The sequence below is a fragment of the Saccharothrix sabaoui genome (assembly GCF_051756985.1).
GTDB lineage: Bacteria > Actinomycetota > Actinomycetes > Mycobacteriales > Pseudonocardiaceae > Actinosynnema.
In genome coordinates this window covers 1-42,545 of sequence record NZ_JBPKJK010000073.1, presented here as the reverse complement: position 1 = coordinate 42,545, position 42,545 = coordinate 1, and the positions used below count along the sequence as shown (strand labels likewise).

Genomic DNA, 42,545 nt, shown 5'->3' with positions numbered 1-42,545 from the left:
ACCCCGGTCACCACGACTGGCGCAACCCCTGGTCACGAGCCTGGCGGAGGTCAGAATCGCCACCGCCTGACACTTGTTCGGCGGTTCGTGCGGCAAGGTAGTCGGCCCAGTCTCGGCGGGCGTAGGTGACCCAGCGGACTGCGGTGTTGACGTGAAGGCCGAGGAGGTCGGCGAGGATAGCGGCCGAGAGGTCGGCGGCGAGGGCGGCGAGGGCGCCGTTACGGGCGGTCCGGGCGCTGATGCCGTGGCGGTTGAGCAGGTTGGTGAGGCTGTGCCCATCGATTGGTTGCCCGGGAACGCGGCCGGGGAACAGCCACCTGGGTGTGTTCGGGCCGTGGGGGATCATGAGCGGGGTCGGCGGCCGGGAGGCCAGGCCACGGAGCAGAGCGCCGAGTCGCGGCGGCAGCAGGATCGGGTGACGGCCCGCCGTCAGGTAGGTGTCGTCTCCCTTCTCGGTGAGCTGATCTGCGGTGAGGTGCCGGATCCGCTGGGCTTGGAGGGCGAACAGGATGATGAGCGCTCCGGCCGCCCGGGCCTCGATGGGAAGGGTCTCGTCGGTCAGGCAGCGCTGCACGAGTTGCCAGCGTTCGTCGTCGTCGAGTAGGTCAGCGGGTTCCTGGTGCGGGATGGAAGGAACGGTGAGCCGGCGGCTGAGGCCGCGGTCAGCGGTCCAGCCGAGGAAGTAGCGGACCCGGTTGCGGCGCTGGGTGTTTTCCTCGTCAAGCCATCGGTCGAGGTCGTCCTGGCGGAGGTCTGCCAAGGTGGTTTCCTGGGCGTTGATCCAGGCCAAAAGGTCGAGGGCAACCAGGATCCGGCGGCGGAGATCACGGCCGACGGTGGTGGGGAAAGCGCGTTTGCCCGCCCGGCTTCGGGCTCGGCGCAGCAGGTGCCAGTGCAGGAACGGGCGGACGAGGTTGGCGTGCTCGACCGACTTGTCGGCCAGGTGGTGCTCCAACCAGGCCGGAACACGCTCGAAATCCTCGTGTCGTTCGGGGAGCACCCCGGTCTGCACCATCATCTGCCGGAGATGCTGAAGAGCGGCACCGGGCGGCAGCTCGTCCAGCAGGTAGTGACTGATCGGGCGGCCTTCGGTGACGAACGCGGCCAGCAATCGGGCGTTCGGATGCTCGTGAACCCACTGGATGGCCTTGAACGGCGCGTGAGTGCTGGTGAGGCCGTCCGCGAGCGGCTGGAGTTGACCTGGAATGGTCCCGTCTGGACCGGAGAGCAGGTCGTTGACCTTGTCGGCGAGGACGCAGTGGGCGCAACGTCCGTGCCCGTAAGGGTTTCCGGACCGTCCGCACTGCCGACAGCTGTAGTCGACGTCATGCCCTGCGCAGGGACCGCAGAGCCCGGCCCCGCTGGCGTCCCGGGCGATGAGCGGGTGACGCTCGTAGCAGCGGGAACATTCGGCTGGGGACCGGACGATGGCGGTGTAACAGCTCTGGCAGACCGGTCCGATCGGCCAGTAGGTCATGACGGGCTTGTCGCGTTCGCAGCGAGCGCAGGTCATGCGGGGACGCTCGTCACGGGCGTAGCAGGTGTGGCAAATCGGCTCGCCGGAGGTGATCCGTTGGCAAGGTCGTACCCGTCCGCAACGTGAGCAGGTCCGTTCCGGTCCTCGGTAGCAGCTGTCGCAGAGGTCGGGCTGATCGCCGTGAGCGTTGCGGGCGATCTTGCCGAGGCGGCCGCAGGTCCGTCGCGGACGCCGATGCCGGGTGTAGCACAAGTGGCAGTAGGCGCCCTTCTCGTCGATGAGGGCTGCGGCAGCCGTCTTCCCGCAAGACACGCATGTGTGCATGGACCGTCGGCTCTTCCAGCAGGACTGGCAGAGCGCGCGGCCGTCTGGGAGGCGGACGGCCGGGCAACGGTGTGAGTCGCACTCGGCGCATTCTTCGATTGGGTCGTCGAACGCACCATCTCCTGGCTGCTACGGTTCAAACGCCTCGGGCTGCGCTACGACCGGACCGAACGCACCACGCCGGCGCTACTCACGCCGGCCTGCACCGTGATCAACGTCCGCCGGCTCATAAAGATCGAGCTCTGCGACCAGGTCTAACGCATCCATTCACTCGTTGGGGATACATCGGTGGCTCTGTGTCGTTGGGTGGGGTGACTGGTGAGCTTCTGAGCGCGGAGCAGGTCCTCGGGTCGGCACGGGGCCCCGTCACCACGAGGGAGATCGATCTCCTGGAGGAGGCTGCAGCCGCGTTGCTGACGGCACCATCGACGGGGATGAACGAGCACTCCCGTCGGGAAGTGATCAGCCATCGGTGGGGCCGCCTCTTCAGAGGCGTTCGATGCGGTCGGCCTGCGGGCCCCGGTCGCTCTGACGCACCGCGTACCGGACCCGGTCACCCTTCTGCAGCGGCTCCGACCCCATGATCACGGACGCGTGGGCGAAGAGATCGTCGCCGCCTGCGTCCGGGGTGATGAAGCCGAAGCCGCGGTCGCCGTCGTAGCGCGCGACGACGCCCTCGCCGCCTCGTACGGGCACGTCCCGCGCGGCCGGCCCTGCGGCCGCGGCAGGTGCCGACCGCTGCGGCGCCGTCTGGGGCTCGGCGCTCCGGACCAGGTGCACGTCGCGGGCCTGCGGGCCCTTGTCTCCACGAGCCACCTCGTAGGCGACGCGGTCGCCTTCCGCGAGCCACGTCAGCCCCTCGGCCAGGGCCTGGGCGTGAACGAAGATGTCCCCGGCGCCGGAGTCGGGGTTGATGAAGCCGAAGCCCTTGTCCTCGTCGTACCAGGCCACCGTGCCGTCGGCACCGTCCGAGATACCAGCCGCAGCGGGTGAGCCGGCCCCTGCTCCCAGCGGGATCACGTGCCCGGCCTGCGGGCCGCGCTCGCCTTCGACGATCAGGAATGCCACCCGCTGCCCCTCGGTGACCACGCCGCCGGTCACGATGGCGGAGCTGTGCACGAAGATGTCGGCGCCGCCGCCGTCCGGCGACGCGAAGCCGTACCCCTTGCCCGGCTCGTACCAGTTGACGGTGCCGAGCAGGCCCACGGCGCTGCCGGTGGCCGCATCGGCGGTGACGCGAACGCGCAGCGCCTGGGGCCCGCGGTTGTTCTCGCCGACCTCGAACACCACGGCCTGACCCTCGCGGAGCACTTTCGCGCCGCCGTCCTCGACGATCTCGGAGGCGTGCACGAACACGTCCGGCGAGCCGTCTTCGGGCGCGAGGAAGCCGAAACCACGTTCGGCGTCGAACCAACGGACGGTCCCTTGCGGCATCAAAGGCTCCAGGTCGAGAGGGCGGGCACTGGCCCCCAGTCTCTCTGACGGACTTCCGGTCCGTCGGGCCGGGCCCACGGGCGGGCGGTGCGGAGCCAGGGGCGGGCCGTTGGTTCACCTAGCGACACGCCGAGTTTTGAGACCAGATCTAATACTCCAGCGGCACTTCGTTGTATAGGGCCTGTCTTCGCTGGTAGTGGGCTTGTTTGGCGCGGTGTTGGTGGCGTCTGCGCCAGTGGGACCAGGTCCAAGTGAAGACGCGGTCCGGGATGGTGGTGATCAGGTGTGCCAGGAGACGCCTGACCTCGCCGAGGGTGACCGGGATGAGGCCGCTGCCAGGGCTTTTGGCGCGATGGCGGCGGTGACGGCGAGGTAGGTGTGGGCGAGCATCGCGAGGGTGATGTGGCGGTACCAGGCGTCGTAGCGGCGGACCTGGTACTGGTCCAGGCCGACCTCGGTCTTGGCGGTCTGGAAGCAGTCCTCGACAGCCCACCGCATGCCCGCCACCCGGATCAGGTCGTCATCGAGGGTCCCCGTTGGGGCGCAACACAAGTAGTAGGCCAACTCGTGCTCGCCACGACGATTGGGTGCCAGGGAACGGCGGATCAACAGCCACCGCCGCCAGCCCGGCGGGGTGGTGTCGTCGTAGACGGGTAACGAGGCCACCGCCCAGTCGAACAGGCGTGGCCCCTTGGCGCCCTGGCCGCAGCTGCGGCGCTTCCACGCCGCTTCCGGGGCGTCGGCGGTCAGGTGGTCGGCGCGGGTGGCGCCCGCGGTGGCCGGGATGGTCTGACTGCTCGGCACGGCCACCACGTAGGCGATACGTCGATCTTCAAGCCAGGCCCGGAATTTCGAGTCGCCGCCATATGCCTCGTCCGCGGTCACCCAACGGGCCGGCACGCCGGCGTCCAACGCCCGGGCCAGCATCGCGCGGGCGAGCACGGGCTTGGTCGCGAACTCCACGGTGTCGGGCACCGCCGCCTCCCGACACCGCTCCCGATCCGCGATCCAGGACTTGGGCAGGTACAGCTCCCGGTCGATCAGCGTCCGGCCCTTGCCAGTGGCGTAAGCGAGGAACACGCCCAGCTGACAGTTCTCGATCCGACCGGCGGTGCCGGAGTACTGCCGCTGCACTCCGGCCGACCTGCTGCCCTTCTTCAGGAATCCGGTCTCGTCCACCACCAGCACACCATCGGCGTCGGCCAGGTGCTCCACCGCGTAGTCACGGGCATCGTCGCGGACCCCGTCGACGTCCCACGTCGCGGCGTTGAGCAACCGCTGCATCCCGTCCGGGGTCGCCTCACCGGCCACCTCCGCCAACGTCCAGCCGTTCTTGCCCGCGATCGGAGCCAACAGCCCCCGCACATACGCCCGAGCCCGCCGACGCGGCTCCACCCGCAGAAACCGTCCCGCCACCCGCCCGAACAACTCGTCCAAGCCGCTCACCCACGCCTGGACGTCCTCATCGACCAACACAAGATCGACAAGCTACCAGAACATGATCACGAAGTGCCGCTGGAGTACTAATGCTGCGTTCCTCAAAGGTGGTAGATAAAACGGCGTCGTAGCTTCCTCGGTTTGTGCGCCGGGCGTCCCCATACCCAGGGCTTTGCGCGGGCGTTGAGGGCGGCCGTGGCCTGTTGCGTGGCCTGGTCGATCTCCCTGGGGTCGGCGAAGCTCTGTCCGGCCAGGGCCTCTCGACGGAACAGTCGCCACCAGGGTTCCTGGAGGTTGAGCCAGCAGGCTCCGACGGGGATGAACGCGTGTTTGATGCGGGGGTGGTCGAGCAGCCATTCGCGGGTGGACTTGCTGTTGTGGCTGGAGAGGTTGTCGGTGATCACGTGGATGTCGCCGACCGGATTGGCCTGTTCCAGCATCTCCAGGAACTGTTGGTAGTAAAGGCTGTTGCGTGACGAGGCGGTGAGGGTGACGGCCTGGCCGTCATGTACGCGGACGGCGCCGTAGACCCAGGTCTTCTCCGGTCCGCGGGAGTAGTCCAGGAGTGCTTTGATGCGGTGTCCGTCACCGGACCAGCCGGGCGCGGGCGGGAAGGTGCGGGGGATGACGGGGCCGAGCTCGTCGGCGCAGACTACGGTCGCGTTCTCCGGCGGATCGGTGTAGAGCCCGACGATGTGCGTCCTTTTGGGACGAACTCCGGGTCGTTGCTCGTGGTCCAGGAACGGGTCCGACGCCACCGGACGCCTTCGGCGAGCAGGATGCGGCGGATCTGGCTGCGTCCGACCGTGATGCCGTCGGCTTGCAGGGCCTCGCTCAGCGAGTCCAGCGTCCAGTGCGCCGGACCGCCTTCCCGCTCGGCGTCCAGGGTGCCGTCGGACTGCCGGGTGAGTCGGCCCGGCGGCTGCCGGGTACGCGCCATCGCCACGATCCGGCTGCGCTCGTCCTCGGTCAACCGAGGGCGGCGCCCCGCTCCCGGACGGTCGCCCAGGCCGTCCAATCCGTTGATGTTGAACCGGTGCAGCCACTCACGCACGGTCTGCGGGTGACATCCGACCTCGGCCGCGATGTCCTTGGTCGACCCGCCCTTCCAGCTGGCCACCACGATCCTCGCACGCCGGATCCAGTCACCGGGGGCGTGTCGGGCTCCGGCCAGTTTCCGGATCGCCCGCTCCTCCGCCACGTCGATCGGTAATCGCGCTACCAGCACTTTCGGCACGTGCAGCTCCTCGTCGATCGACCTTGATCGACGATTAACATACGGCATCATTGAGGAACGCAGCACTAATAGGGAAGTGCTGATCTACGCCTACGGCATGCGCGACCCGCATCGCTTCACCTGGGACCGCGGCGGCGAGCACGCGCTCTACCTCGAGCACATCGGCCAGCACTCGATCGAGGCGGTGTACGAGGTCCGCGCGGGTGACAACCTCGGCTGGAGCGAGCGGGAGGGCGCGTTCACCTACCGCCGCGGCGACGAGTGCCACCTGTACCCGCTCCCGGCCGACGACGACCGGTACGGCTACACCTACCCGGTGGCGGCCTACGACCACGACCCGCCGGCCGGGTGGCCGTGCACGCAGGACAGCGGTCACGCCATCTCCGGCGGTCAGGTCTACCGGGGCCGCGCCGTGCCGCGGCTGCGCGGCAAGTACGTCTTCGGCGACCTGGTGGACGGCCGCGTCTTCCACACCGAGGTGTCCGAGATGAAGCGCGGCAGGCCCGCCGCGCGGCTGCACGAGCCGGCGCTGTTCGACACCCGGGGCAACGAGCGGCGGATGTCCGCCTTCGTCGGCGACGGGCGGGTGGACCTGTGGTTCGGCACGGACGCGGCCGGTGAGCTGTACCTGGTGACCAAGGCCGACGGCCGGGTCTGGAAGGTCGTCGGCACGCGGGAGGCCCCGCGACCCGAGGTGGCCCTCGGCGTCGCCCGCCACTTGGTCGCGCACTACGACTTCGAGCACCCGTTCCCCGTCGACGGCGCCCGAGAACTCGACCTCGGTCGGTCGCGAACCCTGCTCGACCTGGTCAACGGCGGCGATCGGATGCGCGTGGACGACAGCGCCTTCCGGGGCGGCGGCAAAGCACTGGAACTGGGTCCGCGGCCCGGTGCGAACGACGACTGGAAGGCCGGGGTGTGGGACCCGGACGGCGCCGAGTCGTTGAGTGCGTTCAACGGCGTTGACGGGATCACCATCATGGGCTGGTTCAAGACCACCGGCGGGAACCCCGCCCCGGGCCACGGCGCGGTCGGGTTGGCGGGCCTGCTCAGCGGCGACTCCGACGGGCACGCCGTCCGGGCGCTGATCGAGGCGTTCGAGGTGGACGGGGAACTGCGGCTGGTCGCCCTCGGGCGCCGGGTCGACGGCGGCGCGTCGCAGACCTACGCCGCGGACCTGGACTGGCGTGAGGTGCTGCCGCCGAACCGCTGGGTGCACTTGGCCGCCACGTTCGACTTCACCACGGGCGAGATGGCGCTCTACCGCGACGGCCGGGCCCTGCCGGGGTCCTACACCACACCGGGGGACCCGTGGCAGGTCGACGGGACCGGGGCCTCGCCCACCGACCCGAGGGGTATCAAGATCGGCGGGAGCTTCCCGCAGGGCACAGCCGAGCGCAACCCCTGCGCGTGCCGGGTGGACTCGCTGATGTTCCTCGACGTCGCCGCATCCGCCGACCTGGTGGCCCGGCAGTACCGCCGGTTCACCCGCCGCTGAGGGACCGACCGGGCACCGGATCGCGCCCTCGTGGGCCCCGGGTCGCGTGATCCCCTTGCCCGAAGGGCCGCGTTGACCGTCTACGGGATCAACCCGAAGGCCGCCCGCACCCGCCGTACGGGAGGGGCACAGCCGTAGTGGCCCCGCGTGTGGCCGACGACCCCGCACGGGCGTTGTCCACCGCCGGGGTCCACAGCCGGGCCGGACGCGGTCCGCTCCACTGCCCGGGCGACGATCCCGGGCGGAACGGACCGGTGGTGATGGCCGTTGCTCGACCCCGTCGAGAACCTGAGGCTCGACGACGCCGTGCCCGCGCGGCCGAGCCACGAGCACCTCTTACCCCGCTGACCGGCCGGCTCGCCCACCCGTCGCTCACGCCTTGTTCCACTGATCCGAAACACCTACTTGCAGATCGGGAAGCGCGACGGGATGTCAGCGCTTGAGGTGGTGGGTGAGATCCCCGCCCGGCATGCCGGACCTCCGCGTCCGGCCAGGCCGCGAACGGTTCCGCCCGGCCGGGTCGGTGCCTGTGCGTCGACGGGGTTCGGTGAGCGGCTCCGGCGGGGGAGAAGCGTGCAGCGACCCGCCGGCGTCGCAGGGCGCGGGTGTCGTGGCCGACCGGCTCGTCCGGCGCAGCAGGGCCGCGATGCCCGGCCCGAGCACACCGGCCAGCAGCAGCGACCCAAAGCCCACGGTGCCGTCGACGACCGCGGTGACCGGTCCCAGGGCGAGCCAGCCCGCGAGCAGGCAGCCGGTGTCGGCGACGACGCGGATCACCGCCGGGCGCATCCACGGCCGGCGACGGTGCAGCTCCAGCATCAGGCCGTCACGCGGCAGCGCACCCATCCCGGCCCCGAGGTACAGGGCGATACCCGCCGCGAACACCGCGCCGCCGACCGGCAGCAGTACCACCCGCCACCCCAGGACCGGTTCCGGCAGCAGCGCCAAGACCGTGTCGCACACGACCGCGGGCACCGTCGCGGCGATGACGGTCCCCGCGCCGGGGCGCATCCGCAGCGGCAGGTAGACCAGCAGCAGGACCGCCTGCACGGCGAGGAACGCGCCGCCCATCGTCCAGCCGGTGTGCCGGCTGATCGCCGTGTGGAGCACGTCCAACGGCAGTAGACCCAGCTTCGCGCGCACCAGCAGCGCGATGCCCACCCCCATGGACACGGTCCCCGTGACCAGGAGGAACAACCGGGCTCCGCAGCCCGTGAGAACCCTGTCGGTCACGGTCATCCCCGCCCTCGCAGACCCGAGCAGTGCCCGACGATCACAGGGCGTGAGGCGACCGCGCATCGAGCAGACGGATGTATGGCTTTCGAAGTCGTAGTGCGCATGGCTGTCCTCTTCGGATTTCGTCGTATGACAACGTCGACAAGCGAGGGGGACGCCGGTCGTGCGCTCGATACCGTAGCCGAACCGAAGCGGGTTGGGAATTATTTCACCACCCGAAAAGTCGGTCGGACATGATGCTCGGATGTGTTTTCGCTCGGCGGAACACGCGGCTTTCATAGTGTGGAAACATTCCATCAAGAGAAAGGCGTCGCGTGTCGTCAGTGACGTATCACGGCAGGTAGAACGCTTGTTTGGTTCATTTTGCGTTTTTCTCGTGACGTGACGCGAGGGTCTGTGTCATTGTTTTAGCGGCAACGGTGTTGGTTGTTGCCGGCGATCCGGAAGGGTGCGGTCGTCATCTGTGATCCGTTCTCGACGCGGAACGTCTTCACAGGGCCGCCTGCCCCGTGATCGGTAAGTGAATCGCTCGTGGACTGCCAGGGGGACGGCTGTCGCACGAAGGACGGGCAACGCGATCGAACGCCACCTGCCAACAGACAAGGTGGATGACAGGGGGAAATCAGTGGAAACACGTCGAGCGCGGTGGCGGCACACCGTGGAGGGGCGACTGCTGGTGCTGCTCGGGCACCGGGCCGACCCCGTACCGCCGGCGCTCACCGACCGTCTGATCGGCGACGAGACGCAGCAGACGCTGACCGCGGACGCCGCCGATGACCTGCTGCTGCTGGAGGCGGCGCTGCGACGGGAGTCGGCCGAGGCGCTGCAACGCCTCGACTCCGCGCAGCGAAGCATCACGACAACCCGGTCCGCACGACAACCGGATGGCGGCGGGCTGGAGCAGGCGGTGGCCGAGCACACCCAGGCCGTGCGGGACATGGAGCACGCGCGTGCCCTGATCGAGGACCTCCGCGAGTTCGTGATCGGGTTGGACCCGCCCGCCGGGGCGCTGCGGGCCGCGGCGGAGGGTTGGCGCCGCTCTCCGGACGTGCCCGCCCAGGTGGTCGTCTTCGACGACGAGACCACGTTCCTCGCCCTCGATCCCCGGCGGGCCACGACCACCGGACTGGGCGTGTCCGTCCTGGACGGGGCCGAGGAGTGGGGCTGGGCATGGCGACGCGACGGCGACGATGACGACCTGTCCGCCGCCCTGCAACCGGATCGGTGCGGTCAGTGGGTGCTGGGCTACCTGCCCGCCACCCGGGAGATCTACGCCGTCCTGCGCGGAGCGGGACTGCCGATGAGGATCTGGCTGCTCGGCCGGGACTTCACAGCCGACACCGCCCGTGCCGTCCTCGACGACCTGGCGCCGCGGATGGGGCAGCCGAACTCCCTGATCACGGCCGCGGGAACGATCCACTCGGCCTCGCTGTGGCGATCCCGGGAGGAGACGCTCCCGCTGCCGGAGTCGATGTTCCGGGACGTGCGCGTCCCGGTCGACGAAGGCGACCTGCGGTGAGGCGTTACCGGCGCGCCTGCGCCGTGCTGGGGGTGTCGAGCGGCCTGGTGGTGGCGGGCGCTTGTGCGACCCCGCAGACGCAGGACGTCGTCGTGCCGGAGTCCGCGCAGGCGGAGCACTCCGATGCGCAGGCGATGACCTCGGTGGTGATTCCGCCACCGCAGGCACGCGGATCGGTGATCACCGTCGCCGGGCAGGTCGAGTGGACCGCTCGACAGCCTGGATGCGTGGTGCTGGAGCTACCCGGCGGACAGCGTTTCCAGCTCACGGGCACGGCCGCCGACGACGGTGAACACCAGGCACGAGCCGGTACCCGCCCGGTGAGCCAGGACATCGAGGCCACCGGTCACATCCCACCCGTGGGCGCCACTTCCTGTGGCCCGATCCGTGCCTTCTGGGCACACAGCCTGACCTCAAGCGAACGCTGAACCTCCTCTACGGCAACAACTTCGCCTTTGTCGGGTGTCGGTCTGCGCGCCACGCGCCCCGCCCGGTGACACAACCACAGACCACCGGCCCGTCATGCGGGTCGGAGTCTCACCGCCGGATGGCAGGTGAGCACAGGACCGCCGGTCACTCCCGACCGGCGGGGTGTGCCACGCCGCCGCCCAAGCCCCTATCCCCCTGGGAGCACGGCGAGCGGCGCGGCACACCATCCCCATCGAGTAGCAGAGGAAACCGATGACACGCACGTTCGTCATGCGCCTGCTCGGCATCGCCGGCCTGGCGCTCGGCCTGACGATGGCCGTCACCGCCGGAAGCGCCTCGGCGCAGATCACCATGGGCGGCCCCTACGGACCCGCCGGCGAGAACGGCTCGTACTCCCAGATCCAGGTGCACCCCTCCCCGAAGGAACTCTTCCAGCCGCCCTACTCGGCACCGGCCGAACCCGCCCCCCAGAGCCGCATCGGCACGGTGTCCACCCCCGGTTCGCAGATCCAGGGCGGAGTCGACCTCGCCGGCCCGGCGCGTGCCCAGGCGGGCACCGACGCGGTGACGGCCCAGGCGTGCGGCTGGTACGCCCCCAACCGGAACTCCTACTACGTCCACTGCGGCTCGGGAAAGATCTCGATCAACGTCGAGTTCTGGTGGGGAGCGGGGTCCACGCGCTCGATCTGCGTGTGGCCGGGCACGACCAACCTGTCCAGCCACTCCACGCTCCAGGGCGGACTGATCACCTACGCCTACTACAACGGCCGCGGCTGCTGACACACCCCGCGACACCGAACCCGCTGGTCGACCAGAACCGGTGCACCGCCGTCGTCGGGGACGTCCGGCGCACCACACCCACCCGCATCCACGTGACCGCCCACTCACCACCCAGGAGGTGACCACCGTGCGCCACGGCAGGACGAGTACACCCGCGAACACGGCCACGCGCCGCACCCGAGGCATCGCCCTCGGCGGGCTCGCGCTGTCCGTCCTGACCGTGGCCGCACTCGCTCTCACCACCGCCGAGGACCGGGGACACGGCCAATCCGTCCCCGGCCCCTCGGTCGGCCGACACGCGGACCGCGCCGTCGACGTGACGGTCGACGATGTGGCTCCACCACAGCCTCGCCCGGTGTCCGAGGAGCAGCTCGCCCGCTTGCCTCAAGTCGACACCTTCACCGAGATCCCGGGCGCACCACGCGATCCGTCCCCCGAGCAGGTGCCCGACGGCACGGTGGCGCACCCCACCCGCACCGTCGTGGCATACGCGGCACCGGGTGGCGAACCCGTCGCGGCAGTGCCCGGCACGCAGCCGCTCGGCATCGAACCGACGCGCGCTCAGGTCGACACGTGGTTGCCGGTGCTGGAGCGACGACCGGGCTGGATCCTGGTCGCCCTGCCGTCACGACCCAACACCAGCGTGGCCTGGCTGCACCTGGGACCGGAGATCACCCTCGCCACGACGCCCTACCTGATCAGCGTCGACCGGGCGAGCTTCACCCTGGCGCTGCACCGCAACGGCCGTGACATCGGCCGGTGGACAGTCGGGATCGGCGCCGCGGACTCGATCACCCCCGCGGGGCGGACGTTCGTGATCGCGACGATCCACGACCCCACCGCCACCTACACGCCGGTCCTGCTGGCCTTGGGCGCGCACTCCGACACCCACACCACCTACGGGGGAGGACCGGGCACCGTCGGCGTGCACGGCTGGCCCGACCCGACCGTCTTCGGCACCGCCGGCTCCGACGGCTGCGTCCGCGTTCCTGCCGACGCACTGCGCACCCTGACCACCACCTACAACGGCAATCCCGTGCCCGCGGGAACACCCGTGATGATCCGCTGACCGCCCGCCAGAACAGACCTCACCCACTCGAAAGTCATTGACACACAGGGAGAAACCGTGTCCATCACACTGTCCGTCCGACTTCTCCTGGCCGGCGTGGCAGCCGGTGCGCTCGTCGCCGGCACCACCACCCTGCTGACCACCGCCGGCGCGTCCGCCGAAGCAGCGGGCGTGAGCATCCCACCGACCACCACGACGACGAACCCGACCATCACCCCTCCCGAACCCACGACCACCACCCCCAAGCCGACCACCCCCAAGCCGACCACCACGACGCCGCGGCCGACGACCATCCCGCCGACCGCTCCGCCGTCGACGACAGCACCGGACAGCCCGGTACCGAGCAGCCAGCCGACCGGATCGCCGACGACCAGCGTGGTCGTCGCACCGGCACCGGCGGTCGTCGTCGCCCGGCACCCGGTCACCGGGTGACCGCCCCTCAGCGCGTGGCCCGCCCTCTCTTCCCGGGAGGGCGGGCCACACCCTTCCCACCACCGCCGATTCCCAGGCAGGAGTTCCACCGTGTCCCGCGCCGACGCCGCCATACACGGCGCCACCGCCACGGCCACGCTCGACACCCACATGACGACTGCTGATGGCCGCGCGGAAGGCTACGGGGCGAAGCGTCTCCGCGTGCGAACACCGCCCCGTGGCGAACGACCGGACCTGCGGTTCCCGCAGAACCGATCGCCCGCGGCGGCTGTCCAGCACATCGAGACGGCCACGTCGATCGGGTTGTCGGTGTTGTGGGCGGACTCGGGGCGGCCGGCGCGTTCCCGCACGTGGGCGTGGCGCTGGGGATGATGGCCGTGCTGCAACTCGCGGAATCCCTGCTCGCGATGCACGCCCGGCTTCGAGGGCGCCGTGTCCGTGCCGCGGTGTGGGTGGGCGTGACCAAGGCGTTCGGGTTGGCGCTGTTGTGGGGCGCCCTGGCGGTAGCCAGTCCGACAGCCGCACGTGCGGCTGTCGCTGGCGGGCATGGCGGTGCTGCAAGCACTGCTCGCCGTCACGACGCTGCGCGCCTCCTGCCGCCCGGGGGAGGAGTACGCCCACATCGGAGGCGGCCTGACCTCCAGCGCGGCCTCGGCCGGCCACCAGCACACCTGACCACCCCGAGAGCCGGCCTGCGCGAACCACGGCCTTGCCGAGAACGCCACACCACACAGAGAGGGCAGCCAGTGATCCCTACCGCGTCCGCGGTCGTCACAGACGAGGTGCTTGACCGCGCCGACCTCCTCGCCCGCGCCCTGCGGGTCGCGGGCCGCTTCACCGACGCACTGTCCTGGTGGATGGGCTACGGCCTGAGGCGTGCGCAGCGGGCACCCGACCAGGTGCACGCCCTCGATCAGGACGAGGCGCTGCTGCTCGACCTGCCGGCGGGGCAAGAAGTCGTGCGCCGCGACGGGTTCCTGGTCCCCGCCCTCGGCCACGACGACGAACCGGTGGCCGCGATCACCTCGCTGGTCCACCTCGGCAGGCTGGGGCTGAGCGCGGCGCAACGCGCGATCCTGCACGACGGCGCCACCCCGATCGGGGTCCTCGCCGGGGACGCGCACCGTGCCTGCCACTTCGTCACCGTGCTGGGCACCGAGCCCGACCCGGAGCAGCCCGCCCTGCGGGTGCGGGCGACGCTGGTCAACGGTGGCAGGCCCGCCGTGCTCACCGAGGAGATCGTGTACTGGCGAGCACTGCTGGCCCGCCCGCCTCGGTCCGGGCTACAGGCCGTGCCGACCTTCGCCGCGCGGACACAGTGGTGAGCACCGCGGTCACCAACCCCAACGCGACACCATCACACCTGCACGCTGCTCATCCCGCCACCGCGGAGCGGAGCGCACGGGCACGCCGGCCGACGCTGTGTGCGACGCGCCGAAGCGGGCAGGTCGTCCACTGGACGGCGTGGTCACGGCCGGCTGCCCGACGCCCGGCGGAGCGGAGCACGATGCGCGGTGAACACCGTGTAGTGGCACCTCTGCTCGCGGTCGATCGCCGCAGCGTCATCCCCGATGAGGCCACCATCACCGCGGTCGGGTACCACTCCAACGCGGCCTCGGACCTGCTGGCGGTACTCGGACCCTCACCGGTCGGCATGACCCAGAACAACCGCCCCCACCTGCGCAAGCGCATCGGCGAGCGGACCTCCCGCAAGTGGCGGGCACACAAGTCCGGACACCGACCAGGACCCGCCCGGCCGAGCGCACGATCCCCTCAACCACGAGAGAGCCAGGCGGAGCACCTGGAGCATCGGCAACCCGACCCGGCATCGGAGCAATTCGATGACCGGTGACAAGCGTGACCGGGCGCGGCCGATGGCATCGGACCGCGACTCCTACCTGGAGCGCTGCCTGCGTGTGCTGGAAGCCATCGCTCCGCAACCAGGGCCCACGACGCTGGCCCGGATCAGCGAACTGAGCGGCCTGCCGTTGAGCACCGTCCACCGCCTCGTACAGGTCCTGGAGGACAGCGGCGCCCTTCGACGGGTCGGACGCCGCTACCGGATCGGCGAGCGGCTCGTCGCCATCACCGCCCACAGCACCCTTGAACGGCGCGCCGAGTCCGAGTAGCCGACTTGTCCGCACAAACACCATCCACAGACGGCGCCGACGCGCTCATGCGGGAATCGACGCACGGTCTGCATGCGCCCACTTTCGGCACATGAAATTGTTGACAACGCGAACGGCCGGTAAGTCGTCTATGCCCCCACGGCTCGACGGCTTACCGACCGTTCGGTTCCCCGACAGTGCGCTCTCGATCGCGCACCAGGACATCATGGCACGTCACAGCATCCGCTGTGCGGATTTGATTGCGCGGATCACAGTTTTCATGCAACGAAAGCGCATTTCCTGATCTGCGGGAAAAACTCTCTCCCCGAGTAGGTGGAGAGTTATGGTGTCGATATCGCACTGCGCGTCCAAGTCGTAATGACGTCATGAATCGGTCTTCGCAAGGGGCTTTATGTGTGCTTTTCTCGCGATGCTGTCGGCCGTCCGGGGAGTAGATCGTGGCCGGTGATCTGCTGTGGCGACTGATGGCCGGCAGGAACCACCGCGAGGTCCGCGCCCGCTGGCGTGCTCGCCGCGCCGGTACGGCCGGGCGGACCAACAGCACCGTTCCCGCCGTCCACGACGGACCAGGACACGCGGGCACCGGTCGGCCGGGGCCACCGCGCGGCCCCCGACCTCGACCGGCGACGTGGACGCCCGCAACCTCCGGACACCCGACAACCTCCGGTGCGCCACCCCACGGCGTACCGCTGTGGAAGCCACCCCACCCGGTGCCGCCACAGCAGGAACCGGTACCTCCCGGCGGTACCACGCCGCCGCGTCGGGCTTCCGCGCGACACTCCGCCTTCGACGTGGTCGACGGCGTCCGCGAACCGTCGTGGACGCGGATCCGTCGTCTGGTCGTGGTGGGTGCGATCACCGTGCTGACGGTGTTGGGCGCGGTCGACGTCACCGTCACCCTGCTGGGCTTCGTGCGACCGTCGACAGCGCCCCCCGCGCCCGGGATCACCGACGAGGTGCTCGACGGGGTCGCCGAGGGCGTGGCGGTGGACTACCTGTCCTGGGATGCCCGGGAGCGGGAGCGCCGCGAGCAGGTGCTGCGACGGTGGGCGTTGCCCGACCGCGAGGTCGACGGCTGGGACGGGCAGGGCCGCCAGTCCGCCGACAGCCCCGCCGTGCTGGGCCGCACTCGGCCGGGCGCCGACCAGGCCGTGCTGACCGTGCGGGTACGGATCGTGCCCTACGCCCCGGACGAGCAGGCGGAATCCCAGGACCCGTCATCGACGCAGCCACCCGCGGAGGACCCCGGCACCTCATCGCCCGCCGACGAACCCGGCGTTCCGGCCGCACAGCCCACACCGGCGGACATGCCGGGGTGGCGGGCGCTTCCCGCACGCTGGCTGGTCCTCGCGGTTCCCCTCGCACGGCACGACGGCCGTGTGCTGCTGACCGCGCCTCCCGCTCTGGTCGGCGACCCCGGCACCACACTGCCCGAACCCGTGCCCGCGGTCGAGGCGGTGAACGACGACCGGTTCACCCGCGACACCCGGCAGGCCGTGCAGAGCTTCTTCGAAGCGCTGGCCACCGGCGAGCTGGACTTCGTGCGCGCACCGCGAGCACGGATCCCCCCGCTGCAGAACGCGGCCGTGCTCGTGGAACTGCGGCAGTGGCGCGGCACGCAGCCGCACCCCGGCACACCACCGGAACAGCGCACCGGGGTGGCGAGCGTGGTGTGGCGGATCGCCGAGAACACCGGGCACCTGACCTGCACCTACCGCGTGGGCCTGCACCGCCAGGACGACCGCTGGCTGCTGGCCGGCATCGACATCGACACCGGGAAAGCACCGTGATGAACACCGCGACCACCATCATGACCGCGCTGGACCTGGCGCAGACCCAACCGTTGCAGCAGGTCAACCTCGACGGCATCAAGAACGCGATCTTCGCGCTGCTGGGCGTGCTGCTGATGATCGTGCTCGGCGTGCGCGCCTTCTGGTCCTACATGGAGGACAAACCCGGCAAGATGGTCGCCCAGATCGTCGCCGCGCTGGGGTGCGGGGTGTTCGTGTTCTTCCCGGACACCGCGGAGAACATCCTCAAGGGCGTCATCCAGTCCGTCATCGGCGGCACCGCATGAGACTGCCCACCGACACCGCTCACCTGAAACTCCAGACCCGCCAGTACGAGCTGTTCGGCCGCTCGCTGGGACGTGGCGTCGAACGGCGTGTCCTGCTGATCGCGGCCGCCAGTACCGGCCTGTGGTGGGCGGTGCTCCTGCTGCTGGGCATGCCGATCCTGCACCGCCTGTCCCCGCTGCTGTTCCTGGTGCCGCCGGTGGTGTTCGTGCTCTACGGCACCCGGCGCGACGACACCGGCCGGATGATGCTCGCCGCCTGGCGCGATCGGCTGCTGTTCCACGCGCCGGGACGACGACGGCCGATCGGCAATCCACTGCTGGAACTCGACAACCACCAGTCACAGCCTGTCCGGCTGCTGGTCACCACCCGCCTCGTCACCTCTGTCTCCCACTCCGATCGGGAAGGTGGTGCGTCGTGACGCGCAAGGGACAGCCATCGCGTCGGATCACCGATCCGCCCGCCGCGCCGTTGCTGATCCAGGACGGCGTCGAGGTCACCGACGACGCGGTGTGGACGTGGGCGCAGATCCCGGACGGTTGCACCGAGCTGATGGAAGACGGCGAGCTGGAGGCCGCGACCTGGGCCGCGGCCACCGCGATGCACACGCTGCTGCCGGTCGACGCCGAATACCACCTCAAGATCATGTGGGCGCGGTACTCGCCCGAGGACTACCGCGACAGCTGGACCTCGACGCCCGGTGTTCGCGCGCCGGGCGCGGACTACTACATCGAACTGGGCGCACACCGCATCGCGCGCAACAGCGAGGTCGGACACTTCCGCCGCCGGATCGTGCTGCTGGGCGTCCGCTGGCCCACCCGGGACACCGCCTCGCCGTGGGAACGCCGCCGCCGGGCCGTCGCCTCCCAGCTGCGTTCCCGCGCGGCGATGCTGCGCGACGCCCGCGACCGCGTCGACGAACTGGAGCCCACCGTGCGGCGCTGGTTCAGCCAGCTGCGCGAAAGTCCTCTGAGAGGCGTTCCGGCGTCGGCCGCGACGATCGCGTGGGCCTACGCCCGTGAGCTGCGCCGCACCGCCGACCTCACCCCGGTCGGTGACGACGAGCTGTCTGGTGCGCGGCTGGTGTCGCTCATGCACGGCGAGGTCCTTCCCAGCCCCGACGGCCGCTACGTCACCACCAGGGACGCGGCCACCGACACCACCCGGCACGTGGCGGTGCTCGTGCCCGCCGTCAACGGCTTTCCCGCCGACGAGCTGGAGATCCCCGGCGGGGAGTGGTTGGCGCTGCTGACCGAGCTGACGGACGTGGAAGCGTCGGTGCGCGGGGTCAACCACGGCCGCACCGGATCGCTGGCGCTGCTGCGCACCGGCCGCAAGTGGACCAGGTCGCAGTCCCTGGAGGCCGGTGAGGCGGGTACCGCCCCGCCGGAGGAGGTCGACGAAGCCGAACTCGCCCTCGCCGAACGTGACCGGGAGGTGCGCCGGCGCGTCGACGTGCTGGCGACCTCGCACCCGCGGTGGGTGGTGCACGCCGCGACCGTGGAGGAGCTGACCGACCGCGTCGAGGCGCTGCGCCGCCGCTACACCGGCATCGTCGCCCTCGAACTCGCCCCCAACATCCAGGACCTGCTGTGGAGGGAACTGCTACCGGGCGACCGGGTGCGCGTGCCGGAGTTCGGGCAGGTGCAGCCGATGCGCACCCTGGCCGGATCGTGGTTCCACGGCGGCTCCACGGTCGGCGACACCAGCGGCCCCTACATCGGCGGCAACCTCGGTGCCACGCCCGGACCGGTGCGGCTGCACCTGGTCTCCCGCACCGCCGAGGACCGGCGGATGCCCACCACCATGTCGTTCACCGGCCGTTCCGGGTCGGGCAAGTCGACCGCGGTGATGCTCACGGTGCTCGCCGCGCTGGCCGAGGGCGCCTGGTGCCTGCTGGCCGACCCCAAGGGCGACCTGGCCGGGATCGTGGAGGTCGCCGACCGCGTCCTCGGTGTTCCGGTGCAGGTCATCGACGTCACCGACCCACTGGCGGCCGGGTCGATGGACCCGATGCGGTGGGCACCGACCGCCGACGAGGCCCGCACCCTGACCCTCGACGCCCTGCTCGGCGTCTTGAGCGGCGACGACCGGCGCGGCAACGAGGCGGTGCTGGAAGCGGCGATCGACCGGGTCCTGGCCCGGCCCCGCGAAAGATGGTCGGCCACCGCCGTGATCGGCGAACTCGTCGCCGCCCCCGGCGACACCCCGACCGCACAGGCGGCGCGGACACTGGGGGAGACGCTCTCGGTGCGCTCCCGGCAATCCGACGTGCGCGCCGTGCTGGGCACCCCCGCCGCCAGCGCCGCACCCGTCCTCTCGGGCCGAGGGCTGGTCTACCTGCGACTGGACGGCCTGGGGCTGCCGCAGCCGGGAAGCCTGCCGGAGCAGTGGACGGTGCCGCAGCGCTGCGCGATGACCACCTTCCGAACCTCCACCGCCTACGCACTGATGCAGTCACGCCACGTCCGAGAGCTGATCAAGCTGGTCGCGTTGACCGAGCTGCACCGCATCACCGCCTATCCGGAAGGCCGCTCGCTGGTGCAGTGGCTGGCCCGCACCGGCCGCGCCCTCAAGACCTACCTGCTGCTGGACTCCCAGTCCGCGGTCGAGATGGCCGCCATCGAGGGCCTGGTCGAGCAGTTGGTCATGTCGGCCGCGTTCGAGGCGGTGGGGCGGGAGGAACAGCAGGCGCAGGCGATGCTGCTGCACCGGCCCGACGCGGGCCCGCGTTTGCGCCAAGCGCAGGGCATGGTGGGGCCGGGCGAGTGCGTGATGCGCGACCGCCACAACCGGCTCGGCCTGGTGGCCTTCGACCGGCTCACCGAATGGATCGCCGACACCCTGTCCACCGACGCCGCCGAGGACTCCGCCGACCTCTACGCCTACGACACCGACACCGATCCTGCGGGCACCGATCCTGCGGACACCGGCCCCCGCGACAACCGCGAAGGCGACACAGCACCCGACGACACAGCACCCGACGACACAGCACCCGACGAGGCCGTTACCCGGCACGGTGTCGAGAACCGGTCGGCCGACGAGCAGGAGCGTGCGCGGTGATCGCCGTCGCGTCTTCCAGCACGTCGATCGCACGGTGCCGCGCCGGCCGGTTCACGACGGCGGTGTCCCTGGCCGCGCTGGCGGGCCTGACCACGATCGCGGTGACGTGGCCCGAAACGCCACCCTCGGCCCGCGCGGTGCCGCTGAACGTCGCCGATCCGGAGTCGGTGGCGTTGGCCTTCGCGCAGCGTCACCAGGCGCACGACCCGGACGCCTGCCTGCTCGCGACGCCGCGGTGGCGTGCCCGGCTCGGCCGTCACGCACGCTGCCTGCCCACCGAGGGCCGGCCACGACCGGAGGTCCGGGTGCTCAGTGCGAGCAGGACCGCCGAGTCCGCGATGGCGGTGATCGCGGTCCGGGCGCACGACCAGGTACTCCGGCAGATCACGGTCAGCCTCGTGCGGGTCGAGGACCGGTGGCTGGTCGACTCGATGGCACCTACGCCCGTGGAGGCGCGATGAGCAGCCACGTCATACCCGCTCGCCTCTCCAACTTCATGCGCGGCACGGGCCGGTACGCGCTGCTGCTGGTGGTGCTGGTGCGCGAGCGCGCCCCGCGGCCGCTGCGGTGGCTGTGGAACCGGCCCGAGCGCATGCTGACCCTGGCCTGGCTGGTGGGGCTGCTCATCGCCGGGCATACGCCCACCGCGGTGGCCGACGACGTGATCACCGGCCCGGACCTGGCCGGCAGTGGCCCGAAGACGCTGTTCGAGACCTACTCGTTCTCCGACTACGGCATCACCGTCAAGCCCGACGATTCGGCGTCGGGCTGGCTGGATGTCGCGCTGCCGGTGTACCAGATCATGGGCGTGATCACGCTGCTGCTGATGTGGCTCGTGCTCGGCGTGCTGGAAGGCGCGCTGACCCTGCTGGAGTGGCTGCTCAACCTCACCGTCTACGCCGAGTCCAGCGACAGGATCGACCAGGCGGTGAACTCGGTCGCCCACCACGTGTTCTGGCCGCTGATCACGGCCACCGTCGCGATCGGCGCGGTCATGACCTACGCCCGCTGGCGCGGCGAAGGCCGCGGCTTCGCCACCGACCTGGGCTGGGTCATCGCCACCGCCGCCACCGCGATGCTGTTCGCCTCCGGCCCGTCCACCGTGATGACCACCGTCGACGGGGTGCGGCAGCAGATCGCCGACGGCGTCATCGCCAGCTCCACCCGGTTCGTGGCCGACACGAACAACCCCACCGGATTCCCGGCTCCGCCCATCGGCGACGGCAGCCCGCACGCGGGCACGCGTCGGCTCGTCGACAGCATGTGGTCCCACTTCGGCGCCACACCCTGGTGCCTGGCGCACTTCAACTCCCTCGACGTGTGCGGCAAGGCAGGTCACCACGCGTTGGCCAACGACGACACGTGGAAGCGGTGGATGGAGATCCTCGACGAGCAGGGCACCGTGGAGGAGTTCGGCCCCCACGGCGACTACATCCGCGGCCAGGACCCGGCCCGGCTGGGCATCGTGCTGCTGCTCGCCCTGCTGGTGCTGCCCCTGGCGCTGCTGCTGATCCGCCTGGTCATCGCCGGGCTCAACGCCTCCGTCGGGCTGCTGCTCGCCCTGGTCGCCGGGCTGGTGTTCCTCACGCTGTGGCCGATACCCGGCTGGCCACGCGCGACCGGCACCCGCTACCTCGTCCACACCCTCGGCCGCAGCCTCCAAGCCCTGACCATCACCACGACGGTCTCCGGGGTGACCGTCACCTCCACGATCATCGTCAGCCTCGTCGGCCGGCACGGGTTCTTCATCGTCACCATGCTCACCATCGCCCTGATGACCTCGGCGGTGCAGATGCAGTCCTGGGTCGACTCCCTCACCGGCGGCGAAGGCGCCCGCACGATGGGCGTCGGCTCCGCGCTGATCACCCGATCGGTGGCACGCACGGCGGTCAAGACGTTCGGCGGCGTCGCCCGCGTCGCGGCCGGCGCGGCACGCGTGGCCGGTGGAGCGGCGATCGGCGGAGTCGGCCTGGCCGCCGCCGCGACCCGCGCGGCCGGTAACCGGCTCACGTCACAGGCGGGCACGGCGGCGGACATCGACCGCGGACCGGTCGAGGCGACCGCCAGCCGCGTCACGCCGCCCACCACAGTGCAGCCCTACGCGCAGGGCCCGGGAAGACGACGAACACGCCCGCACGGCACCGGTCCCGACACCGCGATCACCTCCGGTCCCGGCCTGGTGGTGCGGCCGAAGCCGGGCCCGCGCCCCGACCCGGACGCGCGACCGGGCGCGACGTTCGACGCCGAACGGGCCACCGCGGTCGGCCCCCGCCGCTGGGTCGCACCACCCGGCGGAACCGGCACCGAACAGGCCACCGGCGACACGCGCCGGGTCTGGGTCGTCCCACCCGGCGGACGCGGACTCGCGCCACCGGACAAGACCCCGCCACCGCCCGCCCGCAGTCGTCGTGGTGTCCACCAGATCAGCACCGGACGCCCGCGACCGCCCCGGCAGGTGAAGCAGGACGGTCCGGACGCGGCCCGGCCACCACGACCACGTCGAGCGCCCGGACGCCGACCCGACGACACCGACCCCGGCTGACCAGCGAAAGGAGACTCGCACCGATGGCACATCCCGACCCGGCACGCCACGACTCCGAGCCGCGCGCAACCACGCCGCCCCTCCCCGCCGATCGGCTCGACGACGAGGCCGATCGCCCGGCGCAGGTGGCACGACAGGTGCGCCGCGCGCTGTGGGGGAGTGACCTGCTCGGTCCCCGACCCGGCTGGTGGCCGTGGGGCGCGGGTGCCCGCGCCCGAGCACAGCGGCGGCGCGAGCTGCGCGACCTCGGCGCGCGACGGCGCGGCGAGCTGCACCGCCGGTTCAACCACGACCACGGCGGTGACGCCGTGCGCGCGCCGTGGCGGCCCGTGCCGACCCGCCGGAACATCGCGGCCCTCGCCGCAGTGGCCGCCGTGATCGCCACGGTGGTGGCCATAGCCTGGTCGAGGGGCGATGAGCCAGGCGCACCCCGCGAGCGTCCAGGTGAGCAGCGTGGCGAAGCGGCACCCACCGAGGTCGCGTCCACCACCTCGACGGCACCGACGAACACCGCCTCCGGCACGTCGTCGTCCACCTGGTCGTTGCCGGAGCAACCGCCCATCCCGCCCTCGGGCGTCGCACCCGCAGAAGCCCGGCCCCGGACCGCGACAGACCCCGCGACGATCGCCGTGATCACCGCCCCACCGGGCCCACCAGCACGCCACGAACTGGCCGATCCGCAGGACACGGCAGGGGCCTGGCTGTCCTGGTGGTGCCCGTTCAGCACCAGCGAAGATCAGTTCGGCGACGCCGAACGGCGAGCACAACCGGCGATGACCGACGCCGCCTGGTCACTGTTCGACCCCGCCGGTGACGAACAGGCCGCGCGCAGCTGGGAGCAGGCCACCGCCGCCGGAGAAACCGGCAGGTGCTCCGCGCCCGTCGCCCAGGTCGTGCCCAGCGCACCCCGCACCCCGCAGCGGGTCGTGGTGCGGGTCGCCGCCGACCGGGTGGTCACCACCGCCGCAGGGGCCCGCTACGTCGAGCCGGTGTCCTCGACCCGGATCGTGCTGCGCCAGGCCGACGGCACGTGGCGGGTCGACCTGGCCGCGGTCGGTGGTTGAGGGCCATGGTCAAGGGCCTTCTCGGCGGCGCAGCCGCCCTGGTCAGCCTGCTGATACTGGTCGCGCTGCTCAGCGCCGGCGCGCAGGACGCATCGGCGACCCCGCCCCGCGGTGGCTGCACCGTCACCACCCCACCCGCCGGTCAGGCGAGCGGGCAGACAACCGCTCCGAGCGAGCAGGTGGAAGCCACGCTGACCGCCGATCAGATGGCCGTCGCGCGCACCATCGTCGCCGTCGGCAAAGGACTCGGGGTGACACGGCGCGGCACCGCGATCGCCCTGGCCACGGCCATGCAGGAGTCGACGCTGGACCCGAACGCGGTCAGCGGACGCAGCCTCGGGCTGTTCCAGCAGCAGGGCTCGCTGTACGCAGGCGTCAACCGAACCGATCCGGCCGACACCGCCAGGGCGTTCTACGAGCAACTCCTCGCGCGGGTTCCGAACTACGACGACCCGGCGGTGACACCGGCCGACGCGGCACAGACCGTGCAGGCATCCGGCGCCGGAGCCTCCTGGTACGCCCGCTGGGAACAGTGGGCTCTCGCGCTGGCCACCCAGCTCTACAACGGCACCCCCGCCCAAGACGGCAACGACGGAGCCGAGGGCATCGTGTGCGCACCGGGCGGCGGGTCCGGGCCGATCAGCGTGATGGTCAGCGGCACCACGATCACCCTGCCTCCCGAGGCCGGGATCCTCGGCACGCTCACCATGCCCCACGAACAAGCCACCACGGTGGTGGCCGCGGCGTTGAGCTACCTGGGCACCCGCTACTCCTGGGGCGGCGGCAACACCGGCGGCCCCACCATCGGCATCCGCGACGGCGGCGTCGCCGACGCCCACGGCGACTACGCCACGGTGGGCTTCGACTGCTCCGGCCTCATGGTCTACGCCTTCGCCCAAGTCGGCATCACCCTGCCCCGGGTCTCGCAGGACCAGCAACGGTTCGGCCGCCCACTGCCCTGGGAGCAGGCCCAACCCGGAGACCTGCTGTTCTGGGGACGCCCGGCCACCCACGTGGCGCTCTACCTCGGCGCGCTCCAGGGCGTGCACTACATGGTCGAGGCACCCCAGAGCGGCGACGTCGTCAAGATCAGCCTCGTGCGCACCCGCGCGGGATTCGACTCGACCGTGGTGCGTGCATGGTGATCCTTCGACGACACAGCACCACGCTGGAGCAGCGCCGCCGCCGCACCGCAGGCCTGCTGCTCGCCCTGGCCGGCGCGCTGCTGACCGTGTGGCTGGCAGCGGGTCTGCTCGCCGTGCTCGACGGACAGGGCTGGCACCCGCCCAGCCTCCAACTGCACTCACCAGTCCACGGTGACAGGGACGATGGGCTGCTGGGATTGCCGACCTACCGCCCCCCGTCCTCGACCGTCACCGTTCCCGAGCCGAACCCGGCTTCATCTTCTGAGGAAGACGGGGCATGGTGGCCGGTGACCGTCCACTGGCCGGTGCACCCGCTGTGGCCGGCGGCTGCCGCTGTACCGCTGTGGGCGGCATGGCTGGCGTTCGTGGTCGCGCCCGTGGCCGGGTACCGCCGCGAAGGGTTGGCCAGCACCCGCGAGGTCCGGCGCACGCTCGGCCGTCGCCAGGCGCGCGGCAAGGGGCGGGTGACCTGGCCACGAAGCCGATGGTGGACCCGACTGGCCATGCCCACCGCCGCGTTCGGCTACCGACTGGGCCGCCCCCTGCGGCCGTGGGCGCCGTGGGTGCCGCTGTGGGCGCACTTCGAGCACAACGTCCGCATCCTCGGCCGCACCGGCTGGGGCAAGACCCTGCGCCTGCTCATCCCCATCATCCGCGACCTGCCCGGCCCGGCGATGGTGCTGAGCATCGAACCCGCCGTGTTCACCCACACCGTGCTCGCCCGCCGCCACCGGCCCACCCGCCCCCTACGGGCACCACTGCGATGGTCGCCCCGCCACCGCCGAACCCGCGAGTACCCGGTCGCCGCGGTGGACTTCTCCGACCCGGCCAACCGGTTCACCGCCGGATTCCCCCAGGTCCGCTGGAACCCCGTCCACGGGTGCGCCGACTTCGCCGTGGCCACCCGCCGCGCCCACGCCCTGGTCGCCGGCTCCGACACCGCGGGCACCCAGCGGCGCGGCAGCGACGACGACACCTTCTTCCGCAACTCCGCCGCCGAGGTCCTGGCCGCGTGGCTGTACGCGGCGGCGCTGGGCGGCTACGGCCTCGACGAAATCACCCAGTGGCTCTCCGACACCCAACACACCACCCCACGCCGCGTGCTCGCCGAACACCCGCACACCGACCGCACCGCCCTGCTCGCGCTCACCACCCACCTGAGCACCCGCGCCGACCGCACCACCTCCGGCGTCGAGCGCTACCTCGCCCTCACCATCAACGCACTGATCAGCCGCGAAGGACGCGCCTTCTGCGACATCAACCCGGATGAATCGTTCGACATGGCCGGGTTCGTCCGCGACGGCGGCACCGTCTACGTGCTGGCCGACCCCGACCGCGTCCACCGGGTACGCCCGCTGCTATCGCTGTTCACCGCCGAGATGTTCATCGCCGCCCGCACCGCCGCACTCGCCCACCCAGGTGGCAGGCTGCCCGTGCCGTTCGTCGCCGTGCTCGACGAACTACGGCACAGCGTCGTGGTGCCCAACCTGCCCTACGTCGGCAACACCATGCGCAAACACGGCATCCACTACCTCTACTCGGTGCAGAGCAGCAGCCAGGAAGACGAGCTCTACGGCCCCCAAGCCGACGCCCTGCGCGCCTCGGCCAGCGTCACCGTCGTCGGCGGACTGGACATGACCGTCGCCCCGGAACTGACCACCCGAGCCGGCAACGCGGCGCTCGTCGAACGAGCCCGTGAACGGGGCAGCGATCAGGTCAGCCGGGTGGACAGCCTGCCGGTGTCGGAACAACAACGCTTGGCCGACGGTCGCGCGGTGATCGCCCCACGCGGGGCAGGGCTGTTCGTGGCCTCCGCACCCACGATCTACCAACGCCGCGCGCTGCGTTACCGCATCCGTCGCGAGGTCGCCGCAGTCGATGCAATCGTCCAGGAGGCAAACAGTCGCGAACACAGCCGCCGCCGCGGAGCTGCGGCCGCTGCCGCCGTGCGAGCCACCTTCACCCCTCCCGGAGGCGTCCAACCGTGAACGACCAGTCGATCGATGCCACCTCAGCGGCCACCGAACCGTCCGCCGAGCACGACGTGGCGATGCTGCTGGCGCTCCTGGAAGCCGAACCCACTGCTATTCGACGCACACCGTGGACGTGGGCCGCGCTGTCGAAGAAGGAGACCGCAGCGCTGCGACGGACCGTGCAGCGGTGGGTGGCCAACTACAACGCTGTCCACGCCGTGTCCAGCCGCGAACTCATCCCCGACTGCTGGGAACTGCACCCCGGCCTCGCACACGACCTCGCGGTCATGGTGTGGGTCTACTACGACAGTCACCACGACCTTCGAAGCACACCGCTGATGGCCGGCGACTATCACCTGCGCTACCTGCCCGGCTTTCGATCGCGGCTGAACCATCTGCTGGGCAGCGACCCTGCCAGCTGCCGCGCGGGCGCGCACCCCGCCTCTTGGCGCACCACCCCTGGCGAGACCCGTCACCCAGTCGATCCCCATCAGCTTGTGGAAGCCGACGAGAGAAACACGGCGTTGCACTTCTCATTCGGCTTCACCGCCGACCACGGATTGATCAATGCGGAGTTGCCTTCACCAGGCATCCAGTGAGCTGCTGGCCGCTGACCGGACCGCCGAGCACAGGGCAGTACTCAACACGCCCAGGCGGCTGGCATGCCAGCCGTCCGCTAGGTCAGGGTCAAACGAGTGGCTCTGGCCCGTAGTCGCGCCCGTGACTGCACCGGGCCAGGAGGACCGTGCTGGACATGACGAGGGAGTCGCTGTCCTACACGTCGGTCGACGGACCGGATCGGATCGTCGTCGCGCTGTCGACCGCGACTGCTCCCGTCGAGGTACGCGTGCCCTGCGCGTGCGCCGTCCTGCACGGCTGCGCGACGGTGGAGTAGGCGGCAAACCCAGGAGCGCGGGCAAGTCTCGAAGCGAAGGGACGGGCCGTTCTCTCCGCCTGACACCGACCGGCGAACTCTCGCCGATGCGCTCGAATTCCGGCGGTAGCCGAGTCGCCGCGACGACGGCAGGTCGCCGTTGAGGCGGAGCGGCCGGTTGCCCACGTGATCACTCGGCGGACGTGGCGGGCCGGGAAGTAGCCGGGACGGGGAACGGCTGGTGTCGGCGATGGCGCGAACAGACGCGAGCGAGCCGGGTACAGCGCATCCGACGGGCTACAACCGGTAATCACCCGATCAGCCTGGCCCTGCCTGCGTACGAGCCGGGATATCAACCGTCGGGTTCTGTCACTGATTGCGTGATCAACTTGTTGGGCTGGTCGACGCTGCGTGCCGTGCGCCTGCGATCATGGTCGGGGGGTGATCGCGACTGGTTGGCAGCCCTGCTGCCGCACCTCGCCAGCGTGGTGGTCGAACGGGTCGAGCGGACCTCCGCAGGCGTGCAGGTTTGGGCGTGCACGACACTGAGGGCTGCCGCTTGCCGTCCTGTGGTGTGCGGTCGAGTCGGGTGCACAGCCGCTATGACCGGAAACGGGTGCGCCGGTTCTTCTTGGCGAGAGCGCGGTCGGGACAAGAGCTCGGAATGGCCTATGAGGGTGCTCATGTTCCGCTGGCTCGCCGACGGGCGCGGCATGCATCTGGAACCAGCAGCACCTACTCCATGCGCTACGCCACTGCGAGCACTTCTACAACACCCACCGGCCCCGTCAATGTCCGACCTTTGCAGCCACTGCCACAACTGGCCACCGATCAAGCAACCATCACCCACCTCAACATCTGCCGACGGCGCGACTGGGAGGCATTCTCAACGAGTACTACCACGCCGCCTGAACTGCACGGACGACATTTTCGGCAAGCACAGGGGTGTCAGAATTCCGCCAGGTACCGCGACCTTGACACTCGACCGGCGGTGAAGATCAAACTGAACATGTTCGAGAGGTTCGGCTGAGTGTCTTAAACACGTTCAGAATTGACGGTGATTCCCCTGTCTTCGATCGGCGGAGTCCCACGTCACAGACATGGACTGAGTTTTCGGCATGTACACGTGACGCCGTCGTAGTCGATTCGCACCAGCCACGGCGGACGCTCCCAGAAGCTAGTGCATGAGGCGATCACGCCAGATCGAGTGCAGTCGAACCAGAACGATCCCCGTGCGCGGCCACGACCCAGTCCATCAGCTGCGGTGTTGGCCTCGACGGCCCGCCAGAGCGCCGTGCTGTCCCTGCCGTTGGCCGACCGCCACGCCGTGTTCGCACGGCATGGCGGCGTGATGGTCCAGTAGACTCCTCCGGAAGCTTCGAAGGGGGTGGAAGCCAGTATGCCGCGCCTGCCCATGCCACCGTCTCCGGCCGTATTGCAAGCAGGTCTGCGCCGCACCGAGGACATCGTGGCGGTGCACCGGGCGACCCGGCTGGTACGAGTCTTCCACGTCAAGGGCATGCACCCCCAGCGCTGGAATTCGTTCCGCTATACCGGTCCGCTGCCGCATGCGGCTTTTGACCCGCAGCCGCTGGGTGAGGGAGGCGCGCCGACGACGTCGTCCGAGCACGGGGTCCTCTACTTCTCGCTCTCGGTTCGCACGTCGATCGCCGAGGTTTTCCAGTCCGTGCCGGTGGTGGACCGCAGGACCCGCAGCCCCTTCCTGGTGGTGGTGCGGCCTCGCCGGACCTTGCGTCTGCTCGACCTGGCCGGTTTGTGGCCGACCAGGGTCGGGGCGTCGCAGGAGATCTCCTCGGGACCATCGAGCCACACGCACGCGTGGGCGCGGGCGATCCGCACGGCCTACCCCGAACTCGACGGCCTCTGGTACCGGTCGTCGATGGACTCGGGTGCGCCGTTGATCTGCCTGTGGGACCCGCCGGCGGCATCTGCTCTCCCATCCTTTCCGGATGTGCTGCTGCCCTTGGAGCACCCAGGCCTGGACCTGCCGCTGGAGCGGGTCTGCGAGGAACTCAACTACACGCTGCTCAGCTGACGCGCGAAAGGGAGTCACGTCGTGGACCAACCGTCACCACGCCGGGTACGACTGATCCGCTCGCCCGTAGCGCGGCTACTGATCCCAATCGGCTCGGCGGTGCTGCAGGCCGCTGTTTCGATCGTGGTCAACGTGCTGACCGACGACTGGTACTGGTTGTGGTGGACCCTGCTGTCGGTGCTGGTGGTGGCCAACGTCGTGTTGTTGACGTGGACCACGCCCGCCGTGCCTCGGCCGACGGTGTCCGCGTCGGGCGCCGGTTCCGTCGTGGCTGGCGGTTCGATCCGCGGCACGACCACCACGCGGGTACGCGGGCCCAACACGGCCGCGCCCCTCGGGGTCTCGGACGTGGAGGCTCGCGGCAGCGGGTCGGTGGCGGCGGGCGGCGACATCGACGGCGACACGTCCACCGACGTGGGGTAGGCGTGATGAGCAGGCGTTCGGTGTCGTCGAGCGGTGCTGGCTCGATCAGCGCTGGCCGCGACATCACTGGCGACGTCACCACCTATGTCGGCGGGCCGCCGGGCACGCCGCTGCGACTGGCCGTGCAACCCGTGGAGAAGGTATTCGACCTGGTCAGGGTAGATGACTTCACCGGCAGGCGGTGGCTGGTCGACCAGTACGACGAATTCGCCGGGAACCACCGCAGCGGCTACTTCCTCATCGAGGCCGACGCAGGCCTGGGTAAGACCAGCTTCGCGGCCTGGTTAGTCGCCCGGCGCGGCTATCCTGGGCACTTCACCCGTCTACCGGGAGGACGGGATCGCCGCGCGGCGCTACGCAACCTCGGCACCCGGTTGATCGTGGACCTCGATCTGTTCCCGGACATCGAGCAGCGGTTCATGGTGCCCGACCTCGACCGCACCCTCGTGCCGGAGTGGGTGGACGACCCGGCGAGCTTCGCCGCGTTGCTGGACCTCGCGGCCGATAAAGCGATGTCGCGCGAGCACACGATCACGCTGGTCGTGGACGGTCTGGACGAGGAGCAGCCGCACACCACGCCGGTGCCGCTCGGCCTGCCCGCCCACCTGCCGACCGGCGTGCACGTCGTCGCCACCTGTCGCACCGGCACGACGCTGGAACTGGACCAAACCGTCTGCCGGGTCGCGCCGATCACCGCCGAGGACCCGCGCAACCTGGCCGACATGCGCGAATACCTAGCCATCGCGTCCGTACGGCCGGGCCTTGCCCAGCGACTGTACGAGCACGGAATGCAGTCCGAGGACTTCGTCGAGCGGATCACCGCGCAGTGCGGTGGCGTGTGGATCTACCTGTCCTCCCTGCTGCCCGACATCGCCGCTGGCGAGCTGGACCTCGGCGACCTGCGCCGACTACCCCCGCGCTTGTCTCAGTACTTCGCGGCCAACCTCGCCCGCCGAACCCGGGACCCGCATTGGACGTCGCAGGACCTGCCGGTGCTCGGCACGCTCGCCGCCGCGTTCGAGGCTGTGGGCTTGCCTATGCTCAGCGAGGTGACCGGCGTGAGCCGGGAGTCGGTGGGAGAGGTGTGCTGGCGGCGGTACCGGGCCTTCCTCCGCGTCACGCGCACGGGCGGGATGCGGCGGTTCGCCGTCTACCACCGCAGCCTCAACGAGTTCATGTCCGGTGAGGTGCCGGACGACCCGGCGCTGTCGGTGGCGACCCTCGACCTCATGGACGAGTTGTCCGAGCACGTCTCCGGGGCGCACCGGCGCATCGCGGACTTCTACCTAGCCCGACTGGATGTGGACCCGGCCGCATGGGCGAGCCTGCACAGCGGTTACGGAACCCGCCACCTCATCAGGCACCTGCGGATGGCGGGCCGACACCAGGACATCCGGCGAGTGCTGTACCCGGTCGAGAGCCGATGGGAGCTTTGGCGCGCTGTCGACGCCGACGCTTACACGCAGGACGTCGTGTCCGAGATCGAGGCCGCCCGACGACGGACCGACCAGGACACCGAACTGCGCCGCGACTCGGAGTCGCTGCGGTTCGAGGTGGCGGCGGCGTTGTTCCTCGCCGGGCAGGCGGTCGAGCCGGGCACCGGGTTCGTGGACCTGCTGGAGCCATTGCTGAAGTTCGGGGTGTGGCGCACAGGCACCGCGATACGTCACGTGCTGGCCATCGAGAATCCGACGCTGCTGGCCAGAAGCCTGCTGGCCGTAGTTCCCCTCGCCGCGCCCGAGGAGCGGCCCACCTTACTGACCCACGCGCACCGGGCCGCCGAGTCTATCCGCAACCCGGTCGACCAGGTTTTCGTGCAGGCCGAGTTGCTCGCTTACTCCCCTTCGGACGTCTTCCGTCTGGCCGAGCAGGCACGTGAACTGCCCGACCCCGTCGAAGCGGCGACGGCCCTGCTGGCGTTGCTACCCCACGGCGGCCATTCCCTCTATACCGAGGCCCTGTCCCTGCTCCGCCAGGGCGAGGACCCGCTTCTCCGAGCTGCGGCACTGGTGGAGGCGGCGCGCTTCGCCTCGCCGGAGGACGTGGAGACCCTCGCCCGCGAGGCACTGTCACTGGCGGCTTCGAGCTCCTTGACCGACATCTTGGTCGCCTGGGAGGTGCCTGACGTGGACCACCACGCGATGTTCGCGGCAGACCTGTTGGCTCTGGCCCCGAGTCGCCTGCGCGAGTCCCTCTGGCACACCCTGTACACCTTGGATGTGCCGGAAACCTATGAAGGCGTACGCCGCCTCACCCTCCTCGCCACCAACGCGCCAACCTCTGCTACCAGCCGCCACTTGGAACACCGGGCCCTCGCGCTGGCCCGAACCCTCCCCGATCGTCTGGTCACTGCCCATGCGCTGATGACGGTCTATGAAGCCCTTCCGGCATGAGACACACCGCGCACACTTCCTCCTGGCCAGCACGATGGTCACTCTGCGACCGTGTGGAAGGGGATCAGCCCGTGACCTCGGACATGGATGAGGTGGTGAGCGTGGACGTGAGCAGCATGCTGTTCGTGGTCCCGTGCGGAGGGGCGAAGCTTGCCCGGCCGAGCCCCGCGCGGAGCCTCTACACAGGGAGGATGTTCCGGTTGTGCCTCGACGTGGTCGAGGAGGAGGCCGAGCTGGCCCGCGACGCGGGCCACAGTGTGGCGGTGCGGATCCTGTCGGCGCGACACGGCCTGCTCGACCTGGATACGCTCGTCGAACCCTACGACCGGACGATGACCGACCGGGACGCGGTGTCGGCGGCGGTCGTGGCCGACCAGCTGACGCCGTCGGCCGAGGCAGGTGGCATCGACGTCCACGCCTTCCTCTTCCGCCCCTACCTCGCCAAGCTACGGGCCGCCCATGAGTTGCTCGAACGACGCGGCCACCGCATCCACGTCCACGACCACTACCTGGGCACCCGCGGCATCGGCTACCAACGGCAGGTCCTGTCCACACTTCGCTCGACCCGCGGCACCCACGACCCTCACGCGCCCTGGCGCCACCCGGTTCCGCACCGATAGCCGCTCCCGGCTCCTGCCGGGGACCGGTCAGGAGGTGACGGGTAGCGCGCGTGCACGCTTCTTGTGCTCGGTGCGCAGCGCGCGCAGCGACAGGTAGTAGGAGCTGTGGGCGTTGTCGGCGATGTTGAGCGGAAGGACCTCGCGCTTGATGAGCTCGTGCTCCAGCTTCCACGGCTCGTCGTCGAGGACGAACGCCACGCGGGCGTGGGCGCCCATCCACGTACTGAGCTTGTCCTCCCCCGCCTTCGTGAAGGTCAGTCGCGTGCCGCTGCCCACCCGGCGCAGCTCGATCCCCAACGATTCGGCCAGGTGGCACCCCAGGGTCAACCGCAGGGTGGAGCCGTAGGCGTTGCCGCCGAAGTGGTAGCCCACCCGCTGGCGCAGGTGCTGCCTGCTCGGCCGCGCACCGTTCACCGGCGGCGCCTTCGGCGCGATCCCGACGTACAGCAGTGTCCCGAACCCGCCGACCCGGCAGCCCTCGGTCGGCACGCCCGGCGGCACCTCGTCGAAGTACCACGCATAGACACCCGACCGCGCGGGAACCACCGACCCTTTCGACGTCGCCTCCCCGCGCGCGTACACCCGCCCCGGATTCAGCAGCCCTTCCGCCAACTCGCGGTAGACCTCCTCGTCCACAGCACTCCCTCCCCTTGGTGGCCGAACTCCGGCGTCCCCGAACGGCACGACGCCCGACGGTCTACCACACGGACACGACACCACCACCCATGATCGACTCTCGTATCGCCCACGACGCGACACCCTCACCGTGCGGAGGTCACCAGCGCACACTCGCCACTCCGCGGAAACCCGGCGCGATGTCCACAGATTTCATGAGCTTTCCTCATGTAAATACCGGTGCGGTAGCGCCGCACAAGTCGGTCATGATCCACCTCGTGGTCGACGAGTCGATGTCCCCTGACGAGGTGCCGGCCCGCCTGTCCTCGCTGCGTCAGCACCGACGGGGCGGGAAGCGGTCACCGCACAAACCGCTGCTGGTACTGCTCGCGCTGGGGCGGTTGACGACCACCGGCACGAGCAGCCTGTCCTGGAGTGCGGACACCGGGACGCCGGCAGCCCTGATCCGGGACTTCGGTCCGCCCTCGACAACCCAACCCGCACAGGCCGCCACCTACCCGTTCACCCGACTGCGCTCGGACGGCGTCTGGACCCTCGACCACGACGTGCCATGGACCGCGTGCAACCACTCACCACCGAGAACGTCCTCGGCCGGCTCGACCCGCTCCACCACCACGCCGGCGAGGTGCGGCAGCAGAACGCCCAACCAGTCACGACCACACTCCGAGCATGATCACAGACTCGCCGAAGCTGCCAGTGGACACCTGAAGTTGTTGATCACGCAATCAGTGGCAGAACCAACCGCCGGGTGTGAAGTGATAAGGGGTCAACGTGCGCACGGCGGTGAAGCCCAGTCGGACTGCGGTCGGCCGACTGGTGGGCAGGGTCTCGCTGTACAGGTAGCGGTGGCCGCGGTCGACGGCGAGACGGGCGTGGCGTCCCAGCAGCGTGCGGTGGAGCCCTCGGCCGCGCCAGGACGGCAGGGTTGCGGCTCCCCAGGTGGAGGCGAAGTCGGTACCGGTGTGGAACCGGACCCAGCCGGTGGCGACCGCTCGACCGTCCGCGCTCTCGGCCACCAGGACGGTGCACGGGTCGACCTCGTCGACGACCCAGTGCTCCAGGGCCGAGGGCAGCCAGTGCCACGGGGCGTCGCGGGCAGCCTCGGCCAACTGCCGCACGCGGTCGAAGTCCTCGCGCTCGGTCACTTCGCGCATCCTGACGCCCGCGGGCAGCGCAACGGTGGCCGCGGCCGCCACATCCGCGGCCCGACCGATCATCAGCGTCACCTCCTCGCCGACCCGGAACCCGGCCGCGCGCAGCCGGATGGGCAGATCGTCGGGTAGGCCGTCGTGGTGGTTCCACTTGATGGGCAGTCCCAGTCGGGTGGCCCAGGTGCACTGGTCGGCGATGAGCGCGTCGAGGTCCGAGCCGTGCAATCCTCGGAGATCGGCACGCACGATGACCCCTCTCACGCCCGGCAGGTGCTTGCGCAGCACCGGCCCCACGCGCTCACCGATCACCGCGGGGTGTCCCATGCTGTTCCCGCGGCCGGAGAACCCCCGAGCCCGCATCTGCCTACGACGCAGTGCCGCCAACAGAGCTGCATCGTCCTCCATGACGGGCATGGAACCACCGCTGATCCCGATCGTCCGTCGCCGGACGGTGTTTCACTCGGAAGACGAACCAATCGGGTCCGATCCACGCAGACCTGTTGCTCGGTGCGCGATCACGGTGCAACGCCGATCAGTGCGAGCGCACCGCTCCTGCGCGCTGGCCGTCACGCTCAACCGAGATCGTTCGCGGCCACTTGCGGGGTCACACGCCAGGCGGCTTGGGGAACTTGACGAAGATTTTCGTTACCTTTTCGGGATTAACGGAAGTTCGATCATTTCCGGATTCGAAATAGTTTCCGGCTTCGGTTCCATAGACATGGACACCGGTCTGACCGACGTAACCCTGGCCCACGGTGTAGCGAATATCGCCGTTGCTGTCGGCATAGGCCATGACGCTTTGGCTCCATACTCCGTCGCGATTGACGACGACCGCGCCGTCGAAGTAGTCGTCCTTGGCGTCCCGCGGGGTGGAGTCCTCGACTGCGTTGCTGGGCGGCAAGGGGGCCGGCACGGCCACGTACGCGCCCTGTGGAGTGTCCTCCGGGCTCAGTGTGCCGACCCCGAACTCACCCTTACCGCTGGCTGGGTCGAACTTGATGATGCAGACCGCGATCTGCAAGGTCGAGGCGATCTCCCGGTCCGCGGCGACGAACAGGGGCACTTGGTCTTCGTCGTCGGCCGGTGCGGCGGTGACGGTGGACGGGCCGACGGCGGTCGCGGTCATCACGGCGGCGAGCGTCATTATCAGAAGGTGGCGGCGCATCACGATCACTTCCTTTGTAGAGCAGGTGACGTGTCTCGTTGGATACCCACGTCCGGACACGGGGACCATCCCGCTCAGCGATACGCCCACTCGGGTGACCTTCCGCCCTCCTTCGCAGACGGTCCGTCGTTGCGCACCTTCGCCGAGACGTGCTCGAAATCGATCTGGATGACGCCGACCTGTGTGAGCGCGATGTCCCGGAGCACGACTCGTCCTCCGCGTGCCGCGTCGAGGTTGAGCTATCCGGTGGTCCGCTACTGATCGCCCGGCTGGGGTTCGATCCCGCCGCCAGGGGGAGGAGGTTCGAGGTCGTCGAGGTGGGGCTGATGCTCGACGGCCGGCTGCGGTGCTCGGCCGACGTGATCACCGGCGGGAACCAGTTCGGTGTCACGCTCCTGTCGTTCGCGTTCGCGGACTTTCTCGGGCTGATCGGCTCGCAGGTCGACCTCGGTGCGCAGGCCGTCGATGCGCCGGCGAAGGTTGTGGTGTTCGGCGGTGAGGCGTTCGACGCGGTCCTGGGCGGCGCCGAGGGTGTCGAGGTCGCGTCGGTGGGCTCTGGGGCGTGCGTACTCGTGGTCCTTCTCGGCGGCGTTGGCACGCACGAGGGTGCGGTGGCGCTGTTCAGGCGGTCCGGTGCGCTCGTGAAGCTGGGCCGCCCGGTCGGCGAGGTCACGGGCCTGCGCGTGCGCCTGTTCCTCCAGCTCGGTGTGCCGTCGGACCTGCTCGGACAGCTCGGTGCGGCGAGCACGGGCCAGCGGGCCGAGAGCATCGAGGGCGTGCTGGGCCTGTGCGCGGCCGGCGGCGGCGTTCTCTGCCTGCTTCAAGACCGCGTGCCAGCGCGTTTCCAACTCGTCGGCTTGATGCACCAGGTCGGCCTGCTCGCGGAGCCGGTGCAGGTGCTCGTCGAGCGCCCGCACGGCCGGACCGGTTTGGGCGTCGACCTGGATCCGCAGTTCGTCGGCCTGTCGGCGCGCTTCGCCGAGGGCACGGTCGAGGGCGGCGAGGCGCTGTTGCCCGGCCGCGAGCAGGCGGTGGAGGTGCTCGTCGTCGTGGCGGCCGTGTTCGCGTTCCGCCCAGTGCCACGCATCTCGCGCTTCGGGCTGCCGGACGTCGAGGCGGTGGCCGGCGCTTTCCGGGGCGGTCTTCGCGGGCTCGACCTGCTGTTGTGCGGCGCGCTGGAAGGCGGCGGCTGCCAATGCCGAGGGGTTGTTGACCCGCCGGCCGCTGACCTGCACCGGTGAGACCCGGCGGAGCGCGGCGTCCACGTCGACGCCGGCTTCGGCGGCCTGCTCGATGCGCTGGGCGAGCGCGCCGAACGCAGGCCCGCCGGCGACGAGGTCGACGACCTCGGGATGATCGGGCCACGCCTGATGTAGGTGTTCGAGGGCGATGCGTCGGCGGTGGCGCTCCGCGGCTGCCCGGTCGCTGCCCCGCTGCGCTTTGCCCGCCTCCCACTGGTGGGCCCCGGCGGTGCGTTTGATGAAGTAGGCGGTGAGGCGGGCCGGGTCCTCGACGTTGTCGTGGCCGACCTTGGCCAGCGGGACGCGTGCCAGCAGGGTGCGGGCGTCCAGTCCACCGACCGCTTGACGGTCGAGTTGGCGCACGACGGCGTCGAACGTGGAGCTGGTGATGACCGCTTCGGCCAGTTCGGGACGTGCGGTCCAGGTCTCGCGCATCAGGTCGGCGACCTGGTCGCGCAGCAGTTGCCATTGGTGTCGGTGTTCGGCCTGCTCACGCTTGGCGTCGACGCGGCCGTCGGCGAGGCGTTCGGCGGCGTCGCGTACAGCCCACGCGGTGAACGCCGCAGGGTCGGCGACCGCGTCGGAGGCGACGGTGCGCAGCGGCACCTGGCCCAGCACCTCACGCACATCCAGCACTGATTCCTCGGCCTCGGCCAGGCGTCGGGCCACGGTGGTGAACGCGGCTGCGGCGATGATCCTCTCCACCAGGTCTGGTTCGTGGCGCCACACCTCGCGCAGCAGGGCCGCCGCTCGGTCTCGCGATTGCTGGTCCCGTTCGGCGCGTGCCTGCTTGGCTTCGTCGCTGTGCTCGGCGCGCTCCTGGCGGCGGCGGACGGCTTCGCGTGCCGCTGCTTCGGCGTCGTGGGCGTGCTGCTCGCGGGTTTGGGCGTCGGTGAGGTCGCGGAACTCGGCGAGCCCGAGTTGGACGACGACGGGGAAGTCGTCGGGTGAGGTCTCGGTGGCGCGGGCGCGGTGGGCGAGTTTCTCCACGGCGCGTTCCATCCGCTCGGCGCGGGTGTGCGGCTCGGGTCGGTCGGTGGCTTCGAGTTCGGTGTCGAGTGCGTCGAGTGGGGCGAAGAGGTGCACGGCGCTGCGGTGGCGGCTGGTGGCGACGTGGGCTGCGGGGTTGTCGGCTCCGGCGGCGTGGAACAGCACCGTGCCGCCGGACCATTTGCCGTCGGGGCCGCGCCACTGGTCACCGACGGTGAGGCCCTCGGATTTGTGCACGGTCATGGCGTAGCCGAGGGACACTCCGCCGCGGGCGATGTACTCGGGGGTGAGCCGGCCGAGGCGAGTGGTGCGGCCGTCCGCGATGTCTTCTTGCCATTCGACGGTGAGGGTGCCGTCGTCGGCGATGTGGGTGACGACGGCGCGGTAGCCGTTGAGGATGTCGGTGTCGGCCAGCGTGCGGCGCTGCACGGCGTTGATGCGCATCAGTACGTGGTCACCGATGTGGAAGCGGATCTCGCCACCGTGTCGCAGCGCGTAGGTGCGTCCGGGTCCGAGTTCGTCGCCGGCCAGGCGCAGGGCTTGGGCGCCTTGGTTGAGCCGGTCGACCATGTCGCGGGTGGCGCTGAGCATGACCAGGCCGCGGATCTCGGTGTGCGGGTCGGGTGCTCCGGTGCGCATCCGCGCCCAGGCGGCGAGCATGGCGGCGGTGGCCTCCGAGGTGGTGTCGGTGGCGACCAGCCGGTTGTTGAGCATCCAGATCGCGAGGGATTCGCTGTAGCGGCCCTCGCGCCACATCGCGATGGCTTCGCGTTCGTCCTCGTCGCGCTGTCGCCGGTTGTCGACCAGTTCGGGGCCGTCGACGAGGCGGTGGACGTGGCCGAACAGCGAGCCCGCGCCGACGCCGCGCAGTTGGAGCTTGTCGCCGACCTCGACGATCCGGGTGCCGGTGTGGGCGGCCCGTTGGTAGAGCCGGGCCCGGTCGCGGTCGTCGGTGAGGTTGGCTTCGTCGACCACGAGCACGTCGACGCCGACGAGCACCGTGCTGTCCGGGGCCTCGACGCTGCTCAGCAGCGAGGTCAGGGTCTTGGAGGGGATGCCGGACTCGGCTTGGAGGTTGCGGGCGGCGACCGCGGCGCTGGCCGCGCCCCGCACCACGTACCCGGCTGCCTCCAGGATCGTGCGCAGGGCGCGCAGCAGGGTGGTCTTGCCGGTGCCGGGAGCACCGTTGACGGTGTCGATCATGCGGCCGTCGGTGGCCAGACGTGTCACAGCGGCGCGCTGCTCGTCGGAGAGCGGATAACCCTGGGCGGCCTCGACAGTGTCGAGGGCCATCTGGAGCAGGTCCGGGTCGGTGACGCGGACCGGTGACTGGTCAGGGTGGCTGGCCCGTGCGGCGCGCAGGATGATCGTCTCGGCGTCGACGACGTCGGTGGTGGTGAACTGCTGCGCGTTGACCATGTGCTGCGCGGCCAGGGACCGCTTCGCGCCCACCCCGTGCACCAGTTCCGCGCCTTGGGGTAGCCGGACGAAGCCGAGGTGGGCCAGGACGCGGTCGGTCATGGCCTCGATCGCCTCGGGCGACTCGTAGCCGCCGGGCATGGCGTCGGCGACGTGGCGCAGCGCGTCGGCGCGGGTGAAGCGGCGGCTGTGCGAGGTCAGCCCGACGGCCGGGTCGAGCAGCTGCCGGGCGATGGTCTCGGCGGTGACGACCGGCTCGGGTTCGGGTGGCTGACCGTCTTCGGGCAGGTGTCCGCCTGCGAGGACACGCCGCAACTGCTCGGCCGGGTCGCGTCCGGCGGCGAGTTCCTGTCCTTGCCAGATGTCCTGGAGGGTGGAGTCGGGCCTGTCCGCGTAGTTGCCGTGGGCGCGTCCCGGGGCGTGTTTGGGGCGGCGGGTCAGCCGGGCCGCGAGGTCCTGTTGGACGCGGGTCGCGGTGTCGGGATCATGTCCAAGCTGGGTGAGCAGGGAGCGGATGTCGGCGTTGCGTTTGCTGAACTGGCGCAGCGTGTCGTCGGCAATGCCGGCGATTTCCCACCGTCCGGTGCGTTCGCTGCGGCGGTAGCGCACCCCGAACCGGGTGGTCATCTGGTGCCGGATCAGCGCATGCACCATGTGCTGCACCACCGGGGCGTGCCGTACCAGGTCGCGGCCTCCGGCGGCGATGGTGCTCCACTTGCCGTCCTCCACTCCGCGGGTCATGTTGGCCAGGGTGAGGTGGACGTGCCAGTGCGGATCGCCCACGGGCATGCCCTCGACCGGGCGGGCGGTGCGTTCGATCATCGCCCAGCCGAGGAAACCGGAGCCGGGGACGGTGGCCGCTGTCTTGCCTTGGCCGTGTTTGCCGCGCATGCCGTAGGCGGTGCGCTTCTCCAACCAGTCGAAGGTGCGCAGCACCTGCTGGAGGTACATCGGTTCCGCCTGCGCGGCCAACTCCGGGGTGGCGAGAGCCAGGAAGACCGAGTCGCCCTTGGGGATGTCCACGGTGAGGTCGTAGGCGGCGTTGCCCGTGACGACCCGCCGCGGAACCCGCTTGGCGCGCGGCTTGCCGGTACGGCCGGTGGTCTGCACGACGGTGAACAGGTTCGCTGTCGCCTTGGCGAAAGCGCCAGGCTGCCACACCTCGTCCGGGGCCAGGCCCAGGGCGTCGAGGATGAGACCGGCATGGTCGGCGCGCAGACGTGCGGTTTCTCCGTCGGCCCGCCACACCCGCTCTGCGGTGGCGAACATGTCGCGCAGCTTCCGATCCGCGAGCACTTCCGAGACCGGCACCCCGGCTTGGGCGGCGATGCCGTGTACGGCGCGCACCAGCGGCGAGATCGGTAGCTTCGCGTCCTCCGGTACGGCCTTCTTCGGCTCCACCAGCACCTCGCCGGTGTGCGGATGATGGCCGGTGGCCAGGGCCCGTGCCTGAGGGAACTGGTCGCGGGTCAGCGGACTCAGCGGGGTGATACCGACCTCGCGCAGCCCCTGCCCGATCCACAGCAGCCCTTGCGGCCCGCCTTGGGGGTGTGTTGAGAGTCGTCGTTCGCGGTCGGAGCCGCTGCACGAGCCATGCTCGCCGAGTCGGTAGTCGATCTCCACCGGGTTGAACCCGATGGGCTTGACGTAGGCCACTCGATCACCTCCCCACGCGCCGCTCGGCGACCAGGAGTACGTCCTGTCGCCGTTCTGCTCTTGGCGTGGGGGCCGAGATCACCACACCGGGCATATCAGCTCGACGTGGTGATCTCGTCGATACCATAGTACAAACTCGTCGATCTTGCTGCGGATTGTTCGCAATGGGCGGTGTGATACCGACCTTTCGTCGGATGAAAAGGTATCCGACGGGCAAACGCAGTCGCACGCCCCAGGGTGCGTCACAGCAGGTCTGTGCCGCTGTGACGCGTGTTCTTTGTGCTGGAGTCGGGCCGAAGCGGCGTTTACTGTGGTGGTGCTCCCAGGGGGATGTGCGTGGAGCGGAGGTCGGGATTGTGGCTTTGTCGGCGAGGGATATCGCGCGGCAGGTGGCGGAGGAGGACAAGCGGCGGGCGCGGTTGCGCACGACGGCGATCCGGGATGTCGCGCGGGCCGTTGAGGCTGCCGAGGATGTGGAGCGCGGTAGTGACGAGCGGATCGCGGTGTTGCGGAGGCGGCATCGTGAGCGGGTCGCCGTGCTGCGTGAGCAGCTCGGGCGGGATGTCGGTGCGGAGCGGGCGAAGAAGCAGGCGGCCCGGGTGGGGTTGGCGCAGACGGTGATGGCGGCGCTGGAGGTGTTCGGCGAGGTCGAGTTGGCGCGCTACACCGGGATGTCGGATCAGATGGTGGCGTCGCTGGTGCGTGTGGCGCGTTCGGCGTCGGCCGGGGATGAGTCGGTTGAACCGGGGGAGGGCGTCGGCGACGCGGGCCGTGTCGGTGGGGATGTCACCGGTGTGGGTGTCGAGGGTGAACCGGACGTGCCGAGTGGCGTGGTGTCGCCGGACGGTGATGGTGGCGGTGGTGTTCGCGCGGTGGGTGGGGGGCAGCGCTGGGGTGCGGGCGGTGTGGGGGTTGGCGGGGGTGAGTATCCGCCGCAGGCGGGTTCGATGTCGCCGTGAGGCGGTCGGGGGTGGGTGGGTGAGGCCAGCTCTGTGGCGGGGTGGCCGGTTCGGTGGTCGCCCTCGCCGACGAACACCACGTCCACGTCGCTGACGTAG

General features: G+C 70.4%; 36 protein-coding genes and 3 pseudogenes. 28 read left to right on the top strand and 11 right to left on the bottom strand.

What is annotated here, in order from left to right; all coding sequences use genetic code 11:
• Nucleotides 1-7 precede the first annotated feature (7 nt).
• The gene (locus tag ACR807_RS22725; RefSeq protein WP_438923397.1) at nucleotides 8-1,513 is read right to left on the bottom strand and encodes a hypothetical protein; all 1,506 of its coding nucleotides are present in this window, start codon (nucleotides 1,511-1,513) and stop codon (nucleotides 8-10) included.
• A 387-nt stretch (nucleotides 1,514-1,900) separates the two neighbouring features.
• Here ACR807_RS22725 and ACR807_RS22720 point away from each other — a divergent pair.
• Nucleotides 1,901-2,059: pseudogene (locus tag ACR807_RS22720) on the top strand (IS5/IS1182 family transposase); the annotation flags it as partial.
• Nucleotides 2,060-2,287: 228 nt separating this feature from the next.
• Here the strand turns inward: ACR807_RS22720 and ACR807_RS22715 are convergent.
• The 4 genes from ACR807_RS22715 to ACR807_RS22700 form a co-directional block, all read right to left on the bottom strand.
• Nucleotides 2,288-3,235, bottom strand: a complete 948-nt coding sequence (locus ACR807_RS22715) for a cold-shock protein (RefSeq protein ID WP_438923398.1) — start codon at nucleotides 3,233-3,235, stop codon at nucleotides 2,288-2,290.
• A gap of 279 nt (nucleotides 3,236-3,514) precedes the next feature.
• Nucleotides 3,515-4,711 (bottom strand): IS701 family transposase, encoded by a 1,197-nt coding sequence (locus tag ACR807_RS22710; protein ID WP_438923396.1) that lies wholly within the window; start codon nucleotides 4,709-4,711, stop codon nucleotides 3,515-3,517.
• Between the two features lie 62 nt (nucleotides 4,712-4,773).
• Nucleotides 4,774-5,430 carry an IS630 family transposase gene (locus ACR807_RS22705; protein WP_438923395.1) on the bottom strand — a complete coding sequence of 219 codons (657 nt, stop codon included), beginning with the start codon at nucleotides 5,428-5,430 and terminating at the stop codon, nucleotides 4,774-4,776.
• Nucleotides 5,325-5,909, bottom strand: a complete 585-nt coding sequence (locus ACR807_RS22700) for a helix-turn-helix domain-containing protein (RefSeq protein WP_438923394.1) — start codon at nucleotides 5,907-5,909, stop codon at nucleotides 5,325-5,327. Before ACR807_RS22700 ends, ACR807_RS22705 begins: the two co-directional genes overlap by 106 nt.
• 76 nt (nucleotides 5,910-5,985) lie before the next feature.
• Here ACR807_RS22700 and ACR807_RS22695 point away from each other — a divergent pair, with 76 nt between their 5' ends.
• Nucleotides 5,986-7,407, top strand: a complete 1,422-nt coding sequence (locus ACR807_RS22695) for a LamG-like jellyroll fold domain-containing protein (protein ID WP_438923393.1) — start codon at nucleotides 5,986-5,988, stop codon at nucleotides 7,405-7,407.
• 432 nt (nucleotides 7,408-7,839) lie between these two features.
• Here the strand turns inward: ACR807_RS22695 and ACR807_RS22690 are convergent, their stop codons facing one another.
• Nucleotides 7,840-8,640, bottom strand: coding sequence for a YczE/YyaS/YitT family protein (locus tag ACR807_RS22690; protein WP_438923392.1), 801 nt, complete (start codon nucleotides 8,638-8,640; stop codon nucleotides 7,840-7,842).
• Nucleotides 8,641-9,268: 628 nt separating this feature from the next.
• Here ACR807_RS22690 and ACR807_RS22685 point away from each other — a divergent pair.
• From ACR807_RS22685 to ACR807_RS22570, 24 genes and pseudogenes are all read left to right on the top strand, one after another.
• A complete protein-coding gene (locus tag ACR807_RS22685) occupies nucleotides 9,269-10,162 on the top strand; it encodes a hypothetical protein (RefSeq protein WP_438923391.1) in 894 nt (297 codons plus the stop codon).
• Nucleotides 10,159-10,590 (top strand): hypothetical protein, encoded by a 432-nt coding sequence (locus ACR807_RS22680; RefSeq protein WP_438923390.1) that lies wholly within the window; start codon nucleotides 10,159-10,161, stop codon nucleotides 10,588-10,590. The genes ACR807_RS22685 and ACR807_RS22680 overlap by 4 nt, the downstream gene beginning before the upstream one ends.
• Nucleotides 10,591-10,843: 253 nt before the next feature.
• Entirely contained in the window at nucleotides 10,844-11,371 is a 528-nt protein-coding gene (locus ACR807_RS22675) for a DUF6355 family natural product biosynthesis protein (protein WP_438923389.1), read from the top strand.
• Nucleotides 11,372-11,489: 118 nt separating this feature from the next.
• Complete coding sequence (locus ACR807_RS22670) at nucleotides 11,490-12,440, top strand: L,D-transpeptidase (RefSeq protein WP_438923388.1); 951 nt, start codon at nucleotides 11,490-11,492, stop codon at nucleotides 12,438-12,440.
• Nucleotides 12,441-12,497: 57 nt separating this feature from the next.
• A complete protein-coding gene (locus ACR807_RS22665; RefSeq protein WP_438923387.1) occupies nucleotides 12,498-12,872 on the top strand; it encodes a hypothetical protein in 375 nt (124 codons plus the stop codon).
• 525 nt (nucleotides 12,873-13,397) lie between these two features.
• Entirely contained in the window at nucleotides 13,398-13,547 is a 150-nt protein-coding gene (locus ACR807_RS22660; RefSeq protein ID WP_438923386.1) for a hypothetical protein, read from the top strand.
• Between the two features lie 71 nt (nucleotides 13,548-13,618).
• Nucleotides 13,619-14,197, top strand: a complete 579-nt coding sequence (locus tag ACR807_RS22655) for a hypothetical protein (RefSeq protein ID WP_438923385.1) — start codon at nucleotides 13,619-13,621, stop codon at nucleotides 14,195-14,197.
• 236 nt (nucleotides 14,198-14,433) lie between these two features.
• A pseudogene (locus tag ACR807_RS22650) lies at nucleotides 14,434-14,724 on the top strand (GP88 family protein); the annotation flags it as partial.
• Nucleotides 14,714-15,001 carry a helix-turn-helix domain-containing protein gene (locus ACR807_RS22645; RefSeq protein WP_438923384.1) on the top strand — a complete coding sequence of 96 codons (288 nt, stop codon included), beginning with the start codon at nucleotides 14,714-14,716 and terminating at the stop codon, nucleotides 14,999-15,001. The pseudogene ACR807_RS22650 and the gene ACR807_RS22645, both read left to right, overlap by 11 nt.
• 845 nt (nucleotides 15,002-15,846) lie before the next feature.
• Nucleotides 15,847-16,791: a hypothetical protein gene (locus ACR807_RS22640; protein ID WP_438923383.1), complete on the top strand. Its 945-nt coding sequence runs from the start codon at nucleotides 15,847-15,849 to the stop codon at nucleotides 16,789-16,791.
• A complete protein-coding gene (locus tag ACR807_RS22635; protein ID WP_438923382.1) occupies nucleotides 16,791-17,078 on the top strand; it encodes a hypothetical protein in 288 nt (95 codons plus the stop codon). The genes ACR807_RS22640 and ACR807_RS22635 overlap by 1 nt, the downstream gene beginning before the upstream one ends.
• Entirely contained in the window at nucleotides 17,075-17,497 is a 423-nt protein-coding gene (locus ACR807_RS22630; RefSeq protein ID WP_438923381.1) for a hypothetical protein, read from the top strand. Before ACR807_RS22635 ends, ACR807_RS22630 begins: the two co-directional genes overlap by 4 nt.
• Nucleotides 17,494-20,139: an ATP-binding protein gene (locus ACR807_RS22625; protein WP_438923380.1), complete on the top strand. Its 2,646-nt coding sequence runs from the start codon at nucleotides 17,494-17,496 to the stop codon at nucleotides 20,137-20,139. The genes ACR807_RS22630 and ACR807_RS22625 overlap by 4 nt, the downstream gene beginning before the upstream one ends.
• Entirely contained in the window at nucleotides 20,136-20,600 is a 465-nt protein-coding gene (locus ACR807_RS22620) for a hypothetical protein (RefSeq protein WP_438923379.1), read from the top strand. The genes ACR807_RS22625 and ACR807_RS22620 overlap by 4 nt, the downstream gene beginning before the upstream one ends.
• On the top strand, nucleotides 20,597-22,681 hold the full coding sequence (locus ACR807_RS22615; RefSeq protein ID WP_438923378.1) for a hypothetical protein: 2,085 nt from the start codon (nucleotides 20,597-20,599) through the stop codon (nucleotides 22,679-22,681). Before ACR807_RS22620 ends, ACR807_RS22615 begins: the two co-directional genes overlap by 4 nt.
• A gap of 23 nt (nucleotides 22,682-22,704) precedes the next feature.
• A complete protein-coding gene (locus ACR807_RS22610; protein WP_438923377.1) occupies nucleotides 22,705-23,745 on the top strand; it encodes a hypothetical protein in 1,041 nt (346 codons plus the stop codon).
• A 5-nt stretch (nucleotides 23,746-23,750) separates the two neighbouring features.
• Nucleotides 23,751-24,890 (top strand): C40 family peptidase, encoded by a 1,140-nt coding sequence (locus ACR807_RS22605; RefSeq protein ID WP_438923376.1) that lies wholly within the window; start codon nucleotides 23,751-23,753, stop codon nucleotides 24,888-24,890.
• Nucleotides 24,884-26,878, top strand: a complete 1,995-nt coding sequence (locus tag ACR807_RS22600) for a type IV secretory system conjugative DNA transfer family protein (RefSeq protein WP_438923375.1) — start codon at nucleotides 24,884-24,886, stop codon at nucleotides 26,876-26,878. The genes ACR807_RS22605 and ACR807_RS22600 overlap by 7 nt, the downstream gene beginning before the upstream one ends.
• Nucleotides 26,875-27,462, top strand: a complete 588-nt coding sequence (locus ACR807_RS22595) for a hypothetical protein (RefSeq protein WP_438923374.1) — start codon at nucleotides 26,875-26,877, stop codon at nucleotides 27,460-27,462. The genes ACR807_RS22600 and ACR807_RS22595 overlap by 4 nt, the downstream gene beginning before the upstream one ends.
• 155 nt (nucleotides 27,463-27,617) lie before the next feature.
• On the top strand, nucleotides 27,618-27,758 hold the full coding sequence (locus ACR807_RS22590) for a hypothetical protein (protein ID WP_438923373.1): 141 nt from the start codon (nucleotides 27,618-27,620) through the stop codon (nucleotides 27,756-27,758).
• Between the two features lie 1,378 nt (nucleotides 27,759-29,136).
• The gene (locus ACR807_RS22585) at nucleotides 29,137-29,793 is read left to right on the top strand and encodes an RES family NAD+ phosphorylase (protein ID WP_438923372.1); all 657 of its coding nucleotides are present in this window, start codon (nucleotides 29,137-29,139) and stop codon (nucleotides 29,791-29,793) included.
• 132 nt (nucleotides 29,794-29,925) lie between these two features.
• Nucleotides 29,926-30,216: a hypothetical protein gene (locus tag ACR807_RS22580; protein ID WP_438923371.1), complete on the top strand. Its 291-nt coding sequence runs from the start codon at nucleotides 29,926-29,928 to the stop codon at nucleotides 30,214-30,216.
• A gap of 5 nt (nucleotides 30,217-30,221) precedes the next feature.
• Nucleotides 30,222-32,609 carry a hypothetical protein gene (locus ACR807_RS22575; RefSeq protein WP_438923370.1) on the top strand — a complete coding sequence of 796 codons (2,388 nt, stop codon included), beginning with the start codon at nucleotides 30,222-30,224 and terminating at the stop codon, nucleotides 32,607-32,609.
• Between the two features lie 71 nt (nucleotides 32,610-32,680).
• Nucleotides 32,681-33,229: a DUF6884 domain-containing protein gene (locus ACR807_RS22570; RefSeq protein ID WP_438923369.1), complete on the top strand. Its 549-nt coding sequence runs from the start codon at nucleotides 32,681-32,683 to the stop codon at nucleotides 33,227-33,229.
• Between the two features lie 27 nt (nucleotides 33,230-33,256).
• Here ACR807_RS22570 and ACR807_RS22565 read toward each other — a convergent pair whose 3' ends face one another.
• Nucleotides 33,257-33,865, bottom strand: a complete 609-nt coding sequence (locus tag ACR807_RS22565) for a GIY-YIG nuclease family protein (RefSeq protein WP_438923368.1) — start codon at nucleotides 33,863-33,865, stop codon at nucleotides 33,257-33,259.
• A 245-nt stretch (nucleotides 33,866-34,110) separates the two neighbouring features.
• On the opposite strand from ACR807_RS22565, the pseudogene ACR807_RS22560 reads away from it, so the two are divergent.
• Nucleotides 34,111-34,469, top strand: a pseudogene (locus ACR807_RS22560) (phosphorothioated DNA-binding restriction endonuclease family protein); the annotation flags it as partial.
• Nucleotides 34,470-34,590: 121 nt separating this feature from the next.
• On the opposite strand, the gene ACR807_RS22555 reads toward ACR807_RS22560, so the two are convergent.
• The 4 genes from ACR807_RS22555 to mobF form a co-directional block, all read right to left on the bottom strand.
• The gene (locus tag ACR807_RS22555; RefSeq protein WP_438923367.1) at nucleotides 34,591-35,340 is read right to left on the bottom strand and encodes a GNAT family N-acetyltransferase; all 750 of its coding nucleotides are present in this window, start codon (nucleotides 35,338-35,340) and stop codon (nucleotides 34,591-34,593) included.
• A 280-nt stretch (nucleotides 35,341-35,620) separates the two neighbouring features.
• Nucleotides 35,621-36,190, bottom strand: a complete 570-nt coding sequence (locus ACR807_RS22550) for a hypothetical protein (protein ID WP_438923366.1) — start codon at nucleotides 36,188-36,190, stop codon at nucleotides 35,621-35,623.
• Nucleotides 36,191-36,255: 65 nt separating this feature from the next.
• A complete protein-coding gene (locus ACR807_RS22545) occupies nucleotides 36,256-36,387 on the bottom strand; it encodes a hypothetical protein (RefSeq protein WP_438923365.1) in 132 nt (43 codons plus the stop codon).
• A 48-nt stretch (nucleotides 36,388-36,435) separates the two neighbouring features.
• Nucleotides 36,436-41,487, bottom strand: coding sequence for a MobF family relaxase (mobF, locus tag ACR807_RS22540; protein WP_438923364.1), 5,052 nt, complete (start codon nucleotides 41,485-41,487; stop codon nucleotides 36,436-36,438).
• A 389-nt stretch (nucleotides 41,488-41,876) separates the two neighbouring features.
• Here mobF and ACR807_RS22535 point away from each other — a divergent pair, with 389 nt between their 5' ends.
• Nucleotides 41,877-42,446 carry a hypothetical protein gene (locus ACR807_RS22535; protein ID WP_438923363.1) on the top strand — a complete coding sequence of 190 codons (570 nt, stop codon included), beginning with the start codon at nucleotides 41,877-41,879 and terminating at the stop codon, nucleotides 42,444-42,446.
• The last annotated feature ends 99 nt before the right edge of the window (nucleotides 42,447-42,545 follow it).

Bases quoted from the DNA above. Each gene is read 5' to 3' on its own strand.
- ACR807_RS22585 (WP_438923372.1), top strand. From the start codon at position 29,137: ATGCCGCGCCTGCCCATGCCACCGTCTCCGGCCGTATTGCAAGCAGGT.
- ACR807_RS22600 (WP_438923375.1), top strand. From the start codon at position 24,884: ATGGTGATCCTTCGACGACACAGCACCACGCTGGAGCAGCGCCGCCGC.
- ACR807_RS22615 (WP_438923378.1), top strand. From the start codon at position 20,597: ATGAGCAGCCACGTCATACCCGCTCGCCTCTCCAACTTCATGCGCGGC.
- ACR807_RS22555 (WP_438923367.1), bottom strand. From the start codon at position 35,340: ATGGGACACCCCGCGGTGATCGGTGAGCGCGTGGGGCCGGTGCTGCGC.
- ACR807_RS22715 (WP_438923398.1), bottom strand. From the start codon at position 3,235: ATGCCGCAAGGGACCGTCCGTTGGTTCGACGCCGAACGTGGTTTCGGC.
- ACR807_RS22645 (WP_438923384.1), top strand. From the start codon at position 14,714: ATGACCGGTGACAAGCGTGACCGGGCGCGGCCGATGGCATCGGACCGC.
- ACR807_RS22605 (WP_438923376.1), top strand. From the start codon at position 23,751: ATGGTCAAGGGCCTTCTCGGCGGCGCAGCCGCCCTGGTCAGCCTGCTG.
- ACR807_RS22725 (WP_438923397.1), bottom strand. From the start codon at position 1,513: ATGACCTGCGCTCGCTGCGAACGCGACAAGCCCGTCATGACCTACTGG.
- ACR807_RS22610 (WP_438923377.1), top strand. From the start codon at position 22,705: ATGGCACATCCCGACCCGGCACGCCACGACTCCGAGCCGCGCGCAACC.
- ACR807_RS22630 (WP_438923381.1), top strand. From the start codon at position 17,075: ATGAGACTGCCCACCGACACCGCTCACCTGAAACTCCAGACCCGCCAG.
- ACR807_RS22635 (WP_438923382.1), top strand. From the start codon at position 16,791: ATGAACACCGCGACCACCATCATGACCGCGCTGGACCTGGCGCAGACC.
- ACR807_RS22590 (WP_438923373.1), top strand. From the start codon at position 27,618: ATGACGAGGGAGTCGCTGTCCTACACGTCGGTCGACGGACCGGATCGG.
- ACR807_RS22675 (WP_438923389.1), top strand. From the start codon at position 10,844: ATGACACGCACGTTCGTCATGCGCCTGCTCGGCATCGCCGGCCTGGCG.
- ACR807_RS22575 (WP_438923370.1), top strand. From the start codon at position 30,222: ATGAGCAGGCGTTCGGTGTCGTCGAGCGGTGCTGGCTCGATCAGCGCT.